The 57,671-nt window shown below is 59.7% G+C and carries 50 protein-coding genes and 1 pseudogene (2 of these 51 cut by a window edge); 31 read left to right on the forward strand and 20 right to left on the reverse strand.

Features of this window, described 5'->3' with window-relative positions; all coding sequences use genetic code 11:
• Positions 1-534 carry the beginning of a XylR family transcriptional regulator gene (locus tag JH25_RS27795; RefSeq protein WP_081883272.1) on the reverse strand. 672 nt of this gene lie to the left of the window's left edge, so 534 of the gene's 1,206 nt are visible here — the first part of the coding sequence; it begins with the start codon at positions 532-534; its stop codon lies beyond the left edge, outside the window.
• Positions 535-674: 140 nt separating this feature from the next.
• On the opposite strand from JH25_RS27795, the gene xylA reads away from it, so the two are divergent.
• The 4 genes from xylA (at position 675) to JH25_RS23390 (ending at position 5,771) form a co-directional block, all read left to right on the forward strand.
• Positions 675-1,991 (forward strand): xylose isomerase, encoded by a 1,317-nt coding sequence (xylA, locus tag JH25_RS23405; protein WP_032876547.1) that lies wholly within the window; start codon positions 675-677, stop codon positions 1,989-1,991.
• An 88-nt stretch (positions 1,992-2,079) separates the two neighbouring features.
• Complete coding sequence (xylF, locus tag JH25_RS23400; protein ID WP_032876549.1) at positions 2,080-3,081, forward strand: D-xylose ABC transporter substrate-binding protein; 1,002 nt, start codon at positions 2,080-2,082, stop codon at positions 3,079-3,081.
• Positions 3,078-4,634 (forward strand): D-xylose ABC transporter ATP-binding protein, encoded by a 1,557-nt coding sequence (xylG, locus tag JH25_RS23395; RefSeq protein ID WP_032876552.1) that lies wholly within the window; start codon positions 3,078-3,080, stop codon positions 4,632-4,634. Before xylF ends, xylG begins: the two co-directional genes overlap by 4 nt.
• Positions 4,635-5,771 (forward strand): sugar ABC transporter permease, encoded by a 1,137-nt coding sequence (locus JH25_RS23390; protein WP_032876554.1) that lies wholly within the window; start codon positions 4,635-4,637, stop codon positions 5,769-5,771.
• Between the two features lie 75 nt (positions 5,772-5,846).
• On the opposite strand, the gene JH25_RS27580 is transcribed toward JH25_RS23390, so the two are convergent.
• Positions 5,847-8,339 (reverse strand): hypothetical protein, encoded by a 2,493-nt coding sequence (locus JH25_RS27580; protein WP_050549302.1) that lies wholly within the window; start codon positions 8,337-8,339, stop codon positions 5,847-5,849.
• Positions 8,340-8,775: 436 nt separating this feature from the next.
• On the opposite strand from JH25_RS27580, the gene JH25_RS23385 reads away from it, so the two are divergent.
• From JH25_RS23385 to JH25_RS23375, 3 genes are read left to right on the forward strand one after another with little or no spacing between them, the layout of a single operon-like run.
• Positions 8,776-9,723 carry an ornithine cyclodeaminase family protein gene (locus JH25_RS23385; protein ID WP_032876556.1) on the forward strand — a complete coding sequence of 316 codons (948 nt, stop codon included), beginning with the start codon at positions 8,776-8,778 and terminating at the stop codon, positions 9,721-9,723.
• Between the two features lie 13 nt (positions 9,724-9,736).
• Positions 9,737-10,870 (forward strand): NAD(P)/FAD-dependent oxidoreductase, encoded by a 1,134-nt coding sequence (locus JH25_RS23380; RefSeq protein WP_032876559.1) that lies wholly within the window; start codon positions 9,737-9,739, stop codon positions 10,868-10,870.
• Positions 10,870-11,496 carry a helix-turn-helix transcriptional regulator gene (locus JH25_RS23375; RefSeq protein ID WP_005787407.1) on the forward strand — a complete coding sequence of 209 codons (627 nt, stop codon included), beginning with the start codon at positions 10,870-10,872 and terminating at the stop codon, positions 11,494-11,496. Before JH25_RS23380 ends, JH25_RS23375 begins: the two co-directional genes overlap by 1 nt.
• 72 nt (positions 11,497-11,568) lie before the next feature.
• Here the strand turns inward: JH25_RS23375 and JH25_RS23370 are convergent, their stop codons facing one another.
• Both JH25_RS23370 and JH25_RS23365 read right to left on the reverse strand, forming a co-directional pair.
• On the reverse strand, positions 11,569-12,345 hold the full coding sequence (locus tag JH25_RS23370) for an ABC transporter substrate-binding protein (protein ID WP_032876562.1): 777 nt from the start codon (positions 12,343-12,345) through the stop codon (positions 11,569-11,571).
• 245 nt (positions 12,346-12,590) lie between these two features.
• A complete protein-coding gene (locus tag JH25_RS23365; RefSeq protein WP_032876565.1) occupies positions 12,591-14,090 on the reverse strand; it encodes a CoA-acylating methylmalonate-semialdehyde dehydrogenase in 1,500 nt (499 codons plus the stop codon).
• A 109-nt stretch (positions 14,091-14,199) separates the two neighbouring features.
• Here JH25_RS23365 and JH25_RS23360 point away from each other — a divergent pair, with 109 nt between their 5' ends.
• The 4 genes from JH25_RS23360 to JH25_RS23345 all read left to right on the forward strand — a co-directional run bounded on the left by JH25_RS23360 (position 14,200) and on the right by JH25_RS23345 (position 19,380).
• Positions 14,200-15,141: a LysR family transcriptional regulator gene (locus JH25_RS23360; RefSeq protein WP_032876567.1), complete on the forward strand. Its 942-nt coding sequence runs from the start codon at positions 14,200-14,202 to the stop codon at positions 15,139-15,141.
• A gap of 189 nt (positions 15,142-15,330) precedes the next feature.
• On the forward strand, positions 15,331-15,789 hold the full coding sequence (locus tag JH25_RS23355) for a (2Fe-2S)-binding protein (protein WP_032876571.1): 459 nt from the start codon (positions 15,331-15,333) through the stop codon (positions 15,787-15,789).
• Positions 15,789-18,023 (forward strand): xanthine dehydrogenase family protein molybdopterin-binding subunit, encoded by a 2,235-nt coding sequence (locus JH25_RS23350; RefSeq protein ID WP_032876574.1) that lies wholly within the window; start codon positions 15,789-15,791, stop codon positions 18,021-18,023. The genes JH25_RS23355 and JH25_RS23350 overlap by 1 nt, the downstream gene beginning before the upstream one ends.
• Before the next feature lie 16 nt (positions 18,024-18,039).
• Positions 18,040-19,380: a c-type cytochrome gene (locus JH25_RS23345; RefSeq protein ID WP_032876576.1), complete on the forward strand. Its 1,341-nt coding sequence runs from the start codon at positions 18,040-18,042 to the stop codon at positions 19,378-19,380.
• A 118-nt stretch (positions 19,381-19,498) separates the two neighbouring features.
• On the opposite strand, the gene JH25_RS28545 is transcribed toward JH25_RS23345, so the two are convergent.
• Positions 19,499-19,648 (reverse strand): hypothetical protein, encoded by a 150-nt coding sequence (locus JH25_RS28545; RefSeq protein WP_005787387.1) that lies wholly within the window; start codon positions 19,646-19,648, stop codon positions 19,499-19,501.
• A gap of 184 nt (positions 19,649-19,832) precedes the next feature.
• Between JH25_RS28545 and JH25_RS23340 the strand changes: the two genes are divergently transcribed.
• The 6 genes from JH25_RS23340 to JH25_RS23315 all read left to right on the forward strand — a co-directional run bounded on the left by JH25_RS23340 (position 19,833) and on the right by JH25_RS23315 (position 22,360).
• The gene (locus JH25_RS23340; RefSeq protein ID WP_005787385.1) at positions 19,833-20,087 is read left to right on the forward strand and encodes a hypothetical protein; all 255 of its coding nucleotides are present in this window, start codon (positions 19,833-19,835) and stop codon (positions 20,085-20,087) included.
• Between the two features lie 24 nt (positions 20,088-20,111).
• Positions 20,112-20,390: a hypothetical protein gene (locus tag JH25_RS23335; protein ID WP_032876579.1), complete on the forward strand. Its 279-nt coding sequence runs from the start codon at positions 20,112-20,114 to the stop codon at positions 20,388-20,390.
• Positions 20,391-20,622: 232 nt separating this feature from the next.
• Positions 20,623-21,387: an OBAP family protein gene (locus JH25_RS23330; protein WP_032876582.1), complete on the forward strand. Its 765-nt coding sequence runs from the start codon at positions 20,623-20,625 to the stop codon at positions 21,385-21,387.
• Positions 21,388-21,485: 98 nt separating this feature from the next.
• Positions 21,486-21,767 (forward strand): hypothetical protein, encoded by a 282-nt coding sequence (locus JH25_RS23325; RefSeq protein WP_032876585.1) that lies wholly within the window; start codon positions 21,486-21,488, stop codon positions 21,765-21,767.
• A 99-nt stretch (positions 21,768-21,866) separates the two neighbouring features.
• A complete protein-coding gene (locus JH25_RS23320; RefSeq protein WP_005787382.1) occupies positions 21,867-22,124 on the forward strand; it encodes a DUF6555 family protein in 258 nt (85 codons plus the stop codon).
• Complete coding sequence (locus tag JH25_RS23315) at positions 22,121-22,360, forward strand: hypothetical protein (RefSeq protein ID WP_005787380.1); 240 nt, start codon at positions 22,121-22,123, stop codon at positions 22,358-22,360. The genes JH25_RS23320 and JH25_RS23315 overlap by 4 nt, the downstream gene beginning before the upstream one ends.
• A 683-nt stretch (positions 22,361-23,043) precedes the next feature.
• Here the strand turns inward: JH25_RS23315 and JH25_RS23310 are convergent.
• On the reverse strand, positions 23,044-23,901 hold the full coding sequence (locus tag JH25_RS23310; protein WP_032876588.1) for an SDR family oxidoreductase: 858 nt from the start codon (positions 23,899-23,901) through the stop codon (positions 23,044-23,046).
• A 305-nt stretch (positions 23,902-24,206) separates the two neighbouring features.
• Between JH25_RS23310 and JH25_RS23305 the strand changes: the two genes are divergently transcribed.
• A complete protein-coding gene (locus JH25_RS23305) occupies positions 24,207-24,659 on the forward strand; it encodes a GNAT family N-acetyltransferase (protein ID WP_032876592.1) in 453 nt (150 codons plus the stop codon).
• A gap of 6 nt (positions 24,660-24,665) precedes the next feature.
• Here JH25_RS23305 and JH25_RS23300 read toward each other — a convergent pair whose 3' ends face one another.
• A complete protein-coding gene (locus JH25_RS23300; RefSeq protein WP_032876595.1) occupies positions 24,666-25,154 on the reverse strand; it encodes a DUF2938 domain-containing protein in 489 nt (162 codons plus the stop codon).
• 81 nt (positions 25,155-25,235) lie between these two features.
• Between JH25_RS23300 and JH25_RS23295 the strand changes: the two genes are divergently transcribed.
• From JH25_RS23295 to JH25_RS28550, 3 genes are all read left to right on the forward strand, one after another.
• The gene (locus JH25_RS23295) at positions 25,236-25,685 is read left to right on the forward strand and encodes a helix-turn-helix domain-containing protein (protein WP_032876598.1); all 450 of its coding nucleotides are present in this window, start codon (positions 25,236-25,238) and stop codon (positions 25,683-25,685) included.
• Positions 25,682-26,131: an N-acetyltransferase gene (locus JH25_RS23290; protein WP_032876600.1), complete on the forward strand. Its 450-nt coding sequence runs from the start codon at positions 25,682-25,684 to the stop codon at positions 26,129-26,131. The genes JH25_RS23295 and JH25_RS23290 overlap by 4 nt, the downstream gene beginning before the upstream one ends.
• A 177-nt stretch (positions 26,132-26,308) precedes the next feature.
• Positions 26,309-26,458: a hypothetical protein gene (locus JH25_RS28550; protein WP_164699489.1), complete on the forward strand. Its 150-nt coding sequence runs from the start codon at positions 26,309-26,311 to the stop codon at positions 26,456-26,458.
• Positions 26,459-26,473: 15 nt separating this feature from the next.
• Here the strand turns inward: JH25_RS28550 and JH25_RS23280 are convergent, their stop codons facing one another.
• From JH25_RS23280 to JH25_RS23255, 7 genes and pseudogenes are all read right to left on the reverse strand, one after another.
• Positions 26,474-27,982 carry a sensor domain-containing diguanylate cyclase gene (locus JH25_RS23280; protein WP_032876607.1) on the reverse strand — a complete coding sequence of 503 codons (1,509 nt, stop codon included), beginning with the start codon at positions 27,980-27,982 and terminating at the stop codon, positions 26,474-26,476.
• 347 nt (positions 27,983-28,329) lie between these two features.
• Positions 28,330-28,538: pseudogene (locus JH25_RS27805) on the reverse strand (SDR family NAD(P)-dependent oxidoreductase); the annotation flags it as partial.
• Between the two features lie 29 nt (positions 28,539-28,567).
• Positions 28,568-29,395, reverse strand: coding sequence for a DMT family transporter (locus tag JH25_RS23275; protein WP_032876610.1), 828 nt, complete (start codon positions 29,393-29,395; stop codon positions 28,568-28,570).
• Positions 29,396-29,470: 75 nt separating this feature from the next.
• Complete coding sequence (gcvA, locus tag JH25_RS23270; RefSeq protein ID WP_032876613.1) at positions 29,471-30,376, reverse strand: transcriptional regulator GcvA; 906 nt, start codon at positions 30,374-30,376, stop codon at positions 29,471-29,473.
• Between the two features lie 61 nt (positions 30,377-30,437).
• A complete protein-coding gene (locus JH25_RS23265; RefSeq protein ID WP_050549303.1) occupies positions 30,438-32,393 on the reverse strand; it encodes an FUSC family protein in 1,956 nt (651 codons plus the stop codon).
• Positions 32,393-33,301: an efflux RND transporter periplasmic adaptor subunit gene (locus JH25_RS23260; protein ID WP_032876619.1), complete on the reverse strand. Its 909-nt coding sequence runs from the start codon at positions 33,299-33,301 to the stop codon at positions 32,393-32,395. Before JH25_RS23260 ends, JH25_RS23265 begins: the two co-directional genes overlap by 1 nt.
• A 12-nt stretch (positions 33,302-33,313) precedes the next feature.
• Positions 33,314-33,502 carry a DUF1656 domain-containing protein gene (locus tag JH25_RS23255; protein WP_032876622.1) on the reverse strand — a complete coding sequence of 63 codons (189 nt, stop codon included), beginning with the start codon at positions 33,500-33,502 and terminating at the stop codon, positions 33,314-33,316.
• Between the two features lie 146 nt (positions 33,503-33,648).
• Here JH25_RS23255 and JH25_RS23250 point away from each other — a divergent pair, with 146 nt between their 5' ends.
• The gene (locus JH25_RS23250) at positions 33,649-34,437 is read left to right on the forward strand and encodes an AraC family transcriptional regulator (RefSeq protein ID WP_032876625.1); all 789 of its coding nucleotides are present in this window, start codon (positions 33,649-33,651) and stop codon (positions 34,435-34,437) included.
• On the opposite strand, the gene JH25_RS23245 is transcribed toward JH25_RS23250, so the two are convergent.
• Positions 34,434-34,796, reverse strand: coding sequence for a response regulator (locus tag JH25_RS23245; RefSeq protein ID WP_032876627.1), 363 nt, complete (start codon positions 34,794-34,796; stop codon positions 34,434-34,436). The genes JH25_RS23250 and JH25_RS23245 overlap by 4 nt on opposite strands.
• On the reverse strand, positions 34,793-36,976 hold the full coding sequence (locus JH25_RS23240) for a PAS domain-containing sensor histidine kinase (RefSeq protein WP_032876629.1): 2,184 nt from the start codon (positions 36,974-36,976) through the stop codon (positions 34,793-34,795). Before JH25_RS23240 ends, JH25_RS23245 begins: the two co-directional genes overlap by 4 nt.
• A gap of 229 nt (positions 36,977-37,205) precedes the next feature.
• Here JH25_RS23240 and JH25_RS23235 point away from each other — a divergent pair, with 229 nt between their 5' ends.
• Positions 37,206-38,228: an alpha/beta hydrolase gene (locus tag JH25_RS23235; RefSeq protein ID WP_032876631.1), complete on the forward strand. Its 1,023-nt coding sequence runs from the start codon at positions 37,206-37,208 to the stop codon at positions 38,226-38,228.
• Here the strand turns inward: JH25_RS23235 and JH25_RS23230 are convergent.
• Positions 38,212-39,312, reverse strand: coding sequence for a polyamine ABC transporter substrate-binding protein (locus JH25_RS23230; RefSeq protein WP_032876634.1), 1,101 nt, complete (start codon positions 39,310-39,312; stop codon positions 38,212-38,214). The two genes, JH25_RS23235 and JH25_RS23230, sit on opposite strands and share 17 nt — an antisense overlap.
• Positions 39,313-39,375: 63 nt before the next feature.
• Positions 39,376-40,191: a carbon-nitrogen hydrolase family protein gene (locus JH25_RS23225; protein WP_032876636.1), complete on the reverse strand. Its 816-nt coding sequence runs from the start codon at positions 40,189-40,191 to the stop codon at positions 39,376-39,378.
• Positions 40,192-40,294: 103 nt separating this feature from the next.
• Here JH25_RS23225 and JH25_RS23220 point away from each other — a divergent pair, with 103 nt between their 5' ends.
• Positions 40,295-41,095 (forward strand): helix-turn-helix transcriptional regulator, encoded by an 801-nt coding sequence (locus JH25_RS23220; RefSeq protein ID WP_032876637.1) that lies wholly within the window; start codon positions 40,295-40,297, stop codon positions 41,093-41,095.
• Here JH25_RS23220 and JH25_RS23215 read toward each other — a convergent pair.
• Positions 41,086-42,195: a DmpA family aminopeptidase gene (locus tag JH25_RS23215; RefSeq protein ID WP_032876639.1), complete on the reverse strand. Its 1,110-nt coding sequence runs from the start codon at positions 42,193-42,195 to the stop codon at positions 41,086-41,088. The genes JH25_RS23220 and JH25_RS23215 overlap by 10 nt on opposite strands.
• Positions 42,196-42,459: 264 nt before the next feature.
• Here JH25_RS23215 and JH25_RS23210 point away from each other — a divergent pair, with 264 nt between their 5' ends.
• The 5 genes from JH25_RS23210 to JH25_RS28555 all read left to right on the forward strand — a co-directional run bounded on the left by JH25_RS23210 (position 42,460) and on the right by JH25_RS28555 (position 51,127).
• Positions 42,460-43,677 carry an MFS transporter gene (locus tag JH25_RS23210; RefSeq protein ID WP_032876642.1) on the forward strand — a complete coding sequence of 406 codons (1,218 nt, stop codon included), beginning with the start codon at positions 42,460-42,462 and terminating at the stop codon, positions 43,675-43,677.
• A 62-nt stretch (positions 43,678-43,739) separates the two neighbouring features.
• Positions 43,740-44,855 carry an efflux RND transporter periplasmic adaptor subunit gene (locus JH25_RS23205; RefSeq protein WP_032876644.1) on the forward strand — a complete coding sequence of 372 codons (1,116 nt, stop codon included), beginning with the start codon at positions 43,740-43,742 and terminating at the stop codon, positions 44,853-44,855.
• A gap of 18 nt (positions 44,856-44,873) precedes the next feature.
• A complete protein-coding gene (locus JH25_RS23200) occupies positions 44,874-47,978 on the forward strand; it encodes a MexW/MexI family multidrug efflux RND transporter permease subunit (protein ID WP_032876647.1) in 3,105 nt (1,034 codons plus the stop codon).
• Between the two features lie 10 nt (positions 47,979-47,988).
• On the forward strand, positions 47,989-49,422 hold the full coding sequence (locus JH25_RS23195; RefSeq protein ID WP_050549304.1) for an efflux transporter outer membrane subunit: 1,434 nt from the start codon (positions 47,989-47,991) through the stop codon (positions 49,420-49,422).
• Positions 49,423-50,098: 676 nt separating this feature from the next.
• Positions 50,099-51,127: a fimbrial protein gene (locus tag JH25_RS28555; protein ID WP_164699490.1), complete on the forward strand. Its 1,029-nt coding sequence runs from the start codon at positions 50,099-50,101 to the stop codon at positions 51,125-51,127.
• A gap of 527 nt (positions 51,128-51,654) precedes the next feature.
• Here the strand turns inward: JH25_RS28555 and JH25_RS23185 are convergent.
• Positions 51,655-54,879 carry a hybrid sensor histidine kinase/response regulator gene (locus JH25_RS23185; protein WP_164699491.1) on the reverse strand — a complete coding sequence of 1,075 codons (3,225 nt, stop codon included), beginning with the start codon at positions 54,877-54,879 and terminating at the stop codon, positions 51,655-51,657.
• A 207-nt stretch (positions 54,880-55,086) separates the two neighbouring features.
• Between JH25_RS23185 and JH25_RS0126790 the strand changes: the two genes are divergently transcribed.
• Together JH25_RS0126790 and JH25_RS0126795 are read left to right on the forward strand one after the other, a co-directional pair.
• Positions 55,087-55,935 (forward strand): EAL domain-containing protein, encoded by an 849-nt coding sequence (locus tag JH25_RS0126790; RefSeq protein WP_050549306.1) that lies wholly within the window; start codon positions 55,087-55,089, stop codon positions 55,933-55,935.
• Between the two features lie 108 nt (positions 55,936-56,043).
• Positions 56,044-57,671 carry the 5' end (the start) of a transporter substrate-binding domain-containing protein gene (locus JH25_RS0126795; RefSeq protein ID WP_081883273.1) on the forward strand. Its footprint extends 2,005 nt past the window's final position, so the window shows 1,628 of its 3,633 coding nt (coding positions 1-1,628); it begins with the start codon at positions 56,044-56,046; its stop codon lies beyond the right edge, outside the window.

The following is a 57,671-nucleotide window of genomic DNA, read 5'->3' on the forward strand; positions in this document are numbered from 1 at the left end:
AATCTGCTGCTCCACCGCGCTGTCCCACAACGGCGCACTGGTGCCCAGGCCGCGATAGATCTCCACCGGCAAGCCATCGCGTTGCACCAAGCCGCGAAAGGCTTTCTCACGCTCCTGCGCCCAGCGATTGGCCTGGGCCTCGGGCAGGCTGAAACAGGCAAACCGCGTCAGCCCGGCCTCGATCAAATGCTCGTAGGCCAGCTTCATCAAGGCGTGGTTATCGGTCGCGACATAGGGAATGCCCTTGGGGTACGCGCTGACATCCTCGTAAGATCCCCCCACCGCCACCACCGGTATCCGACTCCCGGCCAGCGCCTCGCCGATCAACGGGTCATCGAAGTCGGCAATGATGCCGTCTCCCTGCCAACGCTCGATACCGCGCAGACGGCAGAGAAAATCCTCTTCCAGGAACAAGTCCCAGGACGCGCGGGTGCTGCTCAGGTAATTGCCGATACCGGTGATGATGCCGCGGTCGTAGATTTTGCTGCCGTTGAAGAGCAAAGCGATGCGGTGCACGGGCGGTAGGGTTTTCATTGTTTTTGTCCTTGGGGCCGGTAGGTGCAGACTAGACCTCGCTGTGCAAAATCGCACTACACCTTGGTGATTTTCATAATCAGCGGCCAGGGCGCCGTTGCTAGTATCCAGACACCGCCCAGAACAATAAGGAAACCGCCATGCCGTACTTCCCCGGTGTCGAGAAGGTTCGCTTCGAAGGCCCTGCCAGCGCATCCCCCCTCGCCTTTCGCCATTACGACGCCAACAAGCTGATCCTCGGCAAACCCATGCGTGAGCACCTGCGCATGGCCGCTTGTTACTGGCATACCTTTGTGTGGCCGGGAGCGGATATGTTTGGCATGGGTACGTTCAAACGCCCATGGCAGCGCAATGGCGATCCGATGGAGGTGGCAATCGGCAAAGCGGAGGCGGCCTTTGAGTTTTTCTCCAAATTGGGCATCGACTACTACAGCTTTCACGACACCGACGTAGCGCCGGAAGGCAGCTCGCTCAAGGAGTACCGCAACCATTTCGCACAGATGGTCGATCACCTGGAGCGCCATCAGGAACAGACCGGCATCAAGCTGCTGTGGGGCACCGCCAATTGCTTCAGCAACCCGCGCTTTGCCGCCGGGGCCGCGAGTAATCCCGACCCGGAAGTGTTCGCCTTCGCCGCCGCGCAGGTGTTCAGTGCGATGAATGCCACGCTGCGTCTCAAGGGCGCCAACTATGTGTTGTGGGGCGGCCGTGAAGGTTATGAAACCCTGCTCAACACCGACCTCAAGCGTGAGCGTGAGCAGCTCGGCCGGTTTATGCGCATGGTGGTGGAGCACAAGCACAAGATCGGCTTTACGGGTGACCTGTTGATCGAGCCAAAACCTCAGGAGCCTACCAAGCACCAGTACGACTACGACAGTGCCACGGTGTTCGGCTTCCTGCATGAATACGGCCTGGAGAACGAAATCAAGGTGAACATCGAGGCCAACCACGCGACGTTGGCCGGGCACAGTTTTCATCATGAAATTGCCACGGCCGTGTCCCTCGGGATCTTCGGCAGCATCGACGCCAACCGCGGCGACCCGCAGAACGGCTGGGACACCGACCAGTTCCCCAACAGCGTCGAAGAAATGACCCTGGCCACCTATGAAATCCTCAAGGCCGGAGGCTTCAAGAACGGTGGCTACAATTTCGATTCCAAGGTGCGCCGCCAGAGCCTGGACGAGGTGGACCTGTTCCACGGGCATGTGGCAGCCATGGATGTGCTGGCGCTGGCCCTGGAACGTGCGGCGGCGATGGTGCAGAACGACACGTTGCAGCAATTCAAGGACCAGCGTTACGCCGGGTGGGAGCAGCCATTGGGCCAGGCGGTGCTGGCAGGTCAGTTCAGCCTGGAATCATTGGCTGAACATGCGTTTGCCCACGAACTGAATCCGCAGGCCGTGAGTGGTCGACAGGAGATGCTTGAGGGGGTTGTGAATCGGTTTATCTACACCTGAGTGTCCTGTGGCGAGGGAGCAAGCTTTCTCGCCACAATGAGAGTCTTCACCTAGTGTCTTTCCAACAACAATAAAAGGACGCACCACCATGAAGTCATTCAAACGCACCCTGCTCGCAACTGCCCTGGCCCTGCTCGCCTTGCCGGTGATGGCCGATCCGGCCCATCCGAAAATCGGTTTTTCCATCGATGACTTGCGCCTGGAGCGCTGGTCCCGCGACCGCGATTACTTCGTCGCCGCCGCGGAAAAACTTGATGCCAAGGTCTTCGTGCAGTCCGCTGATGCCAACGAGCAAAAGCAAATCTCGCAAATCGAAAACCTGATCTCCCGTGGCGTCGATGTGATCGTGATCGTGCCGTTCAACGCCACGGTGCTGACCAACGCCGTAGCCGAAGCCAAGAAGGCCGGGATCAAAGTGGTGTCTTATGACCGCCTGATCCTCAACGCAGACATCGACGCGTACATCTCGTTTGATAACGAAAAAGTCGGTGAGATGCAGGCCAACGGCGTGCTGCAAGCGGCGCCCAAGGGCAATTACTTCCTGCTCGGCGGCGCACCGACGGATAACAACGCCAAGGTGCTGCGCGAAGGCCAGATGAAGGTGCTGCAACCGGCTATCGACAAGGGCGACATTAAGATTGTCGGCCAGCAGTGGGTCAAGGAGTGGAACCCTACCGAAGCCTTGAGCATTGTCGAAAACGCCCTGACCCGTAATGACAACAAGATCGATGCCATCGTTGCCTCCAACGACGCCACCGCCGGCGGCGCGATCCAGGCCCTGGCCGCACAGAAGCTGGCGGGCAAGGTGCCGATCTCCGGCCAGGACGCTGACCTCGCGGCGATCAAGCGCGTGATCGACGGCACCCAGACCATGACCGTCTACAAGCCGCTCAAGCTGATCGCCACCGAAGCCGCCAAACTCTCGGTGCAACTGGCGCGCAGCGAAAAGCCGACCTACAGCTCGCAGTACGACAACGGCAGCAAGAAAGTCGACACCATCCTGCTCACCCCAACGCCGCTGACCAAAGCCAATATCGACGTACTGGAGAAGGATGGGTTCTACACCAAAGAGCAGATCGGCGGGCAATGACCGCCATGGCCGCCGACTATCTGCTGCAAATGAACGGCATCGTCAAAAGCTTTGGCGGTATCAACGCCCTCAATGGCATCGATATCAAGGTACGCCCGGGAGAGTGCGTCGGGCTGTGCGGTGAGAACGGTGCCGGTAAATCCACCTTGATGAAGGTGCTGTCGGCGGTCTACCCCTACGGCACCTGGGAGGGCGAAATCCTCTGGGACGGGCAACCGCTCAAGGCCCAGTCCATTCGCGAAACCGAGGCCGCCGGCATCGTCATCATTCACCAGGAACTGACCCTGGTGCCCGACCTGTCGGTGGCCGAAAACATCTTCATGGGCCACGAACTGACCCTGCCCGGCGGGCGCATGAACTACCCGGCGATGCTGCAACGGGCCGAAGCCTTGATGCGCGAACTCAAGGTGCCGGACATCAACGTGGCGCTGCCAGTGTCGCAGTACGGCGGCGGCTACCAGCAACTGGTGGAAATCGCCAAGGCCCTCAACAAGCAAGCGCGCCTGTTGATCCTTGACGAGCCGTCCTCAGCCCTGACCCGCTCGGAAATCGAAGTGCTGCTGGACATCATCCAGGGCCTCAAGGCCAAGGGCGTGGCCTGCGTGTATATCTCGCACAAGCTCGATGAAGTGGCGGCGGTGTGCGACACCATCGCAGTGATCCGCGACGGCAAGCACATCGCGACCACCGCCATGGCGGACATGGACATTGCACAGATCATCACCCAAATGGTCGGCCGCGAAATGAGCAACCTCTACCCCACCGAGCCACATGCAGTGGGCGAGGTGATTTTTGAAGCGCGCAACGTCACCTGCTACGACGTCGACAACCCCAAGCGCATGCGCGTCGACGATATTTCGTTTGTGCTCAAGCGCGGCGAAATCCTCGGCATTGCAGGGCTCGTGGGCGCCGGGCGCACCGAACTGGTGTCGGCACTGTTCGGCGCCTACCCCGGACGCTACAGCGCGCAGGTGTGGCTGGACGGCCAAATCGTCGATACGCGCACACCGCTCAAATCGATCCGCGCCGGGTTGTGCATGGTGCCCGAAGACCGCAAGCGCCAAGGCATCATTCCCGACCTGGGCGTCGGCCATAACATCACCCTGGCTGTGCTCGACACCTATGCGCACCTGAGCCGCATCGACGCTGAGGCCGAACTGGGCAGCATCGACCAGCAAATCGCACGTATGCACCTCAAGACCGCCAGCCCGTTGCTGCCGATCACCAGCCTGTCCGGCGGCAATCAGCAAAAGGCCGTGCTCGCGAAAATGCTGATGGCCAAGCCCAAGGTGCTGATCCTCGACGAACCCACACGTGGGGTGGATGTGGGCGCCAAGTATGAGATCTACAAACTGATGGGCGCGCTGGCGGCCGAAGGTGTGTCGATCATCATGGTTTCCTCGGAGCTGGCCGAAGTGCTCGGCGTATCCAACCGCGTGCTGGTAATCGGCGACGGCCAACTGCGCGGTGACTTCATCAACGAGGGGCTTACCCAGGAACAGGTGCTCGCCGCTGCGCTCAGCCAACACCCTAATAATCGGAAGACCGCGTAGATGAATCAGGTCAAACAGCTTTTCACCCGCTACAAAATGCTCGCCCTGGTGATCGCCGTGGCGTTCATCTGGCTGTTTTTCAGTTGGCAGACCGAGGGCGGCTTCGTCACGCCGCGCAACTTGTCCAACCTGCTGCGGCAGATGTCGATCACCGGCATATTGGCGTGCGGTATGGTGCTGGTGATTATCAGCGGCGAGATCGATTTGTCGGTAGGTTCGTTGCTCGGACTGTTGGGCGGGCTGGCGGCGATTCTGGACGTGGTCTATCACGTACCGCTGCTGGCCAACCTCAGCCTGGTGGCGCTGTGCGGGTTGATGATCGGCCTGGCCAACGGTTACATGACCGCCTATCTGCGCATCCCCTCGTTTATCGTCGGCCTGGGCGGGATGCTGGCGTTTCGCGGGATTTTGCTGGGGATTACCGGCGGCACCACCATTGCACCGGTGTCGCCGTCGCTGGTGTATGTGGGCCAGGGGTATTTGCCCCACACCGTCGGTATCGGGCTCGGGGTGTTGCTGTTTGCCCTGACGGTATTCCTCACCTGGAAACAACGGCGCAACCGCGCGTTGCATGGTTTGGCCGCGCACTCGCCGGTGCGTGATGGATTGCGCGTGGTGCTGATCGGCGCGGTGCTCGCCGGGTTTGTCACCACGCTGAACCGCTACGACGGCATTCCGGTACCGGTGCTGTTGTTACTGGTGCTGCTCGGCGTGTTCAGCTACGTCACTCGCCAGACCGTGTTCGGCCGCCGCGTCTATGCGGTGGGCAGCAATATGGAAGCCACGCGCCTGTCGGGCATCAATGTGCAAGCGGTGAAACTGTGGATCTTCGGCATCATGGGCGTGATGTGCGCCCTCGCCGGCCTGGTCAACACCGCCCGCCTCGCCGCTGGCTCCCCGTCGGCGGGCAACATGGGCGAACTCGACGCCATCGCCGCATGTTTTATTGGCGGCACCTCGATGCGCGGTGGCTCGGGCACGGTGTATGGCGCGTTGCTCGGAGCATTGGTGATTACCAGCCTGGATAACGGCATGTCGATGCTCGACGTGGACAGTTACTGGCAGATGATCGTCAAGGGCAGCATTTTGGTAGTGGCGGTGTGGGTGGATGTGAGTACGCGGGCAGGACGGCGCTGATTCGCCAGTCCCTCAAAACGGCGGCGTGGCGCACATAGTCATGCCGCCATCCAGCCGACTGAGGGGCTCAGGCAATCAGTAAATGATCTTCCCATCAAATAGATTGTAAACATGCTTCGGTATTTTGGAGGGCGAAGCGAGGTACACAAACAACTTTTGGCCCTGCTCTTTGAAAGCCAGCACCTGCAAAACCTTTCCAGCACCTATGGCAACATGGTCCTTCAAAAAGTCCGTCGACATATTCATTTTCGGCACTGACTCATCAAATACATACACCACCTGCTGGGTGGCATGGGTTCGCTGCTTCGCCGCGCCTTTGGCCCATCCTTCCCATTCGGCAGAATTACGCACCGTCGCCGAAGCAGATTGTACCCCCGGGTCCTGGAACACTTTCCCAACACCATCTTTAAGCCTTTTCGCGCCTTCATCCGTAACAAAAGCCGAGCGATAAGCTTTGCCTTCATAAGGGTTCAATTGATTGAACTCGCCGAGAAACGCTTCAAGCTCAGGCGTGGTCTTACCCGCTCTCAGTGGTCCGTTGACAAAGTCGGAATCCGCGTGAGTGTAGGTTTCAATCCATTCGAACTCACCCGCATTACTCTCGCCCATAAGTGTAACCAGCGTCTTTGTAAACTGCTCTACCTCGTGTTCCTTGACGGGGAGCGCCATGTCGGCATGTTGTTGAGCAACGGCGTCCAACGTTTCCCGTGCCTGTCTGTATTTACGGGAAAAATATTCTTTCAGCCCGCCACCCGGGACGCCCATTCTTGTCCACACTCCCGCCTCATCCGGCTTGGCGGCAATGCCGCTATATGCCAATTTTGAGGGGGCTTGCGCGTCGGGTACTCGCAACTTGTAATGTTCACCATCTGCCACATCGGGTTTGTCAGCAACAAAATACTTCTTGCCCCTGAACTCCACCTCGCGCATTCCCGCAAAGGTTGGCGCTGGGGTGGACGGCGTAGTGGCCGGAGCATTTGATATTCGCGTCAGTTCAACTTCGTTAGGCTGCGCTGCAGGGTGCCATTGGTAACGATCATTGGCGCTGGCGTTAAACGGTATGAGCGGCGGCTCCTGCGCCTCTGGCCCGACTGGCGACAGCTCGTGCGCCAGCTGCAAAGCTGAAATGGCCGCTGCGGCATTGCCTGCCACGCGATCATTAGCCGTCATGCCATAAATGGAGTCGTGCACTCCGAAAACGATCTGGCCCAGATTGCCAACGACGGGCGCATAACCAAAGGTACTGCCCCATACTTCTTTTATTGCCTTCCATCGTTGCTGCGAGGCGCCAAATACCTGTGTCTGGTCATTCCACACCGCATTATTGGCATTTAACCCTTGGTACGCTGCGGCAATACCGGAGCTGAGGCTACCGTGCTTCAAAAAATAATCACTGCCTCGCGACTTCGTATAATTGAATGTTTCCCACACCGGCACAGCCTTGTCTTTGACTATGTTTTGACGCCCCGGATAGGTAGCAAGATTGCCCGCAATGTAATGATCAAGTACCTCGCCAGCTTTGGGCCAATGCGCGTCTTTACCGCCTTGTCTGTCGCTGGCATTGAATCGACTGACGATGTGATCGCGATTTTCTTTGGCCCACTCGGAAAACCCTCTATCGCCCGATATTTCACTGGCCTTGCCGCTCTTCAAATCAATCATCAACCCCTTATTGGGGCGATGCTCGACATTCCCATCAAAGGGCAAGTCAGGAATAAAGGCATAGCCTGCCAATGGGTAACCATAGAGATTGGGAATAATGACTTGGCCGTTCCAATATAACGTTCGATGGATCGCCTCTTGTGTTTCAACGCTTAACTTTTCGAAGCCAGTCTTATCGTTTAACAGGCTTTGCAAGGTGCCGCGCAGCACATAGACATCCGCTTTGCCCGAGCGCTCGGCCAGTGGCCCTGACTCATCGCTCATTGGCTTGGCTACCTCAGCTTCCCAATGGCCCTGGAGTCGCGCTCCCAACGCCTCCAGATCACTGATCCTGCTGCGGTCTTGTGGCTCGATGTGGGTTGTTCGGAAATTGACCAGGCCACCTTCCGATGTCCGGTCGTGCTTTAGCGCGCCAGCTGCTATTTCCCAAGCAAAGTAGGTGCGTGTGTCCGTGTTGGTTTTTACCTCCGGCGTCCATTTCCCTACGTAAGTGTTGAATGTCACGCTGATTTTTTCATGGGGGTCGTACCCAGCGGCCAACAATCCGGCGCTAAAGTAACCTGCAGGTTCCAGGAACTGACGAGTCTGTTGGAACCGGATATTGCGCTCACCTTCGTTCCCCCGTTCTATGCTATCGATCAGCGCGGTAACCCGGAGGGCATACGCATCGATACACTGCAGCTGTTCTTCCAGGGTATTGCGCAAAGAGCTCGTGAAAGGTCCATGGATGATCGTAGTGTAAAGCGCCTCTTGGGACAGAGGTCGGGCCAGAATGCTCGATGTTTCGCTGAGAGGGTCAGCTGTATTGTTGCTGGGGAAATCCAGTGCGCCCGTGATCTCTGAATACGAGGGATCACCGGGCAAATAGCAATCGGGGCTCAGTGAAGAAAAATCATCCAAGAACATTGATGAGGTACCTTTTCCAGACAATTGCGATTACCCCACCTGACTGCATCATAGGGGGCAGGCTGCGCTGGTGGAGTTTGCGTACACAGATCGCGCCCCCTCGTAACTACATCAGCCGTCAGATGAGTCGCACCTCCAAGCGAATAGGTTCCTCCAATAAGCGTGGCACGTGTTACATGCCGTTTTCGCTATTGCTCACTGTCGATATTGCACATTGGTTAGTGGCGCCTTTGGGCGCGCCATGGTTAAAACTGTGGGAGGGGGCTTGCTCCCGATGAGGGAGTGTCAGAAGCACATCTGTGACTGACCCGCCGCCCTCGGGGGCAAGTCGAATCGTCGCACCGCCCCTCCCACATTGATCTGATTTTTTCCATGGGTTATTGCGAACGCAAACTAAAAGTCCATAATGGACAAATAAGTTTATTCAGAGGCGTCCATGTCCAATCCCCCCCTCATCATCGACCAGGCCCAGGCCCGTAGCTTGCTGGCTCAAATCGACGTGCCCGCTATCCTGCGCAAGCTGTTTCGCGAGCTCGCCGCCGGGCAGGCGGTGCAGCCGGCGCAGCAGTGGGTGGAGTTTCCCCAAGGCGCGGGAGATTTCATCAATTACCTGGGAGTGCTGGCAGAAGATGGCGTGTATGGCGTCAAGACCTCGCCCTACATCGTGCGTGAACAGGGCCCGCTGGTGACGGCGTGGACCCTGCTGATGTCGATGCACAGCGGCCAGCCGCTGCTGTTGTGCGATGCCGCTGAATTGACCACCGCACGCACGGCCGCCACCACCGCATTGGCAGTCGACGCGCTGGCGCCGCTGTCGGCCCAGCGCCTGGCGATTATCGGCAGCGGCAAGGTCGCCCAGGCACACCTGCGCTATGTGCAAAACCTGCGTGACTGGCAGCACATCCGCCTGTATTCCCCAAGCCTTGGCAGTGCCAGCGCCGAAACGCGCGCGCAACTCAACGCGCTGGACCCGCGCCTGAGCCTCGCCGCCAGCTGCGATGCCGCGCTGCAAGATGCCGATGTGATTCTGCTCTGCACCTCATCGGCAGGCCCAGTGATCGACCCGATGCGCCTGAGCAAGCCCGCGTTGATCACCTCCATCAGCACCAACGCACCGCGTGCCCACGAAGTGCCTCCCGTGTGCCTGGAACAGATGCAGGTGTACTGCGATTATCGCCAGACCACCCCGGATGCGGCGGGCGACATGCTGATTGCCAGCGAACAGCACGGCTGGGATAAACGTGCGGTGCTCGGCGACCTGCCCGAACTGCTCAGCGATATGGCGCAGCGCCCGGACCCTCAGCGCCATGTGTTTTTCCGCTCTATCGGCCTGGGCCTGGAAGATATTGCATTGGCCAATGCCCTGTACCAACGCCAGCGCTAATCAGGAGATTCACATGCACCACGCAGACTTCATCATCATCGGCGGCGGCATTGCCGGCGCGTCCACCGGCTTCTGGTTGTCGCAGCACGCCAAGGTGCTGGTGCTGGAGCGCGAAAACCATCCGGCTTATCACTCCACGGGGCGCTCGGCGGCGCTCTACACCGCTGCATACGGCACCCCGCAAGTGCGCGCGCTGACCCTGGCCAGCCGGGCGTTTTTCGACCAGCCGCCAGCAGGTTTCTGCGAACACCCACTGCTCACTCCGCGGGGCGAAATGACCGTCGATTTCACCGGCGACCCGACCGAACTCGACAGTCAATACCTGAGCGCCAAAGCCACCGTGGCACAGGTACAACGCTTGAGCGCCGACGAGGCCTGTAAACGCTTGCCGATCCTGCGCCGGGAAAAAGTCCACGGCGCAATCTATGACCCAACGGCGTGCGACATCGATACCGACGCCCTGCACCAGGGCTACCTGCGCGGCATCCGTCGCAACAATGGCCAAGTGCGCACCGACAGCCATGTGCTGGGCTTGAGCCGCGACATCGACGGCCTGTGGCACGTGCGTACCCAGGATGGGACCTTCACCGCGCCGGTCATCATCAATGCTGCCGGCGCCTGGGCCGACCATATCGGCGGCCTGGCAGGCGCGGCCTCCATCGGTTTGCAACCCAAACGTCGCTCCGCATTTATCTTCGCCGGCCCGGACGGCGTCGATGCCCATGACTGGCCGATGCTGGTGGCCCTTGACGAAGCCTTCTACATGAAGCCCGACGCGGGCATGTTCCTCGGCTCGCCGGCCAATGCCGACCCGGTCCAGGCCCAGGACGTGCAACCCGAAGAGCTGGATATCGCCATGGGCATCTACCAGATCGAGGAAGCCACCACCCTGACCATCCGCCGCCCGACGCGCACCTGGGCCGGCCTGCGCAGTTTTGTGGCCGATGGGGATTTGCTCAGCGGTTTTGACCCACAGGTACCGGGGCTGTTCTGGGTGGCGGCACAGGGCGGTTATGGCATCCAGACCTCACCGGCCATGGGCCAGGCCAGCGCTGCACTGGTGCGCGGCGAGCCGCTGCCCGAGCACCTCGTACAGTTCGGGCTGGACGCTGGTATGCTCTCCCCCGTCCGCCTGGAGCCCCTTTGATGAACACCGCTGAACACGACAACGTCATGCAGAACTTTCGTGCGATTGCCGATGCGATCGCCACGCTGTTCTTTCCCCATGCGGAGGTGGTCCTGCATGACCTGCGCACGCAAACCGTCGACTACATCGCCAACAATCTGTCCAAACGCAGCCTGGGTGACGACTCGTCGCTGGAGGACATGCTCGACGGCGACGTCAGCGAAGTGAATATCGGCCCTTATGAGAAGCTTAACTGGGACGGTCAGAAAATCCGCAGCCTGAGCACCGTGCTGCACGACCACAACGGACGCCGGCTGGCCGTGCTGTGCATCAACCTGAATATCTCACTGCTGGAAAACGCTAAGGCCGCGCTGGATCTGTTCCTGTCGCCGAGCAAGCTGATCGCCCAGCCGGACGCGCTGTTTCGCGATGATTGGCAGGAGCGCATCAACACCTTTCTGCATGGCTGGCTGCGTGAGCGTCAGTTGAGCCTGAACCTGCTGACCCGCGACCACAAACGTGAACTGGTGTTGGCGTTACACGCCGAAGGCGCGTTCAAGGGCAAGAGCGCGTCCAACTATGTCGCCAACGTACTGGGCATGGGGCGGGCGACGGTCTACAAGCATTTGAAGGAACTCAAGGGTTGAGCCCTTTCTGAAGACAGCGCCGCCCCCTGTGGGAGCTCGACAGCTCCCACATTGACCGCGTATTTCCCTGGATCAGTCGCCGTAGATATCAGCCTTGAAGTACTGCTGTGAAATCTTCTGGTATTCACCACTGGCACGAATGCCGTCGATGGCCGCATTCAATTCGCTGACCAACTCGCCATTGCCCTTGCGCACCGCAATCCCCGCGCCCTCGCCCACGTATTTCGGATCCTTGAGTTCCGGCCCCACAAACGCGTAACCCTGGCCGCGTGGCATCGAGAGGAAGTCACTCAAGGGGATGGTGTCAGCAAAAATCGCGTCCAGGCGCCCTGCGGCCAGGTCCATGTAGATCTCTTCGTTATTGCTGTAGCGCTTGACGTTGATGCCCTTGGGTTCGAACACCTCGGTGGCATAACGGTCGGTGGTGGTGGCGCGCTGTACGCCGACGTTCTTGCCCTTGAGGCTGGCGTACTGGTCATCCACCACTGCGCCGTCCTTCATCACCAGGCGTGAGGAGGTGAAGTAGTATTTGTGGGTGAAATCCACCGACTTCTTGCGGTCCTCGTTGATGGTCATGGACGACAGCGCCAGGTCGATTTTCTTGACCTTGAGGGACGGGATCAAACCATCGAACTCACCTTCAACCCACACGCACTTGACCTTCATTTGCGCGCACAGGGCGTTGCCGATGTCGTAGTCGAAGCCGACGATCTTGCCGTCGCCGGTCTTGGACGCAAACGGTGGGTAAGCGGCCTCGATGCCGATGCGCAGGGTTTTCTCGGCGGCCAGCAGGTGGCTGGCAGCGAACAGACTCAGGGCCAGGGCGGGAATAAGGTGGCGTTTCTTCATGAGCGGGTTCTCGCGGGTTGTTGTTGGTTTGGCAAGAGTGAAGAAAAACGGACAGCAGCTGTTTTGTACTTATAATTCCATACTGGACTTTTATGCTCATCGCGTCAATTCAGAACAAACGCGTACGAAATGTGGGAGGGGGCTTGCTCCCGATAGCGGTGTTTCAGTCACATAGAGACTGACTGACACTCTGCTATCGGGAGCAAGCCCCCTCCCACACTTGGACTTACAGTGCTCGTGAGACCTTACTTCGACACCGGCATCGCAAACTCCGCACCCTGTTCAATACTCTCCGACCAACGCTGCATGATCGACTTCTGCTTGGTGTAGAAACGCACCCCCTCAGTGCCGTAGGCATGCATGTCGCCAAACAGGCTCTTCTTCCAGCCGCCAAAACCATGCCAGGCCATCGGTACAGGGATCGGCACGTTGATGCCAACCATGCCCACTTCAATGCGCCGGGCGAATTCGCGGGCGATGTTGCCGTCGCGGGTGAAGCAGCTGACGCCGTTGCCAAACTCGTGGTCGTTGACCAGCTTCACCGCTTCGGCGAAATCGTTGACGCGCACGCAGGCCAGCACCGGGCCGAAGATTTCTTCGCGGTAGATGCTCATGTCTTGGGTCACGTGGTCGAACAGCGTGGCGCCAAGCCAGAAGCCGTTTTCCAGGCCGGGTTCGGTGGGCACGTAGTCACGACCGTCGAGTAGCAATTGCGCGCCGGCCTGTACACCTTGCTCGATATAGCCGCTGATGCGCTCCAGGGCGGCCCGCGACACGATCGGGCCCATCTCGGCTTTTAAGTCGCGGCCATCAGTGATGCGCAGCGTCTTGGCGCGCTCGCTCAAGGCGGCGATGACCTTATCCCCCACATCCCCCACCAGCACCGCCACCGAAATGGCCATGCAGCGCTCGCCGGCGCTACCGTAGGCAGCGCCCATCAGTGCATCGACGGTGCGCTCGATATCGGCGTCGGGCATCACCACCATGTGGTTTTTCGCCCCGCCCAGGCCTTGTACGCGCTTGCCGTTGCGGGCGCCGCTCTCATAGATGTACTGGGCAATCGGCGTAGAACCGACAAAGCTCACGGCCTTGACGTCCGGGTGTTCGATCAGCGCATCCACCGATTCCTTGTCGCCCTGCACCACGTTGAACACGCCTTTGGGCAAGCCCGCTTCACGCAGCAGCTCGGCCATGAACAACGAAGCGCTCGGGTCGGTGGGGCTTGGCTTGAGGATGAAGGTGTTGCCCGCCGCGATGGCGATCGGGTACATCCACATCGGCACCATCACCGGGAAGTTGAATGGCGTCACGCCGGCCACCACGCCCAGCGGCTGGCGCATGGTCCAGTTGTCCATGCCACGGGAGACCTGGTCGGAATGCTCGCCCTTGAGCAGGTTGGGAATGCCGCAGGCAAATTCGAGAATGTCGATGCCACGGTCGACTTCGCCCTGGGCGTCGGTGAAGACCTTGCCGTGCTCGGCGACAATGATGCGCGCCAAGTCATCCTTGCGCTCACGCAGCAGGTGCAGGTATTCAAACAACACGCGGGCGCGGCGGATCGGCGGGGTGTCGGCCCAGCCGGCGAATGCAGCCTGGGCGGCAGCGACGGCTTCGCCTACGGTCTGGCGGCTGGCCAGGGCCACGCGCGCGGTGACGTCACCGGTGGCCGGGTTGTAGACGTCCTGATAGCGATCATCGCGGCTCACGCGCTGGTCGTTGATGTAGTGCTCGATGGTCGTGGTCATGGCAATGGATCCCAGGTGGGTAGCGTTGGGACACACGATAGGCTTTCGATTTGTTCCAAACCAGAGCAGAATCCAGAACTTATTGTCCTTTTATGCGAACAATACACTCATGGAAAAGGCTGAGATCGAAGGGCTGTGGACCCATATCCACTGGCTGTCGGTGCTGGAAGAACAAGGCACCTACACCGCCGCCGCGGCACGGTTGGGGGTGAGCAAATCGGCGGTCAGCCAGCGCATCTCCGATCTGGAGAAAGCCACCGGTACGCGCCTGGTGACCCGCACCACCCGCAGCGTGCGATTGACCGAAGCCGGGCTGTCTTTGACCCGCGAAGTGCGCAGCGCCTATGCGCAGATTGCCCGCAGCTTCTCGTCGGTGCGCGACTCCGTCGGCGAAATTCGCGGCCTGGTGCGCCTGACCGCCCCCGTGGCGTTTGCCCGGCAACAACTGGTGCCGCACCTTTCCGGTTTTTTGCAGCAGTACCCGCAAGTGCGCATCCAGCTAGACGTGTCCGACGCCTTGAGCTCACTGGCGGCCGAAGGCTACGACCTGGCGGTGCGCCACGGTTTCCAGGTGCCGGAGACGCATGTGGCGTGGAAGCTGTGCGATACCACCTCAGTGCTGGTGGCTACCCAGGACTACCTGCAACGCCACGGTGAACCGCGAACCCCGGCAGACCTGGGCGCCCACAACTGCCTTTACTACCCACGGGGCAGCGACCAACCGGCCTGGACCTTCGAGCGCGGCAGCAAAAATATCGAGCGCACCACCGTGCCCATCGCCGGCAGCTTTTCAACCAACAACAGCGAGGCCTTGCGCGACGCGGCGCTCAATCACTTGGGCGTCGCCTTGCTGCCGGACTTCAGCGCCCATGCCGCCCTGGCCAGCGGCAAGCTGGTGCAGGTGTTGAAGGGCTGGACGCTCAAGGGCGCGTTTGCCGATGAAATTTATTTGATTCGGCCCTACTCGCCCCATGTGCCCAGGTCCGTGACGGTGCTGGTGGGGTATTTGAAGGAAAAACTGTCAGGCGGGTTTCAATTCACTGGCAGCTGATGAAGGCTCGCTCCTACAGAGGACAGTGACCCAATCCTGTTGAATTCTTGCCTGATCCTCTGAACTTGAAGTCGATTGCATAGATAGCTGTTGCGCGGTGGTCTAGAGTTCGACGATGGGCGACGTACAGTCGCACCGTTCCTATAAGAATTTTGCAGCACCAACCGATGATCAGCAGGTGAGCCAGCCATGGAATTACGTATTAACCAAAAGGCCTATCAAGTCGAGGCCGAGGCAGACACGCCGTTGTTGTGGGTGATCCGCGACAACCTGGGCCTGACCGGCACCAAGTACGGCTGCGGCCTGGCCCAGTGCGGCGCCTGTTCGGTGCTGGTGGACGGCAATGTGGTGCGCTCGTGCGTGACGCCGGTAGCCGGGGTGGTCGGTCGCGAGATCACCACCATCGAAGCCATCGAGGCCGACGAGGTGGGCAAACGCGTGGTCTCTGCCTGGGTCGAGCACCAGGTGGCGCAGTGCGGCTACTGCCAGTCCGGGCAAGTGATGGCGGCCACCGCGCTGCTCAAGCACACCCCCGCTCCGTCGAAAGCGCAGATCGATGCGGCAATGGTCAACCTGTGCCGCTGCGGCACTTACAACGCCATCCATGCCGCCATGGATGGCCTGGCCGCCGGGAAGGAGACCGCCTGATGAATATGTCCGAGATCCTGCCCGGCGTTAAATTGGACGAGCCGATCAACCTGTCGCGTCGGCGCTTTCTCGCCAGTACCGCCGTAGGTGCGCTGGTCATCGGCTTTGGCTTGCCCCTGGGCTCGTCGCGGGTGCAGGCCGCCACCGGCGCTGCTGAACGCGGCACCCAAGTGCCGGCGTTCCTGGAAATTCGCCCGGACGGTAGCGTGCGCCTGCTCAGCCCCTTCATGGAAGGCGGCCAGGGCACCCACACCGCCATGGCACAGATCATCGGCGAAGAGTTGGATGCCGACCCCGCCACCTTCATCGTCGAAGCCGCCCCGCCGGGTGAAGCCTACGTGGTAATGGAAAACGGCCTGCGCATCACCGGCGGCAGCATGTCGGTGCGCATGAGCTACCCGACCATGCGCCGCCTCGGCGCCCTCGCCCGCGCCATGCTGATGCAGGCCGGCGCCGAGCAACTGCGCGTGCCGCTCAGCGAGCTGACCACCCAGCCTGGCCGCGTGGTACACGCCGCTTCCGGCCGCTCCGTGGGCTACGGTGAACTGGCCGGTCGTGCCCTCGATATGCCGGTGCCCGACCCCGCTACCATCACCCTGCGCGACCCTAGCCAGTTCCGTTGGATCGGCAAGCCGGTCAAACGCCTGGATGCCTATGACAAATCCACCGGCAAGGCGCTTTACACCATCGACCTTAAACTCGACAACATGCTCCACGCCGCCGTCCAGCACGCGCCGCGCCTGGGCATGAGCGTGGGCAGCCTGCGCAACCAGGCCCAGGTCGAGGTCATGCCGGGGGTGCATTCGGTTCATACCTTGCCAGGCGCCGTGGCGGTGGTGGCCGAACGCTGGTGGCACGCCAAGCGTGCGGTGGAGGCCATCCAGGTTGAATGGCAGGAAGCCTCTGCCGACTCGACCGTACGGGCGATGCCGGCGGATTTTTCCAGCGACAAATACCTCGACTTCCTCGCCGCCCAGCAGGGCCCGGCCCGCGATGACGAAAACCAGGGCGATGTCGCCGGCGCCCTGGCTGGCGCCAAGACTCGGCTCGAAGCCACCTACCATAACCAATACCTCAACCATGCCCAGCTGGAGCCGCCTTCTGCCTTGGCGCGCTTCAACCCCGACGGCACGCTTGAGGTGTGGCTGCCCAACCAGGCGCCGGATATGTTCCGCGCCGACATTGCCAAGCGCACCGGCCTCGCCACCGAGCAAATCACCCTGCACTCCCCACTGCTGGGGGGCTTTTTTGGTCGGCATTTCCTGTATGACTCGGCTAATCCGTACCCGCAGGCTATCGCGCTGGCCAAGGCCGTCGGCCGCCCGATCAAGCTGATCTGGAGCCGTGAAGAAGAGTTCCTGCGCGATGTGTTGCGCCCGCTCGCCGTGGTGAAGTTTCGTGCCGCCCTGGACGACAAGGGCCTGCCGGTAGCCATCGAAGCGGTGAGTGCCACCGAAGGCCCTACCGAAGCCCTCAGTGGCAAACAGGGAGAGCAGATCGACCCCACCGCCCTGGAAGGCCTGTCGGGCAAGAGTTATGCGATCCCCAACAAGCGCATCGCGCAGATCTACGTCAAGGGCGCGCCCATGCTCGGCTACTGGCGTTCAGTGGGTAATTCCCTTAACGATTTTTTCTACGAAGCATTCCTGGATGAGCTGGCGGACAAGGGCGGTCATGACCCGTATGAGTTGCGCCTGCACCTGCTGCGCGACAACCCGCGGCTGACCACCTTGCTGCAAGCGGTGGGCGAGCTGTCCGGTGGCTGGAAGCGTGGCCCCTACACCGCCGAAGACGGCACGCGCCGTGCACGCGGGGTGGCCATGGCTTCGCCCTTTGGCTCTCACGCGGCGGTAGTCGCCGAAGTGTCGATCGAGAACGGCCAGGTCAAGGTTCACCATATCTGGGAGGCCATCGACCCGGGCAGCATCGTCAACCCGGCGATCATTCAAGCCCAGGTCAGCGGCGCGGTAGCCTTGGGGCTGTCGCAAACGTTGCTGGAGGAAGCGGTGTACGTGGACGGTATGCCACGGGCGCGTAACTACGACCTGTATCCGATCCTGCCGCCCTCACGTATGGCGCAGGTCCACGTGAAGATCGTCGAGAGCGGCGAAAAGATGGGTGGCATCGGTGAACCGCCATTGCCCGCCGTGGCACCGGCGGTGATCAATGCGGTGGCACAGTTGACCGGCCAGCGCATCCGCAGCTTGCCGTTGAGCCGCCACACCTTCAGTTAACCCACAGGGAACGCCCATGAACAACCGCCGATTCGCAAGAACCGCAGGCTGGCTGGCGCTGCCCTGCCTGGTCGCCGCAGGCCTGCTGGCCTGGTACGTCACCCGCGAGCCCGCCTCGCCGTTTGAACAGCAACAGGCCACCAGTTTCGACCCTGCATTGGTCAGTCGCGGCGAATACGTCGCGCGGGTGAGTGACTGTGTGGCTTGCCACAGCCTGGCCGGCAAGCAGCCCTTCGCCGGTGGCCTGGAAATGGCCACGCCCCTGGGGGCGATCCACGCCACCAACATCACCCCCGACCGCGAGCATGGCATCGGCACCTACAGCCTGGCCGACTTTGATCGCGCCGTACGCCAGGGTGTCGCACCGGGCGGCCGTCGGCTGTACCCGGCCATGCCCTACCCGTCTTACGTCAAGCTCAGCGACGACGATGTGAAAGCGCTGTATGCGTTTTTTATGAAGGGCGTGCAACCGGCCAACCAGCCGAACATCCCCAGCGATATACCCTGGCCGCTCAACCTGCGCTGGCCCATCGCCCTGTGGAATGGCGTGTTTGCGCCCACCGCCACTTACGCCGCCAAGCCCGACCAGGACGCGCTGTGGAACCGTGGCGCCTACATTGTCCAGGGCCCAGGCCACTGCGGCAGTTGCCACACACCGCGTGGCCTGGCCTTCAACGAGAAAGCCCTGGACGAATCCGGCGCGCCGTTCCTCGCTGGAGCGCTGCTTGACGGCTGGTACGCACCCAGCCTGCGCCAGGACCCCAACACCGGGCTGGGCCGCTGGAGCGAAGCGCAGATCGTGCAGTTCCTCAAGACGGGGCGCAATGCCCATGCCGTGGTCTACGGCTCGATGACCGAAGCCTTCAACAACTCCACGCAGTTCATGCAGGACGAGGACCTGGCCGCTATCGCCCGCTATCTCAAATCACTGCCCGGTGACCCGCAGCGTGATGGCAGCCCCTGGCAGTATCAGGCGGTGACAGCAAACCAGGATGCGCCCGGCGCCCACACTTATGCGACCCGCTGCGCCTCCTGCCACGGCCTCGACGGCAAAGGCCAGCCCGAATGGATGCCGCCCCTGGCCGGCGCCACGTCGGCACTGGCCAAGGAAAGCGCCTCGGCGATCAACATCACCCTCAACGGCTCGCAGCGCGTGGTGGCGGCGGGGATGCCGGACGCCTACCGGATGCCGGCGTTTCGTGAGCAGCTGTCCGACCAGGAAATCGCCGACGTGCTGAGCTACGTGCGTGGCACCTGGGGCAACAACGGTGGCGCGGTCGATGCAAAAGCGGTGAGCAAATTGCGCGGGCATACTGACCCGGCGAGCAGCAGCCCGATCATCCTGCATATGCGCTGAGTGATGTATGAACCGTGGGAGGGGACTTGCTCCCGATTGCGGTGGTTCAGTCACAGTTGCATAGACTGAAACACCTATATCGGCAGCAGGCCCCCTCTCACATTTGGCCCGGGGACCTCTATTTGCTTTCGTCCGCCTTGCCTTCCTGCATCTGCACCGAAGACTTGCTGCCGCTGGTGTTGTCTTTGGTGGTGTTATCGGAACTGTCAAAACAACCGTGCAGCATGAACACACTGCACAAGCCCAGGCACATATATAACTTCTTCATGAGATTCCCCTAGCGATGTTTGGGTGATGCATCAGCCTATGCTGTATCAGGCTGGCGCAACCGCCCATATGTTCAACGCGCAGCCTCAGCGACTGACGAGTGGCTTGCCATCAACTCGCTAGCCTTTACGCACGACCAATTTGAGCTACCCTTGATCCGTTAAGGCCCGCTATCCGGTGACCCCATGGACACATTGACCAAAGCGCAAATCCAGCGCGCGCTTGCGAGGCGGCTGTGCAACTGCCGTGTCTCCTGCACGATCAATCCGGATAACAGCCTGTCGGTGACGGTGCTCGCGCCCGATGCCAACCAGTTCACCATCGCCAACATCAACCGTGCCCAGTATCACGGCGAGCCCGGGATCAATCGGCTCGTTCGGGAAATCCTGGAAGACATGGTGGTTTCGCGACAATCGTCCCGCCTCTCCTCCGTGGAGTAAACGCAAAAATCAACGAGGCTTGCCATGCACGCTGGTGCTGCTACCCCCTTGCAACGCGTCAAAATCGACTACCTTCAAGACACGCTGCTCGGCGTGAACCCCCTGTCTTGCGAGTGCATGGCGAAGGTCATGGAAGCGGGTGCGGGCGTGTCGCTGCAAATTCTCTCGCCGTGGCCGGAACAACTATTGAAGGCCCATACGGTTCAGATCAAAACCGAAGGCCGCACCTATCACGGCGTTGTCGTTGATGCCGGCAAGAACAACGCCAATGAACTGCTGGTGACCATCAAACTCCAGGGCTAGGGACTCGCTACAGATGGTCCCGGCCGGAATGCCGTCCTTGCCGTCAGGCACCAGTAAACCGGTGTGGCGACTGCCATTTGCGCCAAACTGCACGCTTATGAAAAAGGACCCGGTACGCTGAACGCTTGTTCCACAAATCGTCGCAAACCATGCGCCCCCCCTATCCGGTTGAACACCCTCCTCGGCAGGCTTTCTAGATGTTCTCGACAACTGCCCATGGAGGGAATCCCCGATGAACATTCACCGCCTGCAACCTGCACTGCCATCGCTGTGCCTGGCAATTTGCGTCGCCTCGTTGACAGCGTGCGCGGGCAACGACTCAGCCTCAAACGTGGTGGCGCCGGGCGATGCCAAATCGCCAGGCACGCGAGCACTCGATACCGGTGCCGCCCTGCTGCAGTCACGTCCGCCCATCGACGCGCTCAATGCCTACCTGGACGGCTTTCACTTCTACAACGGCCACCCCGACGTGCAGATGGAAGCGCACCACTACTGCGCCATCCTCAATGAGGAGGTGATCCAGTGTGTGATTTACGACGGCAACCGCAAGGACGCCAAGTTGATGGGCGTGGAATACATCATCAGCGAGCAGTTGTTCAACAGCCTGCCGGCACCGGAGAAAGCCTTGTGGCACAGCCATGTGCATGAGGTGAAGTCCGGCCAGCTGGTCGCGCCTGGCATTCCCGCGGTGGCCGAGCACGCGCTGATGGAAAAGCTGGTGCACACCTACGGCAAGACCTGGCACACCTGGCATACCGACTTGCACAAGCGCCTGCCATTGGGTGTGCCTCAACTGATGATGGGGTTTACCGCTGACGGCCAGGCCGATCCGAGGATGGTCGCCGAGCGCGATCAACGCCTGGGTATCGACAGCACCGAGAAGAAGCGCTCTCGCGCCGATATAGCCCCACCGGCCATTGCACCCGGGGCGGATGCCTGGCGCCACGGCACGATCATCCAGATCGACGACCCTACCGCAACGCCCCACCGGCACTGACGGCGCCGCCGGGTCATCTGGATTGAACAATCATTGACCCGCGCTTGCCACACAAGAACACGGCTGCATCCGCCGCCCTTTGCATGAGGTATTGCAACATGTCTTACGATTATCAAGGCTCCGCCAGCATCATCACGGCTTCGCGTCACCTCGGAACCCAAGCAGATGAACGCCTCAACGAACACGTTGACGTAAATCTGACAGGTAGCGGTAAACCTACCCTGATTCGCCTGGTCTTTGACACTCCACTGGAGTGGCCCGGCCATCCCAATTTCGTCATGGTGAACTTGCCAGACGGTACCTCCGTCGGCGGTGTAATCGCCCAGATAGAGCGGCCCGCTGACAAAGCCGGGTGGGTAGAATTTACCGTGGATGACTGACTGCCGCAGCGCTGACAGCCCCCCATCGAATTGCCCGATAAGTTCTTTGAATTTTTTTTGACGTCAATTATCTGTAGTTCATGAGCATAGGGAGGCCTCATGAAAACCAACGAGCTATTTACCATCAAGTATCAACTTCACGGCGAGCCGAGGTCCTTTATCGTGCGTACGGCACGCATGAACAATGCTGAAGCATGGCACTGGGCCAGTTGCGATGCCGGCGTGGCGGTCATCCCCAGGTTCGGTCAAAACAACCTCAAGCGCGTGTCCAAGCCGATGGCGGAAAAATACGGCATTACCGATGTGCGCTGGTGCGGGGCGGAAGAAATTCAGTGGGCGGAGGGTGTCACACAATGAACAGTCAGGTGCTGGATTACACAATCAGTCAAAGGTGGGATGAGGAGATTGCGCAGAACACCCAGATGTTTTTCGAAGCGGATCGACTGGATGCGCAGGCGTATAACATCATCGAACACTACAGTGGCGATGCAACGACCTGGGCGCGCTTCACCGAGGCGAAGAAGCTTGCGGATGCGCAGCGGACTGCGGCTTATCGAGAGTGGATGCGTATACGGCGGGCTATGAGAACGTAGGAGCGAGCTTGCTCGCGAAAAATGTCAACGATAATGCGTAAACCTGAAGGGACGCGGCGCTTGTGAGCCTTTCGCGAGCAAGCTTGCTCCTACAAAAAAGACACGCCCCGTCCGGGGCGTGTCAGTCAACAAAGCGTGGACTGGTTTGTCGCTATCGGGGCATGGGTGTCTACACACCTTTGGTGTGACGCCGGACCTGTGGGAGAGGGCTTGCCCCCGATGGCGGCCTAAGAGCCGACCAGGATGCTGGACTTTGACCGAGTACATATCCGTTATTTGAGTCACGGCTGCTATTGGTTCCGCTTTTACAGCGGGTCACTTTCGAAAAGCGCGAAAGTAACCAAAGCGCTCTTGCCCCACCACTCGGCACCTCGCCTAGGCTCGGTGTGCCCGTAATCCGCCAGGGATTTGGGGGGCCGCCGCCACGCGCCATCCATGGCGCGGGGCGGCTAAACCGGCATCCCTGCCGGTTTACCCCCCAAATCCCTGTCGAATTCCGGCCAGCGTGGTTTAACGGGGCGCCTCAGATCAAAAGCAGATCAAGAGCAAGATCAAGAGCGACTCGCTTCGCATCGTGGTTAGCGTCGGCAGTGGCTACAAAAGTTGTGTAGATACCCATGGCTATCGGGGGCAAGCCCCCTTTCACATTTTAACGCTGCTTGAATCAGGGGGGATGTGCCGATTCAAAGAATCGGCTTGCCCCCCGTCACGCCATAGCGCTCGCCAGAGATGTAACTGCCTTCATCCGACGCCAGCAACACATAGATGGGCGCCACTTCCACCGGCTGGCCTGGGCGGCCCAGTGGCGTGTTGCCACCGAAATGCTTCACCGACTCCTCGGGCATGGTCGACACGATCAACGGCGTCCAGATCGGCCCCGGCGCTACGCTGTTCACCCGAATGCCACGCTCGCCCAGCATCTGCGCCAGGCCGGCGGTGAAGTTGGCAATGGCACCCTTGGTGGCCGCATAGGGCAACAGGGTCGGGTTGGGCATATCGGAATTGACCGACGAGGTGTTGATGATCGAACTGCCTTGCGCCATATGCGGCAACGCTGCCTTGCAGATGCGAAACATCGCCGTGATATTGACGTTGAAGGTTTTCACCCAATCCTCGTCGGGAATGTCCTCCAGAGACTTATAGGTCATCTGGAATGCAGCGTTATTGACCAACACATCGATACGGCCGAATTTCTCGACGGTGTCATTGACGATCGCCGTGCACTGCGCCGCGTCGCCCAGGTCGCCGGGCAGCAACAGGCACTGGCGCCCTGCCGCTTCGACCCAGCGAGCGGTCTCCTTGGCGTCCTCATGCTCGTCCAGATACGACACCGCGACGTCCGCGCCTTCGCGAGCAAAGGCAATCGCCACCGCACGCCCGATACCGCTGTCGGCGCCGGTGATCAACGCAATCTTGTTGGCCAGGCGCCCCGAGCCTTTGTAGCTTTGCTCACCGCAATCCGGCACCGGGTCCATCTTGCGCTGGTCGCCCGGAACGGGCTGCTGCTGGGGATTGAAGGGTGGTGTTGGGTAGTGGTTCATCGGATTCCCTCCTGTGTATGGATACTGTTGCGAGGGCGTGCCGAGCGCGATAGTTCAGAGCAATTTTCATAAAATCGGATAACCGTTGCCGACAGATTTCCCTTTTTGTTGTAGGAGCGAGCTTGTTCGCGAAAATCATCAACGCTGACGTGTACTTTCTGAATGAACACGGCGCCTGAGAGTTTTTCACGAGCAAGCTCGCGCCTACCGTTGCGTAATAAAAATGTGCTATCCCTATGCGCTAGGGACTCATACATGAACGTGAAGCCGGCACTCGCCACGTGGAAGAAAAAACCAGAACGCCCATGACTGAACACCGCTCCCCCACCGCCGCAGAGTGGCTGATCCGCCAGGCCCAACCCGACGACGTACACGCCCTGGTTGAACTGGACGCCTACGCGGCTGCCCATGCCCACCGCCGCGTGTTTATCCACGATGCCGTCGTTAACCAGCAATGCCTGGTGGCAGTCAGCGACCACACGTGCGCCGGGTACCTGGTGCTCACCCACGACTTTTTCGATCACGGCTTTATTGCCCTTGTGGTGGTATCACCGACCTACCAGCGCCAGGGTGTGGCCCTGCGCCTGCTGGCGGCGGCCGAGGCGGCCTGCAAGACGCCGAAGTTGTTCGCCTCCACCAACGCCTCCAACCGCGCGTCCCAGGCATTGATGACAAAGGCCGGATTCATACCCAGCGGGCAGATCGAGAACCTCGACGAAGACGACCCCGAGTGCGTGTACGTCAAATTCCTGCGCTGATCTGCATCAGGCCCAGGCGATCACCCACGCCGCCAGGTAAAGGCCCACACCAAAAACGCCATGGTTGATCAGGCTGCGCAGTCGGTTCTTGCCTGGCGTCGGCGTCCTGGACGATGCAAACCCGGCCCCCATGGCCGGCTGTATCACAAACAGCGGAACGGCCACTGTCACAACACCCCACGCCAGTGCAGGTACAAAGGTCGGCGCCAGCAACCAGGCATCGCCTTCAATCCACACCAGCACCCACGCGAGCACCACTCCGGTGACGTAATGCGCGATCCAACCCAGGGCTACTTCACCTCGAACGGGAAGCGCTTGCCCAATGCTTGAATGCGCAAATCGCCCCCGGCACGCATGGCCGACCCAACGCCCAACGAACGCAAAATTCAGGGTCGGAAAGCCAAGCACCTTCATCAGCAGCATCCACATATCCATCACCACGGTAGCCCCTGCCCCCAACAACACCACCTGTGCAACCCCTTCCAGCGCTGTCATACCTACCTCTTAGTCATGGACCCATTCGACCTGCGCAGGCATCATAGAAGTTGAAGTCAACTTCAAGTCAATGGTCTGCCAATGGATATCACCGAGGTCGTCAAACGCACGGGCATTCCTGCCCATACGCTGCGTTTTTATGAAAAGAAGGGGTTGATTACATCGACCAGCCCGCCCGGTGCTCGCCGTCATTTCGCAGCAGCGGTCGTTGAGCAGTTGGCGGTCATCGCCCTCGGGCAGGCGGGTGGCCTGTCGCTGGACGAGATACACGCCATGCTGTCACCCAATGGCCAGGCCAATGTGGATAGAGCGGTGCTGCTGTCCAAGGCCGACGAGATTGATGCCACGGTCAAACACCTGCAGGCGATGAGCCGGGGCTTGCGCCATGCGGCCGCCTGCCCTGCCCCCAACCACGCACAATGCCCGACTTTTCGCCGCCTACTCACCATCGCAGCAGCAGGAACCTTCAAGCGCGGCAGCGCCGGTCTCGCCAGGGTTCGGCCTGCTCACTCAAACACTGAGGCACTATGATTCGCCACTTTCAACCTGCCGACCTGGAACCCGTCCTGGATATTTGGCTGCACGCGTCCATCCTGGCCCACCACTTTATCGACCCCGCCTTCTGGCATGACCAACTGGGCGCCATGCGCGAGGTCTACCTGCCCAGCGCCGTGACCCGTGTGTTTGAAGCCGACGGGAAAGTGCTGGGCTTCAGTTGCGTATATGAAGACACCCTGGCGGCGCTGTTTGTCGCGCCTGAGCATCAGGGCAGTGGTATCGGTACACAATTGCTCAAGGACGCGCAGGCAGCCAGAACCTCACTTCAACTGAGCGTGTATTCGCAGAATGTTCCCAGCCTTGACTTCTACAAGAAGCACGGTTTTATCGCACTCAGAGAGCAACGGGACGAACACACAGGTCACCTTGAAACAGTGATGGGCTGGGCGCCTGATGGATTATTTGACCCACTGCCCTGATGACTCCAACCCGGCGCATCGGCGAGGAGTTGAAATGCCCTTGCGGCGGCCACCGGCATGCGTGTTCGGCGCTGGCCTATTGGCGATCAGCTAACGGTGTGACGCCTTGTTCAGGAACCTTTTCTTGAATACACAATCTGTGCATTTCCCTTGCGACCTAATTTGAGAACTGCGCGCATGATTCTGAGAAAAGCCTTCCTGTGCCTTTTACTGCTAAGCGCCGGCTTCATCGCTGGCTATGCGGCCAAGCCCACTGCGCAATTGGAAGTCACGGCAGGCCAACTCATGGAGTGTGGTGAAGTGATGATTCCGACGCTGGGTATGTGAGGTTAGAGCAGACAATCAAGGCCCCGTGGCTTGCAGGGAAAATCCATTGCGTCCCGCAGCCTTCGCCGAGTAAAGCGCCTGATCAGCCGCCTCGATCAATCCGAGCGGCGGTTCCAGACGCAAACCCGTGCCCGCGGCAATGCCGATACTCACACTGACGTAACCGAACGGGCTGCCTGGGTGCGTGATGTTTTCGTGCTGCAGCGACTCAAGGATCCGTTGCGCGACCACCGCCGCGCCTTGGCTGTCGGTGCCGGGCATGATGATCGCCATTTCCTCACCGCCATAACGCGCCACCAGGTCTGACGGTCGTCGCGCGCATCGTTCCAATAGCCTGCTGACCCTCTGCAAGCAAGTGTCGCCGACCACGTGACCGAAGGCATCGTTGTAGCGTTTGAAATGGTCGATATCGATCATCAACAACGCCAGCGACGTACCTTCACGCTGCGCCCGGCGTGCTTCCAGGGCCAGTGTTTCATCGAAACAACGGCGGTTCGCCAAACCGGTCAACGCGTCCTTCATCGCCAGGAACGCCAATTGACGATTGGAATCGAGCAACTGTTGCTGGGCGACGCGCAGCGCCTCTTCCGCCGCGGTTCGCCGGCGAATATCCAGAATCAGGAACCAGCCGATCAGCCCGGTCAGCCCCAACAAGCCCGCCACCACGACTGCCGACAGTGCCGCCTCGATGCGCCACGCCGCGAGGGCTTCATGCTTGCCCAGCGCGACGGTGGTAATCAGCGGCAGCGTTTCGCTTTTGCGAAAGGCATACAACCGCTCCACACCATCCAGGCTGGAGGTATGCGCGGTGGTGCCGAAAGGCTGATCGAAATACTTGGCGTAAATAGGCGACTTGGAAAAATTGCGCCCCATGTCCTGTTCACGGAAGGGATAGCGCACCAGCAACGTGCCGTCGGTGTAGGACAAGCCGATGGCACCCTCCTGGCCAACGTCAAGCTTGCCGAACACGCGCAGAAAGTTTTCCACCCCCAGCGTCACCGCGACCACCCCGGCAAAATTGCCCGATGCATCATTGAATCGGCGGCTGACGGTAACCACCCATTCCTGATTGGCACGGCTCTGAACCGGTGGGCCAATGAACGGCTCGGGGCTCGGATCGTCACGATGATGAATGAAATAGGCGCGATCGCTGCTATTGGCCCCCTCTGGAATCCGCCGGTTGGAGGACATCAACCAGCCGCCCTGACGGTCATACACCGTGATGCCACTGAGCTGCGGCATCAGCGGCTGCTGGCGGTTGATCAACGCATGGATACGCTCGATTTGCGCCGGGCCACTGCCTTCGGTTTCGAGGCGCTCGACCAGGCCCAGCAACAACAGCGCGCTTTGCCGGACGATACCTTCGGTATAGGTATTGAGTGCCTGGGTCAGGTTCAAACCATGCACATCCACTTCCGCCAGCGCGCGCTCACGCGAAGACAGAACCTTCCAGATCGTCAACGAGGTCAGGGAGCAACCAATCACCAACAGCAAAAGCATCACAAGGCGGGTATCGCGCTTCACGTCAGCACCTTAAGGAAGTCCGGTTTCCAGTCCAGCCATCATTCGAACGTCGGCACTTACAGAGGCCACCGGTTTCTGGGCGCAAGCATACAAGCACTCTGCTTGCACTGCAGCAATAGCACCCACAGAAATTTCCTACACCAACAGCCTCGCCTCGGCTTGAACCAGACCATACGGCTCACGCCCCACCCTGCTGAAAACTCAACAGCGCCTGCTCAAGATCATCTATCGCGCCTTCAACCTCTGCCACACTCGCCTCAAGTGAAACAACCGATGCTTCAGGGCCAGTGCAAGCAACCTCCAGGGCCCGGCACCGTTCTACCAGTGCTCACCTTTAACCACACGGGCATCGGGCCGATGGCGTTGACCGCGAAGATGCGCTGCATGCGCTCCAGGCTCAGGTCCTCCAGACGCGACTGAGTCGTCAGCACGCCGGTATTATTGACCAGTACGTCGAGGCGCCCGAACCTGCGGTCGATGGCCGGGCGGTCGCGGCACCCACTCCACGACTGCCACCGGTGATCAGGATCAGCGGTGCCTGCGAGACGTCAACCATTGAAAATACCTCCTTGGGAGATGGCTGTATCAGCCGATGATGAGGGTGCCGCCGGCGATCACCACGCACGCCAGGACCCTGCGCGCGGTAAGGGTTTCGCCCAGAAAAAAGTAGCCAATCAACATCGCGAACAACACGCTGGTTTCGCGCAATGCCGATACCGCGCCCAACGGCGCTTCGTTCATCGCGTAGATCACGATTGCATAGGCCAGCAAAGACACCAGCCCGCCGACCACCGCGGCCAAGGTACCGGGGCGCAGGCTTAATAAACTGCGGGCATCGCGCAGGCCGATGTACACCGCTGGCATCATCACGCCCCACAACGCGCACATCCATACGGTATAGGCCAGCGGCGCGCCGGAGAGCCTGGCGCCGATACCGTCGACAACGCTGTAGGCCGCGATGAAACAGCCCGTTCCCAGCGCATAAGGCAGGCTGGGAACCGACAACCGACGCCCGCTGAAAGCCAGGGAAATAATCGCCCCTGACACCAGTGCAATCCCCAGCAACTCGACGGGCGCAATGCGTTCCCCGGCAAATACCGCAGCCCCCAGGGTGATCAGCGCCGGCGACGAGCCCCGGGAAATCGGATAGATCTGCCCCAGGTCGCCCACCCGGTAGCTGCGCACCAGGAACAGGTTGTAACCGACATGCAGCAACGCCGAAAGCACCCCATAGCCCCAGCTCTCAATCGCCGGCGTCACCATGAACGTAGCGGCGATGAGACTGGTGAAGGCAATGGCCATGCACATGACAGTCATCGACCATAGCCGGTCGGCACCACCACGCAATAGCGCGTTCCAGCTGGCATGAAGCAGGGCGGCGAACAGCACCAGGAAGATGATATGAGTAGGCATGCGCCATCTTAGGCAAGCCAAGGCCCCGGCTTACAGCGAAGTCTGCTCATCACAGCATGAACAGATACTCATACCTCATTGATCCGCCCGTTGTACTTTCAGCGCCTCGCTCATCAGCCATTGACGAAAGCTGAAGATATGCGGCTGGGTTTCGATGCCCTTGGGGCACACAAAATAGTAGGCAAGCGGTGACGGGAACGGCACATCGAACAGGCGCACCAGGCGACCGTCACTTATTTCCTGCTCCACATGCCCGCTGCGCACCAACGCGATGCCATGGCCGAGCAGGGCCGCCTCGACGGTCATGTTGGTATCGCCAAACCTGACGCTTTCCCTGAGCGGCGTAAAAGCCAGCCCCACCGCTTGAAACCAGACCTCCCATTTCGGTGCCAGCTCGGCGCCATCGCGGGCCAGCAGCGGGAAGTCCAATAAATGGGCGGGGCTGCCCGGGGTGCCAAGGCGCCGCAACAATTCGGGGCTGGCCACCGGAAACACCTGCTCGCCGAACAAAAACTCCGAATACAGGCCCGGGTAGTTCCCCTTGCCCAGCCGGACCGCGACATCAGCTTGGGCGTCGGAAAAGTGGATGACGTCGTCCGTGGTGTCCAGCGCAACCAGCAGCTCGGGGTGCTGGCGGGCGAGGTTCGGCAAGCGTGGCAGCAGCCATTTCAAGGCAAAGGAATAAGTGGTGCTGACCTTGAGCCGTACCCTGCCCTTTTGCTCGCGCAGGTCGGCCAGGGTCGCCTCCAGGCTCATGAAGAATTCGCGCACGATGGGCGCCAGGGTAGCCCCCGCCGGGGTCAGGCGTAACGACTGGCCACGCTCGAACAACGCCAGGCCCCACAGCGCTTCCAGGTGCTTGAGCTGGTGGCTGACCGCGCTCTGAGTAACATGCAACTCCTGCGCGGCCGCGGTAAAGGTCGGGTGGCGAGTGGCGGCTTCGAAGGCGCGCAAGGTCGCGGTGGGCGGCAGATCTCTCATAGATAGGGTGTCCGGCGAGTTAGTAGTAAGCGCTGAGCATGAGCATTGACTCATGCTAGCGCTAAAGCACCAGGTTCGCGTATTGCTCCAGCAGCCGCGCCAGGTTCTGATAACCGCTCGCCAGATGAGGCGCACCAAGCCTGCTCAACGACCGGGATGTGCGCCGCGCCTGTGCGGCGCCGATCGCGGGATGATGGGCATATCGTGCAACCCGCCGCGCACCGCTTTGCACGCATCGGGCCACGGGAGATGCCGGATCAACACCGCTGGCTTTGCGCTGTAGCCGATTCAATTGCTTGCTCAGTTGCAGCGACAAGTAGCCCGCCGGGTCAGCGTGCGGGTGATCAGCGCCAAGCAAACTCTTCAACGTAACTAACCGGTGTTGTTGCTCCGCTTGCCATTGAGCATGATCGATTGTACGTGCCTGGCGTAACAGCAGGCGTGTATGCCGGCGCAGCGCACGTGTCAATGCGCGTACCTGCCTGGCTGGATCTTTGGGCAGGATCTGAAACGCCAGGAGGCACACAATCATCGCTACGATCCAGGCCAGCGCCTGGTTGGCGAAACCGACGAAATCGTAGGTGGCGGTCATGCCGGTGCTGACCAAGGTGTTGAAGCCGATCAGGTAGGCAACCCCTTGCAGGGCATGGCGCGGCTGGCTCGTGGCATGGATGCCGAACGACCAGAAGCCTGCCATGACCAGCAACAACAGAGGGAAGCCGTTGATCTGTGGCATCAACAGGAATTTGCACAGCGCCGCCGCCACAATCGCGTAGAGCGTGCCGCGGATAAAACCGTTGATACCTTGGGCTGGCGCGGCAGCTGTCGCCACCAGGGTGCAGTACGGCCCCAGCACCGCCAGTAATGTGGGCCCTTGATCCCAGCCGCTGAAATACCAGATCGCACCCACACTCAGTATGGCGAGCAGTGCCCGGATGCCGTTTCGCGCCGCATCCGCGTAATGGCGGTGATACCCCACGGCGCGTACCGGTGCGCGGCGAGCCTGGTCGAGGCTGGCGAAGTTCAACAGGGCCTCGCCCAAGTCCGCCAATTGGTCGTCCAAGCGTTCGCTGCGCAACCGCAGGTGTGGGCTTGAGTGGGCGCAATCATCCACCCAGCGACGCAGTTGCTCCAGTGTCGCGGCCGCGGCGCGAAAGTCGCAGCGAGCCTGCGCCAGGCATTCACTCAGTTGCTGCAAGCCTGTGCTTATGCGGGCGCGCAACGCGGGGTCGATTGCGGGGTCGGGGTCGTCCGGGTGCACGTCGAGCACAGCCGACTGCAGATGCGCCAGGCCGGCCTGAATCGCCAGCTGCCGCGAGCGGATCAGCGACGATTCGCCACGGCCGAGCCCAAGCTGGTCGTCCACCTTGCTGATATCGATCGCGAGCTGGTGCCGTTGCGTCGCCAGCTGCGCAGGCTCTTCGCCCACAAGGCTTGCCGCGAGCAGCCGGGCGCTGCGCGCACAGGCGTCGATCAGCGAGCTTCGAACTTTATGCGCCATGGTCTTGGCGCTGAACAGCGTCGCTACCAGGCTCAAGCTGAGCACGCCGAGCGCTACCGCCGTGCCACGGATGATGATGTGGTCGAAGCCCTGTTCCGGGGCGACGATGGCAGGGCCCAGCGCCAAACACACCGTATAGCCCGCCACCACTGCCGCGGTGGCCTGGTAATGACGCAAAACCGTCATTGCACCGACGCACAGGCCCAGCCATATACCGACGCCCAGTATGAACAACAGCATCTGTTGTGCGAACAGCCCTATCAGCACGAAGGCCGCGACCATGCCGACCAGGGTGCCCAGCATCCGGTACACACCCTTGCCTCGCACTGCCCCTTGGATGGGCTGCACCAGCAACAACACCGTGGACGCACCCGAGAATGGCGAATCCAGATGCAGTTGGAAACCAAGCCAGAGTGCCAGGCTTGCCGCCAGGATACTGCGCAGCACGTAGGCAAGCGTGGCGGACGTCCAGGGCCGAGGGATCGCCGCGAAAAAGCGTGTCGCCAGGCCAGTCATCACATGAACGCCTGCAGCCATTGGGTGAGTCGCCAGCGCGCTGCGGCGCCCGGCTGCGTCACTTCGACACTGGCGGTCATGCCCGCCGCCAACTCTACCCCGTCCGGCACCTTGTCCAACTCGATGCGCACGGGCACTCGCTGGGCCAGACGAATCCAACTGAAGGTCGGGCTCACCTGGGGCAAGCCGCTGTCGTTGCGCAACTCATTGGTGTCGGCAATGCCTCTGCCCAGGCTTGCCACGTGGCCTTCCAGCAGCGGGTCAAAGCCCATCAGCTTGATCGACACCGGTGCGCCGATGAGTACACCCGGCAGCTTGGTCTCTTCAAAATAGCCCGTGATCCAGAAACTATGAGCGTCGACCACGAACAGGTTGGTAGCACCCGCCTGCGCATAGTCACCGGGCTGCAACCGCAGTTGCGTGACGTAGCCGTCCACTGGCGAACGCACAGTCGTGCGGTCAAGGTCGAGCTGGGCCTGGGCCAACTGGCTGCGTGCCGCGTCCAAACGTGCTTGGGCCACGGCCAAGTCACGCGCCGCGTTGTCGATCTCTTCCCGGGCGATGGCGCCGCCCAGTTGCGCGCGCCGCTTGAACTGCGCACTGCGCTGCTCGAACACACTCCGCGCTTCTGCGAATTGCGCTGCGCGCTGCTGCTGGGTCAATCGATAAGCACGCGTATCAATCCGATAGAGCAAAGCACCCTTTGCCACCCATTGGTTGTCACTGACCCATAACTGATCGATTTGGCCGGACACCTCGGGCGCAATGCGGATCACCTGTGCACTCACCCGCCCATCCCGCGTCCAGGGCGCCAGCACGTATGCCCGCCAGAGTTGCAGGCAAAACACCAGGGCCAGCACGCCAAGCCCCACGGTGGCGGCAGTTTTAAGCAGTTTGACGATAGACATGCGCGGCCTCGCTCAGCAATGGACGACCATCGTCGACACGACGATGAGCGAGACAAAAAAACGCGCCAGCGCCGGGTGCCACGCTCGGTCCAGCCAGCGACCGGCCAGACGTTCGATCAGCCGGTAGGCCAGGAGGGACGCACCGAGGTAGATCAACAAGGGCGGAAAGTAGAGGTTGGCAATGGAGATTTCGCTAAGCATGGCAAGCACCGGATTCGGAAGGTTCTAGCAGTCGCCCGCCCAAGGAAGGCAAGGCTTGTAGGTGATGCTAGGGAATTACTGCCACTGCCGATATTGAGTACACTGCCAAAATATAATCAAATCCGGACAACCCTGGATGACCTTGCATGACACAGATCCAAGTCGATCAGTTTGAGTACGACACCCTTTCCCAGCCCGCCGTAGCGCTGATGCTGGAACCCCAGCGCAACGACAGCGAGTCTGCCGTACACAAGCACCGCAAGGGGCAACTGGTGGTGGCGTGTTGCGGTGGCATTGTGTGTACGGTGGAAGATGGCGTGTGGATGGTGCCGTCAGGGTTCGGCGTGTGGATCCCGGGGGGCGTCGCTCATAGCAACCGCGTGACAGCCAACGGGCAGGTGTGTTTTCTGTTCGTGGAGCCCGGCGCTGCATCGCTGCCGGATCGCTGCTGTACCTTGGCGCTGTCGCCATTGATCCTTGAGCTGATCCTGCACCTGAGCGGCCAGGCTCAGGATTACCCGGCCGATTCACGCACTGCTCGATTGGCCCACGTACTGCTCGAAGCGCTTGAACTGGCCCCCACCGAACAACTCTACCTGCCTCTACCCGCCTCAAACCCGCTGCGCACCATCGCCCGGGCCCTGGCGCAAGATCCCGCCAACCGCGCCACCATGGCGAACTGGGCACGCCACGTGGCCATGAGCGAACGCTCGCTGGCCCGCCTGGTAAAAGCCGAAACCGGCCTGACCTTCGGACAATGGCGCAAGCAATGGCAGATCATCGTCGCCCTGCAAAGCCTGGCCGAAGGGCAATCAGTGCAGAGAACCGCTGAAGCGCTCGGCTATGAGTCAGTCAGCTCGTTCATCACGATGTTTCGTAAAACCCTGGGCACCTCACCGGCCCGTTACCTGCGCAACACCGTGGGTCTTACCTAAGACTCCAGCGTCAGCGCAATTTTCAACCGCAGATCCTTTTCCGCAAATGGCTTATGCAAGACCGGACAGCCCCTGAACTCTTCCGGCAGGCCACTGCCGCCGTAGCCCGTACTGAACAAAAACGGAATGTGGCGTGCGCGCAGAATCCGCGCCACTGGGAAGACGTATTCTCCAGCCAGGTTCACGTCGAGGATCGCCAAGTTGACATCCACCACCCCTGCCACGTGTATCGCCTTGGCGAGTTGGGCCACGGAGGCGACTACGGTGCACTCCAGCTCTTCGAGCATTTCCTCGATCAACATGGCGATGGTGCCCTCGTCTTCAACCAGGAGCACTCTGGTGCCTGGGAACGTGGTCATGTCTGGTTCTCAGCGAGCATAAACGAGAAGCGGCAGTGAACGCCCTCACGGGCGAAGTCGAGTTCGAACGAACCGCCTAGATCACGCTCGATACAGCGCTTCATCAACCGCGAACCCAAGCCTTCGCGCTCCGGCGTGGATACCGAAGGCCCGCCTTGTTCGCGCCAGTCCACGGTGAGCAGCGCGCCGCTGGGCTGGGGTCGCACGCTCCAGCTCACCGAGAGTGTCCCGGTGTCGGTGGACATCGCTCCGTATTTGAGGGCGTTGATCGCCAGTTCGTTAAGTGTCATGGTCAGGTTCAGGGCGACGCGGGTGTCGACCTCGATGGCATCACCGGCAATCACCACGCGACCGGAATCATGGCCAAACACCGGCACCAACACTTCCTGGGCCAGCACTCCCAGCGGCGTAAGGCCCCAATGCCGCTTCGTCAGCAGGTCATGGGCACGCGACAAGGCGAGCAATCGGGCTTCGAACCGGGTGTAGCCGTCCTTGGCATCCTGCGCGTTACGCGCGGTCTGGGACGCCAGGGACTGGACCGTGGCCAGAGTGTTCTTGACCCGATGATTGAGTTCATCGATCAAGTTCTTTTGTCGGTCTTCGGCTTGCTTTCGCTCGGTGATATCCACAAGCATGTTGATCGCGCCGATCAGATTACCATCGGCATCGTGCAGCGGGGTCGGATACGGCGTGAAAGACACGCGGGTGCCATCCGGACGCTCGGCGACGGCCTCGACGCCGCGTATGGCGCGGTTTTCCTTGAGTGCCACGGCCATCGGGCATTGGTCGTGAGGCAGAAAAGAGCCGTCGGTGTTGAACAGTTTCCAGGTGACACACCACAGGTCGCCCAGTTGCGGCGTGCGCCCCGACAACTCGACGGCCGCACGATTATAAAAAGTGATACGCCCTTCGGCGTCGGTGGTGTAGACCGCTGCCGGCAGCGCCTCGAGCAGATCGCGCATGTGCCGTTCGCTTTCACGCACCCGGTTTTCCATTTTTCGGGCCAGCGTGACGTCCTGAATGACCCGCACACCATAGCGGAATCGGCCATCCGGCGCCCTGACCGACGAGCTATGAACATCCAGATAAAGCGCCTGGCCATCGAGCTTGAACGCGCGTTTGCGCAACACGTAGTTGTCCAGTTCACCCGCCACCTGTCGTGCGTATAACGCCGCGTCCTGCTCGACACTGTCTGGGTGGGTGTAGTCCAGGAAGGTCATCGCCAGCAATTGCTCACGAGGGCGCCCGAGCATGGTGCAAAGGGCATCGTTGACCCGCAGCAGGCGACCGTCCTCGCCAGCCTCGGCAATGCCGATGGTCGCCGCCTCGTAGGTCGCCGCCAGCCGGTCATCGCTCTCCTGGCGCCCGGTTTCGGCGTCGTGCACGCGGGTCACGTCAATCGTGAAGCAACGTGTGTTGAAGAACTTGCCGTCTTCGAATCGCCCATTCGAGGTAATCGCTACGTGCCTGATGCTGCCGTCCTTGGCCCGCAGGCGCGCCGGGTAGCTGTTCAGGCAATCGCCGCTGCCGAGTTTATGGAGGATGTCGCCGATGACCGGTTCATCCACATGAAATTCAGTGATATGACGGCCGATGTATTCGTCCGCGCAATAGCCCAGCAGCGATAACTCGGCTTTATTGGCGCGCAGGATAATGCCTTCGCCGCTGACAATATGCAGGCCCACGGCGCTGTTTTCGAAAAAGTCTTCGAGGTCGGAACTTTTGCGTCGCAGCTCCTCGGCTATTGCGTGGTGCGCCGAGACGTCCTGAAAGCAATTGATCGCGCCCTGGATTCGTCCATGGCGATCGCTAAGCGTGCGGATATTCATGAGCGCTACGAATCGAGATCCGTCAGGGCGCTCGATCAAGACTTCCTGGTTACGCGCACACAGGCCAGCGTTGAGCGTCGACGCCATCGGACATTCGTCGACCGCCAATGGAGCGCCGTCTGTCGTATAAAGTCGATATGAGCCGCAATAGCGGTCGCCATGCTTACCGAGGGCTGGTGTTCGTCCCCACAAACTAACCGCTTCGCTGTTGAACCTGACGAGCCACCCGTCGCGGTCACAGAGGTAAATTGCCCCCGGAATCACATCGAGCAAGTGAGTCCCCATCGCGACCAGGCTCTCGTATTCACTGGGTTCGCGTGTGGTTGTGGGGGGCTGGTCAACATTCAACATACTTGATCCTCAATGCACCTGTGTTGAAAAACGCGACTGCTATTGCCGCCTTTCGCTCTTCCCTGAGTGTATGTACCGAGAAAGCATTCCACCTTGGATAAATTTCATTCACACGCAAGACTTTGCCTCGGACGCTGGAAGCGCCGAATGGGAACGAAACATGAAGCCTACCGCTCAGTATAGTGTTGCCGCTTCGAGTTTATCAGCCGACGTAGCATGAGGAGAGACTGTGTCCACTTCCAAGCTGACCTCGCGTGTTCTCAATACACCGCGCCATACGACGCACTATGTAGAGATGGGACCGGCCGATGGGCCATTGATGCTGTTCCTGCACGGTTGGCCGGAGCTCAGCCTGATCTGGCGCGCACAGATCCAAGCATTCGCGGCACAAGGCTGGCACTGCGTTGCACCCGACATGCGCGGTTATGGTCGTTCTTCTGCACCCGCGCCCACGCAGGCGTACACCCTTGAAAACATCGTGGCCGACATGGCAGAGCTTCACGACCATCTCGGTGGCAGGCCCGCCATTTGGGTAGGCCACGATTGGGGCAGCGTCGTGGCGGGTGAACTGGTCGCTCATGAGCCTCAGCGCAGTTGCGGTGTTGTATTGATTTCGGTCCCGTACTTCCCCACCACTAACGCGCTGCCAACGCTCGTCCCACTGGTTGATCGCTCGATCTACCCGGCGGACACGTATCCGGACGGTCAATGGGATTATTACCGCTACTACAACACGCACTTTGCGTGCGCTGTCGCTGACCTTGATGCGGATAAAGCCGCATCGCTGGCGTCGATTTATCGCCGAGGCGACCCGGCGAATATCGGCAAGATTGCAGCGAATGCCGAAGTGACCCGCAAGGGCGGGCGGTTCGGCCAAGCGCACCGGGCCCCCCTCACCCAGCCAGACCTTGCACTCTGGCCGCAGGCAGACTTCGCGCAATTGGTGCGCAGTTTCCAGGCGCATGGTTTCCGCGCTCCCTGCGCGTGGTATTTAAACGACGATGCCAACATTGAGTATGCACACCGGGCGTGCAATGGCGGCCTCTTGTCATTGCCAGTGTTGTTTGTGAACGGCGATTACGATCAGATGAACACCATCAAAGGTAATCATCTGGGCGATCCAATGCGAGCGGCCTGCGTAGATCTCACCGTGGCGAGCCTACCCGGCGGGCATTGGTTGCCGGTGGAATGCAAGGTCGAACTCGTTGAAGCCATAAGCACCTGGCTACGCAAGCTCAGGTCCCACTCTTGACCTTGCTCCAGACCCGCGTACGCACGCGCTCCAGTTTCAAGGGCAGCGGCTCCAGCGCAAATAGCGTATCCAGCACTGCCTTGGAAGGATAAACCCCAGGATTATCGCGCACCTTCGCATCAACCAGCCCTTTGGCGTCCTTGTTGGCATTGGCATAGCTGAGGTAATTGGACGACGCGGCAATCACCGGCGGGCGCAGCATGTAGTCGATGAACGCCAGGCCCTGCTGGGGATTCGGTGCATCGTTGAGCAGCACCAGGTTTTCCACCCAGATCGGCGCGCCTTCCTTGGGAATGCTGTACTGGATCCGGCGACCATTGCCGGCGGCATCGGCAGCTTTGCGAGCGTCCATCACGCCGCCCGCCCAGCCGACGACGGCGCAGATATCACCGTTGGCCAGATCGGTGTTAAAGCGCGAGGAGTCGAAGTAGCGAATGTGCGGGCGCAGTTTCAACAACAGGGCCTGGGCCTTGAGGTAGTCTTCCGGGTTCTGGCTGTTATAGGGCAACCCCAGATAGTGCAAGGCGATCGGGATGATTTCAGCGGGCGCATCCAGCATCGCCACGCCGCACTCGCCCAGCCTGGCGAGGTTTTCTTCTTTGAAAATCAGGTCCCAGGAATCTACCGGTGCGTTGTCACCCAGGAGCGCGTGGACTTTGGCGACGTCGTAACCGATGCCGGTGGTGCCCCACAGATAAGGCACGGCAAAACGATTACCGGGGTCGTTGCTGCTGACCTTGGCCAGGATATCCGGATCCAGATGTGACAGGTTGGGCAGTTGCGAGCGATCCAGTTCCTTGAGCACGCCGGCCTTGATCAGGTTCGGCAACAGGTCGCCGGTAGCGACCACCACGTCATAGCCACTGCGCCCGGCCATGAGTTTGCTTTGCATGACCTCGCTGTTGTCGAACACGTCGTAGGCCGATTGAATGCCGGTCTGCGCCTGGAAATCCTTCAGCGTGTTGGGTGCAATGAAGTCATACCAGTTATAGATATTGACCTTCGGCTCCGCCGCCTGAGCGCATGCCATTGCGCCGCTGATAACGGCAGCCAGCCCCCATTGCATGCATCGAATAGCGATCATCACGAACTCCTGGGCCGGCACCTGCGCACCAGCTGATTATTGTTATGGAGGGTACAAACGCAGTCAGCGAATCAGCAGTTCACGGCGGCCGTCGGGGTGCTCCACAGCCTCGCCTTGCAACAGCAACCGACGATCATTGAGGTAGTGATAATCCCTGCGGGCCGCATTGATTTGAGTAAGGTCCAGACTGATCACCTGGCGTGTTTCTTCGCGCCCGGCTTCGTACAGCAGGCGACCAAACGGGTCGACCACCGTGCTGCCGCCAGCAAACACCAGGCCTTCATCACCCTGCCCCGCGCGGTTGACCATCACGCTGAACAGCTGATTTTCCTGGGCCCTGGCCATGATCGCGGTGCGATGCACCGGGCCGTAGGGGTCCATGTTGCCGTTGGTGACGATGATCAATTCAGCACCCAGTTGCGCCAGCGCCCGCGCCGTTTCCGGCAGCTCGATGTCGTAGCAGATCAGCAGGCCGACACGCACGCCGTTCCACAGCGTAGTGACGAAGCGATCGCCTGGCGTGATGTCGGCGCGCTCGGAGGGCCACAGATGGGTTTTGCGATAGCGCAGGGCAATACCCTCGGGTGTGATCAATACCGAGGTGTTGTAATAGGCGTCCGCATCACGTTCGACCAAGCCAATCACAACCGACACATTGCGTTGGCGCACCGCCTGCTGCACGGTTTGCAGCGTCGGGCCGTCCAGAGGCTCGGCGACCTTGGCCAGTTGTTCGCCACCGACGAAGCCCATCAAATGGGTTTCCGGAAATACCAGCAAGTCGGTATCCGCGTTGCAGTTGGCGATGGTCTCCAAGGTGCGTCCCAGGTTATAAGCGGTATCACCGTCGCGGCCGGCTAACTGCAAGAGTTCGATGTTCATGGCAGGTCCTTGGGCAAAGTGGAAACCCGAATTTACCCGGGCCTTCAAATGAGTATGGGGTGCAGCGCAATGGGAAAAAATCACTTCAATGGGGTACCCCGCAATGGGTAGTCAAACCAATCTGACCTTGCAGGATGTGGCCTGGCATGACGCGGTCGGGCGGCTGATCGAAAACCTCGACCAACCGCACTTCTGGGTATCCATGACGCGTTTGCTCGGGCGCTATGTGCCGGTGGACAGCTGGGTGGTACTGATCTTCAACCCTGGCAGGCCACTGGTACTGGCTGAATCGCCTACGGAGGAAGGCGGCACCGACTCGCTGTTCCAGGACTATCTCAAGGGGCTTTACCTGCTCGATCCGTTTTACCTGGCCAATCGCGAATCACCGCGAAGTGGGCTGTTTCAACTGGACGACGTTGCCCCCGAGTGTTTTGAGCAGACCGATTATTACCAGCGCTACTTCCGCCTGAACGTGGTCGCCGATGAGATACATCTCAATGTGCAACTCGATCCCCAGCGCACTCTGAGCCTGTCGTTGGGCAGCCGTTGCCGCTTCAGCCAGGAGCAACTGGCACTGCTGCGGTTGATCCAGCCCTGGGTGGCCGGCCTGATGCGTCAGCGCTGCGTGTTTGAACAGGCTTCGAACAGCGCGCCGTCAGCAGAGCCGTCAACGGACTGGCAAGAGCGCCTGCTGTCACCGACGCTGCAGATCAGCTCGGCGTTGTCGAGCCGTGAAGCCGAGGTAGCGCAGTTGATGCTCAGTGGCTGCTCGAACAAAGAGATCGCCCGCAAGCTGGCGATCTCTGCCGAAACGGTCAAGGTGCATCGCAAGCACATGTACAACAAGCTGGGGATCAAATCCCAGTCCGAGCTGTTCCTATTGTTCCTTCAGGCTCAGGAGTGAACAGCAGCCGTCCAACCCACCTTCGTCATCGCCGCCAGCAATTGTTCAGGTTTGAGCGCCAGTGCTTGTCGGCCACGGCCCTGCAGGTCGTTGGCGGCCAACAGAGCATTGAGAATTGCTTCCTCGACGGCGTCCGCAGCGGCCACAAACAACGCGGAGATGTAGTCGTTATTGACCATCTGTAAGGCCGTGGTCGGCGGGCCGGGTTGCCCGAGATTAGCAACCGGCAAGCCGGTATTGCCTACAGAGAACGCGATGAAGATGTCGCCGCTGTCGTCTTCGGTGCCGCCACCGACCCGCGCCAAACCGATACTCGCACGCTGTGCCAGGCGTGTGCATTGATGGGGCAGCAAGGGCGCGTCGGTGGCGATGGTGATCACGATAGACCCCATGCCAGGCACGCCGACGTTCACCGGCCCGTCATAAGGCGAAGGCGTGTCCTGCAATACGCTGCCCACCGGGTAACCCGCCACGCGCAAGGCGCTGCGTACGCCGTAGTTGGCCTGCACCAGTGCGCCCACGGTCCAGCCGCCCTCTTCGGCGCTCAGCACGCGAGACGACGTACCAATCCCACCTTTGAATTCATGGCAGATCATCCCGTTACCGCCGCCCACGCAGCCTTCCTGCACCGGGCCGCTGTGTGCATCCGCCAATGCGGCGTGCACATGCTCGGCGGTGACGTGCTGGTCCCAGATATCGCTCAAAATGCCATCGTAGGTTTCCAGCACCACCGGCATGCACCAATAGGTGTGTTGCTTGCCCATTTCACGTTCGGCGGCCACCAGTGCATCACGTACCACGCCGACGCTGTGGGTATTGGTGTAGGCAATGGGTGTGGTCAGCAAGCCTGCTTCGCGAATCCACTCCAGACCGGTGGCGTCGCCGTTGCCGTTGAGCACGTGAACGCCGGCGAAACACGGCGCCAGATGAGCTGCGACCGGCCGCGGCTCGATGATGGTCACACCGGTATGCATCGAGCCGTCGGTGCTTTCGGCATTGAGGGTGTGATGGCCGACGCGAACGCCGGGCACGTCGGTGATGGCGTTGAACGCCCCGGGTGTGCCCGTGCCAATCGTGATGCCCAGGTCTCGTAAGCGCATGTTTTTACTCTCGATAAGCCCGTGAAGAATTGGCTCAAGTCTAGGTAGTCGGCCAGCCGTTGACGATAACCCACAGTTGTTACCCCCGATGAGTTAGGTCGGCCCCGCTTTGGACGATGGCAAATGAAGCCTGGGGTTTCGGGCATGGTGCCAATCGCACCGGTCCGTATCATTTGCCAATGGGCAAAGCCCTCTAAACCGCATTCACATCCCGCTTGCAAACATTCACTCGGCAAAAGCCCTGAGCGCTGGGCTGGGAGACTCATGTCCGTCGATATCACTAAACACGGCTCAAAAGGCTTGATGTTTTTTCTCGCGCTGTCACTGACCGCAGCGCTCATGAACAGCAGCGCACCCACGCCGCTGTACCCTTTTTACCAAGAACACCTGCAGATCAACGCTGTGGACCTGACGTTTATATTCGGCGCCTACGGTGCCGGTGTTTTGCTGGCTTTGATGACCCTGGCGCGCATCGCCGGCCATGTCAAAGACCAGCGTTTTTTGCTGCTCCCAGCCATTGCACTGGTGCTGATCGGCGCCTGGTTGTGCGCCGAATGCGATTCGTTGTGGGCCCTATGTGCGGCCCGCGCCATCTCGGGGCTTGGCGCAGGGATCATGACCACCGCGGTGAACGTGACGCTGGTGCGGTTCGGTCCGCTCGACAACGGCAAGTTGGCGGCGACGCTGGCCACCTTGGCAATGATCCTGGGGTTGGCTTTCGGCCCAGTGCTCAGCGGCGTGGCACTGCAACTGAACCTGTACCCGGCCAGCCTGCCCTTCTGGTCGATCATGGCCCTGGTCGCTGTCGCCGCCCTCGGCGTACTGGCGCTCTGGCCCCGCCACGCCCTCCAGGCCCACACCGCCGCTCACACTGCACAAGCGTCGTTACGTGAAGGCCTGCGGGGTATTGGTCGGCCCTTCCACTTGTGCGCGTGGTCGGTGTTTTTCAGCTGGTCGTTCACGGCCTGCGTCTTCGTGATTGGCCCCGGCGCTGCCGAACAGCAACTGGGCTTGAGTGACCGCGGCATGTTTGGCTACAGCATGGCGGTGTACCTGTTGATCGCCGGGGCCAGCCAGCTGTATTGCAAACGCCTGGATGCAGCGCGTGCATTGCGTTCTGGGCTGCTCGCCCAGTGTGCGGCCTTCCTGCTCCTGCTGACGGCCTTCTCGGTCCATTCGCTGACGCTCGCCGCGTTGGCCCTGGTAATCGGCGGCTATGCCTACGGGGCCATTTTTGTCGGCAGTGCGCGGCTGATCAATCAGCTGGCTCCCGCCAACTGCCACGCCAAGTTGGTGGCGTATTTCTATATGACCATCTACCTGTTCAACGCTGTGCCCATTCCACTTGGGCTGCTGGTGGACGCGATGGGGCTTGCCCCCAGCGTGCTCGCCGCCTTGGTCTTTTTTCTGGGGCTCGGTGCCGTGCTGGCGATTCTCGCTGCACGGGTCCGACTCCCTCATGCGCATCAACAGTCCAGTTGAGCGCTCGTCACCGTTGAGCCATCAGGGCTCTTAATTTTTTGCCTTACGTCAGTACCGGAATCATGCATAAAAAACTTAAAGTGTGCGTCACGATTGCTGCGGTGCTCGCCATTGGCGGCGCCGTCGGCTTGTACCGGCAGTCCACCTCTGCGCAACCTACCCAAACGACGGCCGGAACGGCTGCGCCGGCCATCCAGGTAGCCGTCGCCACCGCCACGCAAGCCGATATGCCTAACACGTTGGCGGGTATCGGTGAACTGGAAGCCACCCACCAAGTCATGGTCACCGCCGAAAGCGGTGGCCTGGTACGTGCCATTGCATTCCAACCCGGCGAGCGGGTGAAAGCCGGGCAAACTCTGGTGCGACTCAACGATGCGCCGGAGCAAGGCGAACTGGCCAGGCTTCAGGCCCAGGCCGCCAACGCCAAGGCCAAGTTGCAACGAACCCAACGCTTGCTGCCCCAACAGGCGGCGACGCAAGAGGAACTGGATCAGGTGCAGTCCGCCTACTCCCAGGCGCTGGCCGATATCGTGCGGATCAAGGCGCTGATCGATCAGAAACGCATCAAGGCCCCTTTCACCGGCGTGCTGGGTGTACGCAAGGTCAACCTGGGCCAGTTCGTGCAGGCCGGAGATGCCATGGTGTCGCTGACCGACGCACAGACGCTGTACGCCAACATCACCCTGCCCGAACGTGCCCTGGCACAGCTCAAAACGGGCCAGGCGATGAGCATCAGCGTAGACGCGTACCCGCAGCGCTTGTTCAAGGGCCACGTCAGTACCCTCGAACCACGTATCGACCCCGGCACCCGCACGGTGCTGGTCCAGGCCACGGTTCCGAATCCGGACAACCTGCTGTCACCCGGCATGTACGCCAATGGCGAAGTCCATCTGCCAGCCAAAAAAGACGTGATCAGCGTGCCTGAAACAGCCGTGAGCTACAGCGCCTACGGTGACTTTGTCTACGTCGTCGAGGGCGCTGATACCCAACTGACCAACACGGTACGCCAAGTCTACGTGAAGACCGGCGAACGCTCGGATGGCCGGGTCGTGCTGCTTGACGGCGTAAAGGCCGGTGATCGCGTGGTCACCTCCGGTCAGTTGCGCTTGAGCAGCGGCGCCCTGGTACGCATTGCGCTCAAGGACACCGTAGGGCTCGACCAAGCCGCAAGCCGCTGATACACCAAGGATCTGAAAATGAAATTCACCGACTTGTTCGTGCGGCGCCCGGTGTTGGCGCTGGTGGTCAGCACCCTGATTTTATTGATGGGGCTGCTGGCCATAAATAACCTGCCGATTCGTCAGTACCCCCTGACGGAAAGCTCCACGCTGACGATCACCACCCAGTACCCCGGTGCTTCACCGCAATTGATGCAGGGTTTCGTCACCCAGGCCATCGCGCAATCGGTCGCCACCGTGGAAGACGTCGACTACATGAGCTCGACGTCGACCCAGGGCAAAAGCGTGATCACCGTGCGCATGAAGCTCAACGCCGACTCCAACAAGGCCATGACCCAGGTGATGGCCAAGGTCAACGAGGTCAAATACCGCTTGCCGGAGCAGGCTTACGATCCGGTGATTGTGAAGTCCTCCGGTGAGGCCACAGCCGTGGCCTATGTGGGTTTTTCCAGCCCGACCCTGTCCACCGCCGCACTCTCGGACTACTTGCAGCGCGTGGTGCAACCGCAACTGTCTTCCATCGAAGGGGTCGGCAGCATCAACCTCAGCGGCGGGCAGACAATGGCCATGCGTATCTGGCTGGATGCCAATCGCATGGCCGCCCATGGCATTTCCGGCAGCGATGTGGCCCAGGCCCTGTTGAATAACAACGTGCAGGCTGCGCCCGGCCAGGCCAAGGGTTTGTATGTGGTGTCGGATATCCAGATCAACACCGACCTGGTCGATGTCGCCGAGTTTCGACAGTTGGTGGTCAAGTCCAGCGCTGCCGGTGTGGTGCACCTGAATGATATCGCTACCGTGGAACTGGGCGCCGCGTCCACCGACACCAGCGCCACCATGGACGGTGTTCAAGCAGTGTTTTTCGGCCTGAATGCCGCGCCCAATGCCAACCCGCTGGTGATCGTCAAGAAGGTAAATGAATTGCTGCCGGGGATCCGCGCCAACCTGCCGCCGGACGTGAAAGTCGCTGTGCCGTTTGAGCTGGCACGTTTTATCAGCGCATCGATTGATGAAGTACTCGGTACGCTGGGCGAAGCCATTGCCATCGTGGTACTGGTGATTTTCTTGAGCCTGGGTTCGGCGCGGGCAGTGATCATTCCGGTGGTCACCATTCCCTTGTCGATGTTGGGTGCGGCCGCGTTCATGTCGATGTTCGGGTTCAGCATTAACTTGCTGACCTTGCTGGCGATGGTATTGGCTATCGGCCTGGTGGTGGATGACGCGATCATTGTGGTGGAGAACGTTCACCGTCATATCGAAGAAGGCAAGTCTCCCACATATGCAGCCCTGCTGGGCGCACGTGAGGTGGCAGCGCCGGTGATTGCGATGACCCTGACGCTGGCGGCCGTGTATGCGCCCATAGGCCTCATGGGCGGGCTGACCGGCTCGCTGTTCAAGGAGTTCGCCTTCACCTTGGCCGGCTCTGTGGTGGTCTCCGGCATCATCGCGCTTACGCTGTCGCCGGTCATGAGCTCACTGCTGCTCAACAGCCAGATGAACGAAGGCTGGATGGCCCGCAAGGCCGAGAGATTCTTTCATCGCCTCGGCAGCGTTTACGGCCGGGTGCTGGATCTGTCGCTGCACCACCGTTGGGTCACGTTTACGATTGCGGTCATCGTGCTGATCAGCGTGCCCTGGCTATACAGCCGTGCCCAGACCGAACTGGCGCCCACCGAGGACCAGTCCACGGTGTTAACGGCCATCAAGTCTCCACAAAACGCCAACATCGACTACGTCGAGAAGTTCGGCAAACAGTGGAACGAAGCCATGGGGACATTGCCGGAGCAGAGCAACCTGTGGCTGGTCAACGGCAGCAACGGCGTATCCAACAGCATCGGCGGGGTCAACTTCGTCGATTGGGAAAAACGCGAGCGCAACGCCGACCAGATTCAGGGCGATATGCAGAACCGCGCCAACACCATCGAGGGCAGCAACGTCTTTGCCTTCCAGCTGCCTTCACTGCCGGGCTCGACCGGTGGCCTGCCGGTGCAGATGGTGATCAAGAGCGCCGGTGACTACAGCGTGGTCTATGAGGCGATGGAAGCGCTCAAACACGCCGCACGTGAAAGCGGTTTGTTCATGGTCGTGGACAGCGACCTGGACTACAACAACTCGGTGATCAAGATCAAAGTTGACCGCACCAAGGCCAACAGCCTGGGCGTAACCATGAAGGACCTGGGTGACACCCTGGCGGTGCTGGTGGGCGAAAACTACGTCAACCGCTTCGCCATGGACGGTCGCTCCTATGATGTGATCCCGCAGAGCCTGCGTGGTGAACGGCTGACGCCCGAAGCACTGTCGCGCTTTTATGTGACCAGCGCCAGCGGTGGGCAAGTGCCGCTGTCTAATCTGGTCAGCGTCTCGACCGGGGTCGAGCCCAATCAATTGACCCAGTTCGACCAGCTCAATTCGGCGATCTTCCAGGCGATCCCCAACCCAGGCGTGGCCATGGGCGATGCAGTGAAGTTCCTCGAGGCGCGAGCCAAACTGCTGCCGCCGGGTTTCACCTACGACTGGCTTTCGGATGCACGCCAATATCATCAGGAAAGCGGCGCGCTGGTCATGGCGTTCCTGTTCGCAATCATCGTGATCTACCTGGTACTCGCTGCGCAGTATGAAAGCCTGCGTGACCCGTTGATCATTCTGATCAGCGTGCCGATGTCGATATGCGGTGCATTGATTCCACTGGCCTTGGGCATGGCGACCATCAATATCTACACACAGATCGGCCTGGTGACCCTGATCGGCCTGATCAGCAAACACGGCATCCTGATGGTGGAGTTCGCCAATGAGATGCAGGTCAAGCAGGGCCTGGACCGGCGTGAGGCGATTCTGCACTCGGCGAAGATGCGCTTGCGGCCGATCCTGATGACCACGGCGGCGATGGTGGCGGGCTTGATTCCCCTGCTGTTCGCGTCCGGTGCCGGTGCCCATAGCCGTTATGACCTGGGCCTGGTGATCGTGGTGGGCATGTTGGTGGGTACGCTGTTCACTTTGCTGGTTTTGCCGACCATGTATTCGTTCATTGCCGTCGACCATCGTATGGCGGCCACCACACCCCGCGCCCGTGAGCTGGCCGCTGCCGATGCAGCCGACGCCGCCGCCACGGCCCATACGGCGTAAGGAGACACATATGCACCCCTTTAATACCTTCGTGACTCGCCCGCTCGCGCTGCTGGTCTGCTCGGCCTGGATGACGGGCTGTACCGTCGGCCCGGACTACCGGGCCAGTAACGAGCCCGCAGTAGAGCTGACTCAAAGCCCCGATACCGCCCTGTATAGCAGCACCCGCGTGCAACAGGATTGGTGGCGACAATTCCAGGACCCACAACTGGATGCGTTGATCGATCAAGCGCTGGCACGCAACCATGACCTGCGCATTGCACAAGCCCGGTTGCTGGAGGCACGTGCGGTGCTGGATCAGCGTCAGTTGGACCAACTGCCAACCGTGACCGCCAGCGGGGCTTATTCCCGTAGCCTGTCCCAGGCCAACCCCGGCCCGAGCGGTGAGCGCAACCTGTCCAAGACCTATCAGGCCGGCCTGGATGCGCAGTGGGAGCTGGACCTGTTCGGCCGGCTGCAGCGCCTGTCGCAGGCGTCTTCGGCACGCGCCGAGGCCGTCGCGGCGGACCTGGCACAAACCCGCATCGTAGTGACCGCCGACGTGGCGCGTCACTACTTTGAACTGCGCGGCGCGCAACGGCAGTTAGCGGTGGCCCAGGCCAACCTGAGTAATCAGGAAAAAACCGTGGCGCTGGTCCAGGGCCGCGTGGATGCCGGGCGCGGCACCGCCGACGAGTTGGCCAGCGCCCTGGCCGAGCGCGCACGGGTGCAAGCCACATTGCCGAGTCTGGAAACCCGTCAGGCGCTCAGCCGTTATCGACTCGCCGTCCTGACGGGCTTGCGGCCCAAGGATCTGCAAGCGCTGACCGACCTGAAACCCTTGCCGGCGCTGGTCACGCGCTTGCCGATTGGCCAGATCAGCGACTTGCTGCGCCAACGTCCCGATGTCGCCAGCGCCGAACGCGCTTTGGCGGCGTCGAATGCGGACATTGGCGCGGTGACGGCCGAGCTTTACCCACGGATCGACCTGGGCGGCTTTCTCGGCTTTGTGGCCTTGCGCGGTGGGGATTTTGGCGACAGCGGCAGCCGCGCGTTCAGCGTAATGCCCTCGGTCAGTTGGCCAGCTCTCCACCTGGCCAGTGTCAAGGCAAGGCAGCGCGAGGCGCAGGCGCGTGAAGTGGGTGCCCAAGCGCGTTATGAGCAAGTGGTGCTGAATGCGATTGAGGAAACCGAGGGCGCGCTGACGACCTATAGCCTGTCGCAGCAACGGGTTCGTAGCCTGGCTGAGGCAGCAAAGCAAAGTGAACGCGCAGCAGGGTTGGCAAATGCGCGGTATGAGGCAGGGGGGGCCGCGTATTTGGTGGCGTTGGATGCTCAACGCACGCAATTGAATGCCCAGGATGCATTGACTCAGGCGGAAACCTTGTCGTACCTCAACATGGTGCAATTGTATAAGGCGCTAGGTGGCGGCTGGCGAGTGCCTGGATCAAGCGCATCGAACTGACGACAAGCGCTGCAGCCCTTTCAGGGCGGCAGCCTCCACTTGACAAACTGTTCTGTAAATCGAAAATCATTTAATGAACTTACAAGTAAGTTCATATGTAACGAAGCATGAAAGCCAACAAAACCGTTACAGCACACCTCGTGCTAATAGCGCTAATTACCGGCGTAACGCTCTTACCAAATTGAAGATTTTATTGACCTATTGCCAACATCAAAAGGCAAGGGCCATATACGAACATCGCGATACCACGCAACGTTGGAGTCACCGCACTAGGTGAGTGCTTATTATGTCCACCCTCACATTTAAATACTTTCACATTACTCATCCTGGACGAGCTTCGCGGCATGGCAATGGGGAAAGTCACATATAGAAAAATCAAGCTGCTCAACACTTTCCACCGAAGATAAACACTCAGACCGGATTGGAGAGCCATGCAACGGCGCATAGGTGCATATCCGTAAGCTCCAGCCATATACTTTTCGTACCAACCCATCTTAATGGCGAATACAAAAACGACATTTTCACAGCGCATCAGATATATCTGATGCGCCTACCAGAACCATCTTATAGCAGAGACTGTGACTTTCAGTAAAATTTAAACAGAGACTCATGGCAGCCACTTGAGTGCCATGCGCCAGAAATAGGCTTAAAATATTCTTAACTCATCGTGGCCCCCATGACTCAACTGATGTCATTAACTTTGAAAACACTGCCGTGCGTTCTTTTTTTATTTTGCGGCAAAGCACTGTGCGCGACATGCACCCATTCCGACGTGCAAATAGCAATACCTCCGCTTTTAATAGGGACTAGTGACGCCCCCCTACCCTTAATGATTTCGAGTGCCTGGCATGAAGCTGGCGGGGCCATTACAGCCTGCACAGGATACCCTGACAAATTTGATTTTTACACGCTCGCCAATAACACTGCTCCCCGATCCACCCAAAAACTTGTCTTTGAAGGGGCAACATATGACATATACTTGAGCAACATTAAAGGGGTCGGCGTCATCATGAGCGCGGCCGACACCAACCAACCTTACAAGCCTTTCACCTCCAGCGAAATCATAATGTGGCGCGCATCAACAGCCACTTCCATTCCTGGGGGAAATAGCAAGTACCGAGTTCGATTCGTTGCGACAGAACGTCTGCCTGCGGGCCTTATAAGTCTTCCTTCTTTTCAAGTCATGCGCCACGGATTATTTATGGATGATTATTATGGCTGGGGAAAAATAACAGCCAAAAGCACGACCATCAATATAAAATACCCGACCTGCCAATTAAAAACACCAGCGATGGTAAAACTCCCCATGGTAACGACTCGTGACTTGGAGAAAGCTGGATCCACGGCTGGCGAAACCGCTTTTACCATAGGTTTAAATTGTGGGGCTGGCGTGACAGCCATGATGGTGAAATACACTATTACCGATGCTTTTTTTCCGGCAAACACCACATCAACACTGAATCCGGAACAATCTACAACTACCACCTCCGGCCTGGCCATGCAGATTTTGGAAAATGGCACCCCCATAAACTTCGGCCCTGATTCCTCGACCGCAGGCACATTAAATCAAAGAGAATTTGGCAAACTCACAAGCGCTGGCGGCCAACTAAGCAAAACATTTTTAGCTCGCTACCTTAGAACGCCATCCACATTGATCCCAGGCAAAATTAATACGGGCACGACAATAACGATGTCTTATCAATAAATCACTGCTGCAAGCCCTACCCGGAAGCCCACCCTCAACAAGCCTGGTCCTAGTTCAACCTTTATTTACTGGCGGCATAGTTCGATGTCGCCGGCACAGAACGCGCCCTGATGGCCTTTAGCGCGGATATTGAGGTGGTGGGCAACCTGGAAAGGGCCAACCATTCCAAACGGTTACACCGAAATCATAGAACCTGGCAATCGCGCTGAACCGGGTAAGTATATTACTAGCTTTACTGACACCCAAACCCTTTGGGTGGAGCTTATAAAGACAGGCCCGATCAAGCAAGGCAAGTTGTCGATCGCATCAAATGTCGAAGTCGTGTACTACTGTCCGTACTCCAACCAATGGGCCGTATCGGTCGCTGGCGTCAGTTCGGTAGCGGCTGCGCCCAAGTGCTCACTCTCTAACCCCGTGCCTCAGATAGAGCTGGGTAAAATATCTACCACCGCTTTCAACGAAGTTGGTGCCCGCTCCGCCCCCGTATTATTTTCCATTTCCCTTTTATCCATGACGACATGGCACGCTTATAAACCAGCGATGGCTACTTCGACCCGCCCGACGAACACCTCGACATCTTCATGGGTGCGGGCCAACCCATTCCGCGCAACTAATGCCTCCAACTCACGGCACACCAGAATCAGTGTTTTAGCTTTGCCGACAGCCAATGCACCTCGAATCCGATGCAATAACTGGACAGCCTGATGACTGCCCTGATCAGGACCCAGCGCTTTAAGCTCACTTAAATCGCGCGTGATAGTTTCAATGAACAGTTCGAGCATGCGTTCAGGCACGTTTATCCCGTCCGCATCGCTTGCCTGTGCCGCGATCTCGCAGACTCGGTATACCGTAGGATCAAGCACACTGCGCAAACACAGATAAAGTCCCTGGATATTCATCGGTTTGGATAACCAGTTGTTCATGCCCACGCGGATGCAATGCTCGCCCTCTTCACGCAGCGCATTGGCGGTGACGCCGATAATCGGCATATCCACATCGCGCTGGCGCAACGTATCGGCAAGTTCATAGCCGTCCATGAGCGGCATGTTCACATCCGTCAACAATACGTCGTAGGTCTTGAGTTCCAACTGCCGCAACGCCTGGACACCATCGGGCACAACATCTACCGTACAGCCGATGCGCTCCAGTTGCTCCTTCATCAGCACCTGGTTGACCGGGTTGTCTTCCGCAACCAGCACTTTCAGACCGAGCTGCAGGTACGTCACCGGAGTCTGCTCCAACGCAACCTCCGGTTCACCGCTGATCGCCATCGCCAATGCACGGCAGATGGACCCGACACTGTTCTGGTTGACCATCAGGTCCTGGCCGATGAACTGCGGCGTGCTACTGAAATCATGCTGAGCAAAGACGTTGGTCGCGCCTGAGCGTCCCACCTCGACCTCTTGCGGCATTACCGTCAAGATGGCATCAGGTGCTGCGCCCGCGTCATCGCCCATTACGGTAGTGTGTGCACCGTGCCACTCCAGCCAGGCGCACAGGTTATCGGTCAAGGTTGCATAGGGCGTACGAACATCGATGCACTTGCCTGATAACTGGGGCAATAAAGATCGGGGGGCCTCTAGCGTTTCAAGGCTCAACTCAAATATGAATGTACTGCCCTCACCCGGCGCACTGTCCACGGTCAACGCACCTCCCATCATCTGGCTGAGGTGGGCGCAGATAGGCAGCCCAAGCCCGGTGCCGGCGACGGTGTGGTGTTTGCTGTCGGCCTGGTAAAAACGCTCGAACAGCTGCGCCTGCACCGCTTCGCACATGCCTGGGCCACTATCGATCACGCGCCATTGCAGGCTCACCTCGCCTGCGCAGACTCCGATAGGCGACAGGAAGACTGCGACATGCCCGCTCTGGGTGAACTTGATCGCATTATTGAGCAGGTTGCCGACGATCTGCTGAATACGCAGGCGGTCGCCCTGCACCAGGTTCGGCACACGCGGGTCAACACAGCAGTAAAGCGCCAGCCCTTTATTCGCAGCCATCGCCGAGAACCCGCGCACAGTTTCTTCGAGCATTTCCAGAGGCTGGAACACGACGGACTCCAGGACCAACTGGCCCGCCTCTATCTTGGACAGGTCCAGCACATCGCTGATCAAGTGCATCAATACCGCGGATGAGCTATCGATGGTACGCAGATAGCCACGTTGGCGTTCATCCAGAGAGGTCATGCCCAACAGCTCAAGCGTGCCCAACACACCGTACAACGGCGTGCGTAGCTCGTGGCTCAGGGTAGCGACGAAGTTGCTTTTCTGTTCATTAGCCGCATCCGCCGCCTGGCGGGCGAGGAGCAACGATGCAGATGCTTCGCGGTGGGAAGAAATATCAGTGAAGGTACACAGCAACACGCTATCGCCCAGATATTCGGTGGGTGTATAGCGCACGTGCAAGACCCGCTGATCGACCAACAGGCAGCCTTCACCGGTAAGGGGTTTATTTTGCTCAAACAGCGGCCATAGCGCCATCATTGGTGCAAACTCGGTCGGCTCGCCCAACCATTGCGTATACAAACTGTTCTGCGTCACCAGTTCGATCTGCGGCCCCTTGACCACGCACAAAGCCAGCGGCACCGTTTGCAACAAAGACAGGTTGAAGTCATGGTTGACCAATAACTCCCGAAAGTCATTACTCGCCGGCACCACGATGCGCCGTCGATACCATCGGATGACCGACCAACCACTGATGACGCACAAACCCAGCAAGCCGACCAGCCCAAGCAACTGCCAACGTGCATCCAGGATCAGTTGTTTATAGGGGATACGATACAGGGCCTGCCAGGCGCCCATATCCCCGGCACTGCGCTTGATCAGCAGCCCTGAAGTAGTGAAATGGAAGCCGCTTTCATATTGGTAGATCTGCGGCGACTTGCCGCCCACTACACGCGTGCCGTCCGGCGCGACGATGTCGACATTGCTGTACAGCGGCAGATCAAAAAACTGCTTTTCTATCCTTACCCCGGGCGTGTCAAATTCGTCCCAATACAGCAAGGTAGCGGCCACCAATTCCCTGGGGGGGCCCTTTCGTTCCCACTGGTCCTCTTCAATGCGACCGGAGACGTAGCCCAGTATTTGTTGAATGTCCTCACCGCCCAAAAAGAAATGACTGGGCCGCCAGCGCACCAGCAAGTCACTGCTCAAGGGCGGCAGCTGACGCGCAGATTGCTTGACCTCGTTCAAGACTTGGGAAAAATTGCGCTGGCCTGGATGAGGCTGGGGGCTGATCGCAGGAATCGCGATGTCGAAATCGCTCGACAGATCAAACACGAACATTTGCGGCGACGCGAAGGTTGAACCGCTCCAGAAGTCGCCATACACATTTGCCAGCGCCCCCCCCAATTGCAGCTGTTGGCTCAATACACCGTCATGCGCGTCGGCGGCCTTGATAGGCAATGCCGCCGAAAACGTTGTGGCGACCTGGGACGCCTGGCCTTCATAAATGCGCATGTTGCCCTGCGTCGTATGCTTGACCACATAGGCTTCAGGGTTAAATACCGGTTTGTATTCCAATTGGCTGCTGGCCTTAATGGCCCGCAACAGAAATATTTCATGGTCGTAAGCACGACCCACGAAACGCATAAAATGATAATCGACTTTAAGCACTTCCCCGCGAATGACCTTGTAGGTCACCCAATAGCCGGCCACGGCGAAGAACACTAGCAACAAAAAAGACACCAACAGGCCGAAACCCAGGCGCAGCGAGACTTTTTCAAGTTTACCGACGCTCGATTGCCTATAGCGCATACGCGGTGCCATTTGCAGCGTTCATGAGGGTGCTTTGAGCCTTTGAAAGTTCATGTATGGTTACCGGACAACCGTCCGCTCGGGAGAGTCTATAGGCTTTTCATTAGTTGGTAAGATTAGTCCTACGCACACGCTCGAAAGAGCTGACGTTTATGGTTACGCATATCCCGCAAAATTGACTCATGGTCATCCCTTGCAGGGCATTACATGAAAACCTCAGCCGCACTCAGCTTAAGTCAGATTCCAGCCGCCCCGAAGGTTCAAGAGCCCGACGTCCAGGATCTGCAACAAGGGTTGGCGGATCACGCGTTTGTGGGTTTTTACCAACCTCAGCTTTCGTTGAAAACGGGTACGATTAGCGGCTTGGAAGTTCTCGCCCGCTGGCGGCACCCTCATAACGGCCTGTTGACGCCCGGTTATTTTCTACAAGCCCTGGAACGCCATGATCTGATGGATGAGCTGTTCCTGCGCCTCTTCGAGCAAGGGCTGATCCTGCGCCAAAAACTGGCCAGTCTTAACCTGCCGTTGACGATGTCGTTCAACCTGCAGCCTTCCCAGCTCAGCAATCCCATACTGAGCAACGCGATTAAAGTGCTGCTGCGTGCACATGAGTGCCCTGCGCAAAGCATCATCTTCGAGATCACCGAAACCGGCACGCTCAATCCGTGCAGTGTCGCCATGAACAACCTGTTGCAACTCAAAGTGTTGGGTTGCGGCTTGTCCATGGATGACTTTGGCACCGGTTTCTCGTCACTGGAGCGCTTGTGTGATGTGCCTTTCACCGAGCTAAAACTCGACGCCGGTTTCGTACACAAACTCGACACGCACTCGGCCTGCACCGCCATTGTCGCCCATACCGTCAGCCTGGCAGCCAGCCTGGGTGTGTCACTGGTGATCGAGGGTGTCGAGACCCCGGCCCAGCTCAAGCGGCTCAAAGCCCTGGGCGTATCCATTGTGCAGGGATATGCCATCGCCCCTCCGATGGCGGATACCGCGCTGCTGCCGTACATCCTCGAATACATTGCGGGCTCGCAGGTGGTGCTGACGTCAGTCTGACCCCCATTCACATCGCTCTAACTTCCCCCCCCACCCGCCACGTCCGTGGTCGACCTTGAGCCGACCAGCGCGGCGTACTTGGCATTTTGCAGTCAGGTATACGTTTTCATGTCCACGCTCAAAGCCTTCGTGGCTTTCTTCACCGTACTGCTGCCAGCTGTATCGTACGGCGCTGCCGCAACGATACCCATGCCGCAACAGCCCCTGCACTTGCTTAGCCAAGTGAGTCAGGAACCACAAAAGCTGCAATTACCGGAAGCAGACTGGGCCTGGTTGCGCCAACGGCGTGTCCTGACCCTGGGCGTGGTCGCACCGTTCACCCTGCCCTTCGACATGGTCTACGGCAACGGTGATTACGAGGGCATCAGCGCTGACGTGGCGACAATGCTCAAGCAGCAACTGGGCCTGGATATCAAAGTCGTCGGGTTTGCTGACCGAGGGCAAGCGATGGCCGCCTTGCGAGCCGGCGAAATCGACTTGATCAGCCGGTCCAGCGACTATGATCGCGACTCTTCTGACACGGTGGTGACGCTGCCGTACAGCGTCAATGCCCCCGTACTCTATCAACGCCAGGACAGCGACATTGCGATTCCCTCAGATCTCAATGGGCTAACCGTAGCAGTCTCCAAGGACTACCTGCCATACGCGCTACTGACCGACCGCTATCCTCATGCACAGTTTTTTACCTACGGCACCACCGCGCAAGCCTTGGCCGCCGTCGCGTTCCAGAACGTCGACGTGTTTCTGGGCGACTCGGTAACCACCCACTACCTGGTCAACCATAGCTTTTTCAGCTATCTCAAATTTATCCAGTTTGTGAAAATCGACTCAGGTGGCTATGGGTTTCTGCTCAAGCAGGAAGATCAACGCCTGCTGCGCATTCTAAATGCCTCGCTGACCACATTCGGCCAACTGCGCATGAGCTACCTGATCAAGCGCTGGACCGGCGGCGGCACGGTAATGCCGGACGATAATGTGCATCTGAACGCCCAGGAAAAACGCTGGCTGGCCCAGCACCCAGTGGCGCGCTTCATGATTAACGATGACATGGCACCCTCGGCGTTTTTTGACGCCAAGGGCCGCTTCAACGGTGTGATATCCGATTTGTTCGAGATCATCACCCAACGCACCGGGCTCAAGTTCAAGATTCAACGTGCCTCCAGCTTTGAAGGCATTCAGGACGCTTTACGCGACGGCGATACTGATTTAGCCGTGTTGACGGCCAGCCCGGAGCGGCTGAACCATTTCCGTTTCAGCCATCCATTCGCAACCAGTTCGTTTGCGCTGGTCGCGTCGACGGCTGAATCGGGCCGAGAGCGTTCGAGTCTCAATGCTTTGACCGGCAAGCGCCTGGCCATAGTCCAGGGGCATGTGATGATCGACAGCATTCGCAAAGGCTTTCCCACGGTGCAGTTGATCACCCCAACAAACAACCTTGAGGCCATGCGCATGGTGGTCAATGGCGACGCCGACGCAGTGTTGATGACCCTGTCCATGGCTCGCTACTACACCGCGCGCCTCTATGAAAAAGAACTGCGCGTGGCCGGTGTCGTCGACGGCCAGGCGGCCACCGCCAACTTCGCCATGCGCCGTGGCGAAACCGAGCTGCAGTCGATCATGGATAAAGCCCTGCTGAGCATCCCACCTGACGAGCTTAATGCAATCACCATTCGCTGGCGCGCCAATGCGGCCATGAGTGGCCAGAACTGGCGCGACTACAAACTGGTCATCCTGCA

Source organism: Pseudomonas sp. BRG-100 (assembly GCF_000737955.1).
GTDB classification, from domain to species: Bacteria; Pseudomonadota; Gammaproteobacteria; order Pseudomonadales; family Pseudomonadaceae; genus Aquipseudomonas; species Aquipseudomonas synxantha_A.

Bases quoted from the DNA above. Each gene is read 5' to 3' on its own strand.
- xylA (WP_032876547.1), top strand. From the start codon at position 675: ATGCCGTACTTCCCCGGTGTCGAGAAGGTTCGCTTCGAAGGCCCTGCC.
- xylF (WP_032876549.1), top strand. From the start codon at position 2,080: ATGAAGTCATTCAAACGCACCCTGCTCGCAACTGCCCTGGCCCTGCTC.
- xylG (WP_032876552.1), top strand. From the start codon at position 3,078: ATGACCGCCATGGCCGCCGACTATCTGCTGCAAATGAACGGCATCGTC.
- JH25_RS23390 (WP_032876554.1), top strand. From the start codon at position 4,635: ATGAATCAGGTCAAACAGCTTTTCACCCGCTACAAAATGCTCGCCCTG.
- JH25_RS27580 (WP_050549302.1), bottom strand. From the start codon at position 8,339: ATGTTCTTGGATGATTTTTCTTCACTGAGCCCCGATTGCTATTTGCCC.
- JH25_RS23385 (WP_032876556.1), top strand. From the start codon at position 8,776: ATGTCCAATCCCCCCCTCATCATCGACCAGGCCCAGGCCCGTAGCTTG.
- JH25_RS23380 (WP_032876559.1), top strand. From the start codon at position 9,737: ATGCACCACGCAGACTTCATCATCATCGGCGGCGGCATTGCCGGCGCG.
- JH25_RS23375 (WP_005787407.1), top strand. From the start codon at position 10,870: ATGAACACCGCTGAACACGACAACGTCATGCAGAACTTTCGTGCGATT.
- JH25_RS23370 (WP_032876562.1), bottom strand. From the start codon at position 12,345: ATGAAGAAACGCCACCTTATTCCCGCCCTGGCCCTGAGTCTGTTCGCT.
- JH25_RS23365 (WP_032876565.1), bottom strand. From the start codon at position 14,090: ATGACCACGACCATCGAGCACTACATCAACGACCAGCGCGTGAGCCGC.
- JH25_RS23360 (WP_032876567.1), top strand. From the start codon at position 14,200: ATGGAAAAGGCTGAGATCGAAGGGCTGTGGACCCATATCCACTGGCTG.
- JH25_RS23355 (WP_032876571.1), top strand. From the start codon at position 15,331: ATGGAATTACGTATTAACCAAAAGGCCTATCAAGTCGAGGCCGAGGCA.
- JH25_RS23350 (WP_032876574.1), top strand. From the start codon at position 15,789: ATGAATATGTCCGAGATCCTGCCCGGCGTTAAATTGGACGAGCCGATC.
- JH25_RS23345 (WP_032876576.1), top strand. From the start codon at position 18,040: ATGAACAACCGCCGATTCGCAAGAACCGCAGGCTGGCTGGCGCTGCCC.
- JH25_RS28545 (WP_005787387.1), bottom strand. From the start codon at position 19,648: ATGAAGAAGTTATATATGTGCCTGGGCTTGTGCAGTGTGTTCATGCTG.
- JH25_RS23340 (WP_005787385.1), top strand. From the start codon at position 19,833: ATGGACACATTGACCAAAGCGCAAATCCAGCGCGCGCTTGCGAGGCGG.
- JH25_RS23335 (WP_032876579.1), top strand. From the start codon at position 20,112: ATGCACGCTGGTGCTGCTACCCCCTTGCAACGCGTCAAAATCGACTAC.
- JH25_RS23330 (WP_032876582.1), top strand. From the start codon at position 20,623: ATGAACATTCACCGCCTGCAACCTGCACTGCCATCGCTGTGCCTGGCA.
- JH25_RS23325 (WP_032876585.1), top strand. From the start codon at position 21,486: ATGTCTTACGATTATCAAGGCTCCGCCAGCATCATCACGGCTTCGCGT.
- JH25_RS23320 (WP_005787382.1), top strand. From the start codon at position 21,867: ATGAAAACCAACGAGCTATTTACCATCAAGTATCAACTTCACGGCGAG.
- JH25_RS23315 (WP_005787380.1), top strand. From the start codon at position 22,121: ATGAACAGTCAGGTGCTGGATTACACAATCAGTCAAAGGTGGGATGAG.
- JH25_RS23310 (WP_032876588.1), bottom strand. From the start codon at position 23,901: ATGAACCACTACCCAACACCACCCTTCAATCCCCAGCAGCAGCCCGTT.
- JH25_RS23305 (WP_032876592.1), top strand. From the start codon at position 24,207: ATGACTGAACACCGCTCCCCCACCGCCGCAGAGTGGCTGATCCGCCAG.
- JH25_RS23300 (WP_032876595.1), bottom strand. From the start codon at position 25,154: ATGACAGCGCTGGAAGGGGTTGCACAGGTGGTGTTGTTGGGGGCAGGG.
- JH25_RS23295 (WP_032876598.1), top strand. From the start codon at position 25,236: ATGGATATCACCGAGGTCGTCAAACGCACGGGCATTCCTGCCCATACG.
- JH25_RS23290 (WP_032876600.1), top strand. From the start codon at position 25,682: ATGATTCGCCACTTTCAACCTGCCGACCTGGAACCCGTCCTGGATATT.
- JH25_RS28550 (WP_164699489.1), top strand. From the start codon at position 26,309: ATGATTCTGAGAAAAGCCTTCCTGTGCCTTTTACTGCTAAGCGCCGGC.
- JH25_RS23275 (WP_032876610.1), bottom strand. From the start codon at position 29,395: ATGCCTACTCATATCATCTTCCTGGTGCTGTTCGCCGCCCTGCTTCAT.
- gcvA (WP_032876613.1), bottom strand. From the start codon at position 30,376: ATGAGAGATCTGCCGCCCACCGCGACCTTGCGCGCCTTCGAAGCCGCC.
- JH25_RS23265 (WP_050549303.1), bottom strand. From the start codon at position 32,393: ATGACTGGCCTGGCGACACGCTTTTTCGCGGCGATCCCTCGGCCCTGG.
- JH25_RS23260 (WP_032876619.1), bottom strand. From the start codon at position 33,301: ATGTCTATCGTCAAACTGCTTAAAACTGCCGCCACCGTGGGGCTTGGC.
- JH25_RS23255 (WP_032876622.1), bottom strand. From the start codon at position 33,502: ATGCTTAGCGAAATCTCCATTGCCAACCTCTACTTTCCGCCCTTGTTG.
- JH25_RS23250 (WP_032876625.1), top strand. From the start codon at position 33,649: ATGACACAGATCCAAGTCGATCAGTTTGAGTACGACACCCTTTCCCAG.
- JH25_RS23245 (WP_032876627.1), bottom strand. From the start codon at position 34,796: ATGACCACGTTCCCAGGCACCAGAGTGCTCCTGGTTGAAGACGAGGGC.
- JH25_RS23240 (WP_032876629.1), bottom strand. From the start codon at position 36,976: ATGTTGAATGTTGACCAGCCCCCCACAACCACACGCGAACCCAGTGAA.
- JH25_RS23230 (WP_032876634.1), bottom strand. From the start codon at position 39,312: ATGATCGCTATTCGATGCATGCAATGGGGGCTGGCTGCCGTTATCAGC.
- JH25_RS23225 (WP_032876636.1), bottom strand. From the start codon at position 40,191: ATGAACATCGAACTCTTGCAGTTAGCCGGCCGCGACGGTGATACCGCT.
- JH25_RS23220 (WP_032876637.1), top strand. From the start codon at position 40,295: ATGGGTAGTCAAACCAATCTGACCTTGCAGGATGTGGCCTGGCATGAC.
- JH25_RS23215 (WP_032876639.1), bottom strand. From the start codon at position 42,195: ATGCGCTTACGAGACCTGGGCATCACGATTGGCACGGGCACACCCGGG.
- JH25_RS23210 (WP_032876642.1), top strand. From the start codon at position 42,460: ATGTCCGTCGATATCACTAAACACGGCTCAAAAGGCTTGATGTTTTTT.
- JH25_RS23205 (WP_032876644.1), top strand. From the start codon at position 43,740: ATGCATAAAAAACTTAAAGTGTGCGTCACGATTGCTGCGGTGCTCGCC.
- JH25_RS23200 (WP_032876647.1), top strand. From the start codon at position 44,874: ATGAAATTCACCGACTTGTTCGTGCGGCGCCCGGTGTTGGCGCTGGTG.
- JH25_RS23195 (WP_050549304.1), top strand. From the start codon at position 47,989: ATGCACCCCTTTAATACCTTCGTGACTCGCCCGCTCGCGCTGCTGGTC.
- JH25_RS28555 (WP_164699490.1), top strand. From the start codon at position 50,099: ATGACTCAACTGATGTCATTAACTTTGAAAACACTGCCGTGCGTTCTT.
- JH25_RS23185 (WP_164699491.1), bottom strand. From the start codon at position 54,879: ATGCGCTATAGGCAATCGAGCGTCGGTAAACTTGAAAAAGTCTCGCTG.
- JH25_RS0126790 (WP_050549306.1), top strand. From the start codon at position 55,087: ATGAAAACCTCAGCCGCACTCAGCTTAAGTCAGATTCCAGCCGCCCCG.